Below are 57,671 nucleotides of genomic sequence, written 5' to 3' on the forward strand. Positions count from 1 at the left end.
CACATGGCTGCCGGAAAGGTGTTCCACACCGCCGCGTATTGTTTGCCCCATAGCCCGGTCCAGGTCATGCCGCTCAATAGCATGAACAGCAGTAAAAACGCACCCCAGAAACCGGTCACCGCGTGCAGATCACGCCACAGCACGCGACCCTTGGCGGTCAGGCGTGGCCAGAACACGCCGGCGGCCGAGCGGCCTCGGGGCCACCATAGATAAAGGCCGGAGACCACCAGCACAATCCCCCAGCCAGCCGCCAGCTCGACAAGCCGGTCACCCAGCGTACCGATCATCAGCTCGCCATGCAGTGCGCGGGCAATCGCCTGCAGGTTCTTTTTGGCGTCCTGAGTGCCAAGAATCTCGCCGCGATAGGGGTCAATGAAGACATTCACCTCCCGGCCCTGTTCGCTGATCACAAACTGCGCACTGCCCTCGGCGCTTAACGGCGGGAAATACTTGCCAATGGCTGCCTGTGGGTAAGCACTCTTTACCCGCTGTTGCAGCTCGTCGGCAGTGAGGCGGTGCTCGGCCGGTGCCACGCTGAGCAGGTCGTGGTACATCAGGTTGTCCAGTTGCGGCTTGAACAGGTAAATGATGCCGGTCAGCGATAACAGGATCATGAACGGCGCGACGAACAGCCCTGCGTAGAAATGCCATCGCCAGGCAAGGTTGTAAAAAGAGACATCAGGTTTGGACACGTTAAACGCTCCCCAATAGGGATAACACAGCACGAATGGCGCGCAGCCTTGAGCTGCGCGCCGTCGTGGAATCTTTTTTTCGAGTTATGCCGTGGTGAGCGCTGGCGGTGCCCGGCTTCGGGCATTGGGGAATATAGCCTTGTGTGCATGCCCCGGCAGCGGCTGCGAGGCAAAGAAATCACCCGGCCTTGGCGGCGGGGCTGCGACCAGTTCCAGCACATGGGGCAGCGCCGGGCAACTGAACAGTAGTGTGCAATAGCCGCATTTTGCCCACAGCGCGTGATCGCTCATGCCCGCGTCGGCAGGCATGGCATGCTCGCCGCCGTGATGGGCGTGGCTGTCTGCCGACATATCCATACTGGCTGGCATGGACATCGACATGCCGGCGTGATGATCCATCGGCATCGACTGGGAAACCAGTGGACCGATAAAGATCATCAACATGGCGAACAGACTCAGCCATGCGCCCCGTTTGTTACGGGTGGCTGATCTGTCGCGAACGCGGCGCAATGTGCTCACTTTGTAAAACGACTCAGTGCTGGTGTTCCGGAGCCTGCTTTTGTACCACGACCTGCACCTCGACATCTCCCGCCTTTTCAAAGTGCAGGGTCATCGGGAAGCGCTGGCCTGTAACCAGCTTCGAACGGTCTTTGAGGTCCAGCAGCATCACGTGCCAGGCCATCGGCGCGAAACTCACCTTCGCACCGGCCGGGATGTCGACCGCCTGAACGTGCTGCATCTTCATCAGCCCGTCGGCGTGTATATGCTCATGCAACTGCGCTTGCCCGGCGATGGGGCTGTCGACGCTGATCAGACGATCTGCGCTGTCGCCCTTGTTCTCGACAGTGAAATACGCCGCGACCGTCGGTGCATTGGGCGGCAGCTCCATTGACCAGGGATGGCTAATCAGCAACGGCCCAGCCTTGTACTCATGGGCCTGGGCGAAGCAGGATGGCAGCAGTAATGCGGTCAGCAGGAGTGCGTTTTTGAGCATGCGGGGATTCTCCGGTGACGTTCAGGTATTTGAGGTGAGAGAGGCGGGCAAGCGTGCTATTTCGAGTTTTTTAGCGCGTACTTGCGTGTAGTTTGATCCCCATCGCCCTCACGACTTTCATGATGGTCGTGAACTCTGGATTACCGTTTGCACCCAGCGCTTTGTAGAGGCTCTCACGACCAAGACCTGTATCACGTGCGATTTGTGTCATTCCATAAGCCCTTGCTATGTCGTTCAGCGCGGCCCTTATGAGCAGCCCGTCTCCTGAATCCTCTTCAAGACACGCATCCAGATAATTGGCCATATCTTCAGGTGTCTTCAAATAGTCGACGGTATCGAACGGTGTCGTCTCGTTGTTCATGGTTACTCCCTCTCACAGAGCTCTCTCGCCAGCTGTCTGGCAAATTTTATGTCGCGCTTTTGAGACGATTTGTCACCAGCGATCAAGAGCAGGTAAACCACACCCGTGCGTCGGGCAAAATACACCCGATAACCTGGTCCATGGTGTATTCGTAGCTCTCTGACGCCTTGACCTAAAGCATCGCAGTCCCCGAAGTTACCGAGCTCTGCTGCTCTTATTCGAGCCAGAATTCGAGCTCTGCCAATGGAGTCCTTCAACGACCTTAACCACTCCGCAAAAGCGGGTGTCTGTTCAAAGCGATTCATATTTTCGAGTATCCCTTGGGATACACCTCGATAAGTTACCAGCTGTTGGTCGCGCAGGCTAGTTATCAAGTTTGTCCTAAACAAGAGACTCTGGGATGTTCGGAATTTTCCCTCAGAAAATGAAGAAAGGCCCTCTAAGGAACCAGATTTCAGGCATTGTCAATCTGATCGTCAACAAGCCCCAACGCCTCAAGCACCTCATCCACGCTCCACAAAATCCGATCCACCTCAGGCAACTCCGGGCGTTTCAGGATCAGGACGGGCAGGCCGCGCTCGCGGGCGACTTCAAGCTTGGGTTCGGTGGAGTTGCTGCCGCTGTTTTTGCTGATCAGCACATCAATATCGCGTTGTTCAAACAGCTGACGTTCGTTTTCCAGTGCAAACGGGCCGCGCGCGCCGATCACTTCGCAGTGGTCATTGCCGGGGTAGCTGTCCAATGCCCGAAGCGTCCAGAATTGATGCTCCGGAATCTCGTGCAGATGCTGCAAAGGCTCGCGCCCTAGCGTGAACAGTGGCCGCTTGAAGGGCGCCAGTGCCGTGACCAGTTCTGACCAGTCGGCCACTTCACGCCAGTCATCACCCGCACCAGCCTGCCAGGCAGTGCGGCGCAAGGCCCAGCAGGGAATTCCAGTCAGCCGGGCCGCACATGCAGCGTTGCGGCTGATTTGCGCAGCATACGGATGGGTTGCGTCCAGCAGCAAATCGACGCCCTGGTCACGAATGTATTGCGCCATGCCCTCTGCGCCGCCATAGCCGCCAACTTTCAACTGACAGGCCAGATCTGCCGGCACTCGACCCACACCTGCCAGGCTATAGATATGCTCAGGCCCGAGCCTGCGTGCAATCGCCAGCGCTTCGGTAATGCCGCCCAACAGCAGAATTCGTTTCATGTGTGTTCCTTCGATAACGCAACGCCCGCCTGACCGACGATACCGCCCTGGCGGTCGATGGCGAACACTTCGACCTGAACCTGTGCAGGCACCACGCTACGGGCAAAAGCCAGCGCATGACGACACACCTCATCACCCAGCGGCACGCCCGCCGTTGCGCACATCGCAAGCGCCTGCTGGCTGGTATTGGCATCGCGAATACGTTGTTGCAGGTCTGCGTCCGCGCCGACATCCGCCGCCCACAGCGCCAGTTGCAGCAGGTCGATGCTCGAATGGCGGCTGTGCAGATCCATGTGGCCTGCTGCCAGTTTGCTGATCTTGCCGAAGCCACCGCACAGGCTCAACTTATCCACAGGCACCTTGCGCAGGTGCTTGAGCACTGCACCGACGAAATCGCCCATTTCGATCAGGGCGATATCCGGGATGTTGTACACGCGGCGCATGGTGTCTTCGCTGGCGTTGCCGGTGCAGGCGGCAATATGCCGATAGCCGTTGGTGGTGGCGACGTCGATGCCCTGATGGATCGACGCGATGTAAGCCGCGCAGGAGAAGGGCCGGACAATCCCACTGGTGCCGAGAATCGACAGCCCGCCGAGAATACCGAGGCGCGGATTCATGGTTTTGAGCGCCAGCGCTTCGCCGCCCTCGACGCCAATCGTAACCTCGAAACCACCGCTGTAGCCGAGTTCTTCCGCCAGCTGCAGCAAGTGTTCGGTCATCATGCGTCGAGGCACCGGGTTGATGGCGGGCTCGCCCACCGCCAACACCAGGCCGGGGCGGGTCACGCTGCCTACACCTGCGCCTGCCACGAAGCGCACGCCGGGTGCCATTTCCAGCCTGACGCGCGCAAACACCAGCGCGCCGTGAGTAACGTCGGGATCGTCCCCGGCATCCTTGAGCGTTCCGGCTTCGGCGACGTTATCCACAAGGCGGCAGAACTCCAGGCGCATCTGCACCTGTTTACCCTTGGGCAACACAATTTCCACCGCATCGCTGATTTGCCCGCTGAGCAACAGCCGCGCCGCCGCGAGGCTGGTTGCGGTGGCGCAGCTGCCAGTGGTCAGGCCACTGCGTAGCGGAGCAGGCTGTTCGGCGGTTTCTTCGCGCATCAGGGTTTGACTACATCCAGCAGAGTGATCGGCAAGGCCTGACGCCATGTATCGAACTCGCCAAGAGGCTGAGCATGGGCGACGTGAATACGCGTCAGTTCGCCGCCATGCCGATCGCGCCAGGCCATGAGTGCAGCCTCGCTTTGCAGGGTTACTGCATTGGCGACCAGCCGCCCGCCGGAGCGCAACTGCTCCCAGCAGGTTTCCAGCACGCCGATACGGGTCACGCCACCGCCGATGAAAATCGCATCCGGACGCTCCAGACCGCTCAGCGCCTGTGGCGCGCTGCCACGGACCAATTGCAGGCCCGGCACGCCCAACGCATCGCGATTGAATTCGATCAGTTGCTGACGGCCTTCGTCCGCTTCTATGGCCATCGCCCGGCAGGTTGGGTGCGCGCGCATCCATTCGATGCCGATGGAACCGCAGCCCGCGCCGACGTCCCAAAGCAGTTCACCCGGCACCGGAGCAAGGCGGGCAAGGGTGATGGCCCGCACGTCGCGTTTGGTCAACTGGCCGTCATGCTCGAAAGCGCTGTCTGGCAAACCGGCCACTGTACTCAGGCGAATGGCGCTGGCGTCGGCGCGACAATCGACGGCAACCAGGTTCAGTGCAGCGATCTCGGGATTGCCCCATTCACTGGCCAGCCCCTCGACGCGCCGTTCTGCTTCACCTCCCAGGTGCTCCAGGACCGTCATGCGGCTAGGGCCAAAGCCTCGTTCGCGCAGCAAACCGGCAATCACTGCGGGGCTGCTGCCATCATTGCTCAGCACCAGCAGACGTACGCCATGATGGAAATGAGCGTTCAATGCGGTTACCGGACGCGCAACCACTGACAAGGTAACGACTTCCTGCAACGGCCAGCCCAGACGAGCGGCGGCCAGAGAGTAAGAAGAAGGGGCGGGCAGAATACGCATTTCGTCGATGGCGACTACGCGTGCCAGGCTGGCGCCGACGCCGAACAGCATCGGATCGCCACTGGCCAGTACGCAAATTTCGGCACCGCGCTGTTCCAGCACCGGGTTCAGCGAAAATGGACTCGGCCATGCACGCCGCTCGGCGCGAATGCACGGCGGCAGCAATGCCAGCTGGCGCGGACCGCCGAACACCTGATCAGCGTGCAGCAGAGCGTGCCGGGCGTTCTTGCCCAGGCCCTTGTAACCGTCTTCTCCGATTCCCACGACTGTCAGCCACGGCGACATGTACCTACCTCAATCCGAACTTCCGACAGAGCGCCTTTTCATGCCTGCGGACAAAGCAGGCATAATACCGCGCCCGACGGGGTACAAGTGCTCTAATCCACGTCCAGTTCATACCGGGTGATCCATTGAACGAGCCGCAGTCCGCTCGCACATCCTCTGCAACGCTACGCCCCTCGGCCTGTCCGGGGTTGCTGCGTATCGTCTCGGCACTGGACGGCGGGATCTGCCGGATCAAGCTGGCGGGCGGGGTCATCAGCAGTGTGCAGGCAATGGCGGTTGCAGAGGCTGCGCAGACTTATGCACAGGGCGTTATCGAAGCCACCAACCGCGCCAACCTGCAAATTCGCGGCATCGGCGCTGATCACGATGGGTTGATCAAGGCGTTGATGGCGGCAGGACTCGGCCCGGCCAACCCTGCCAGTGACGATGTGCGCAACCTGATGCTCAGCCCGACCGCGGGGCTGGATTCGCGCATGCTGTTCGATGCCCGACCGTTGGCGGCGCAGGTTCTCGATGCGCTGGAAAATCATCCGCGCTTCCGTGAACTGTCACCCAAATTTGCGTTGTCGCTGGATGCTGGTGAAGCGCTGGTGATGCTCGAACACGCGCATGATGTGTGGCTGTCGGCGCTGAACCTCGACGGCGAAGTGCTGCTGGCGTTCGGGCTGGCCGGTTGCCCGGCCAATGATCGACCGTTGGCCGCTGTGCCGCTGGCGGCTGGAGAAACGCTGGTTGTCGGGTTGCTGGAATTGTTCCTCGATCTGGCCCGCCCGGAGCATACCCGGATGCGGCATCTGCTGGCCGAGGTGTCGACCGACGATGTGTTGCGCGAGCTTTCTACCCGGCTGGACTGCGCGTTGCGGGTGGATCAAGCCGTCACCGGCTGGCAGCGCCCGGCCATTCAGGGCAATCGGCATATCGGTATTTATCCACAGGCCGAGCCTGCGCGGGTTGCGGTGGGGGCGGTGGTTCCGCTGGGGCGTCTTGATGCCGCCACGCTCGCCATCGTCGCGCAACTGGCAGAAGAGCAGGGCGACGGCACTTTGCGCCTGACGCCCTGGCAGAGCCTGCTGTTGCCCAATGTGCCGGTCGAGCGCGCTGCAACAGTGATGACGGCGTTGCAGGCCGCGGGTCTGATCTGTTCGGCCGAACAGCCACTGGCGCAAATGGTGGCGTGTACCGGTTCTGCCGGCTGTGCAAAAGGGCTGGCCGATACCAAGGCTGATGCGCTGCAACTGGCTACCGGCCTGGTTGCCAGTCAGGCCGTTCATTTAAGCGGTTGCACGCGTTCCTGCGCTGCTGCTCACGTAGCGCCGGTAACCTTGCTGGCCGTTTCGCCCGGCCGTTACGACCTTTATTTTCGCGACGCAGCGCATGCCGGTTTCGGTGTGCTGCGCGCGCGTGACCTTACTATTGAAGCAGTCGGTGCGCAGTTGAACGCCGACTCACGGAGCAACATTGCATGATTGATTACATCCGCGATGGTCAGGAGATATATCGCAACTCCTTCTCGATCATTCGCGCCGAAGCGCGCCTGGACACGATCCCCGAAGACCTGGAAAAACTCGCCGTGCGCGTGATCCACGCCTGCGGGATGGTCGAAGTCATCGAAGACCTGCGCTTCTCGCCGGGTGCCGGTACAGCCGGGCGCAATGCCCTGGCCGCCGGTGCACCGATTCTCTGCGACGCACGCATGGTCTCAGAAGGCATCACCCGTACCCGGCTGCCCGCCAACAACCAGATCATCTGCACATTGCACGATGAAGGCGTGCGGGAAATGGCGCTCGAACTGGGCAATACGCGCTCTGCTGTGGCGCTGGAGCTGTGGCGTCCGTACCTGGAAGGCAGCGTAGTGGTCATCGGCAATGCGCCGACTGCGCTGTTCTATCTGCTCGAAATGCTCGATGCAGGCGCGCCGAAACCAGCGCTGATTCTCGGCTTTCCGGTTGGCTTTGTCGGCGCTGCCGAGTCCAAGGCCATGCTTGCCGCAGACAGCCGTGGCGTGCCATTTGTGATCATGCAGGGTCGTCGTGGCGGCAGCGCCATGGCCGTGGCCGCTGTCAATGCACTGGCCACGGAGATCGAATGATGCAGGCACGCGGTCGATTGATTGGCCTGGGCGTCGGCCCCGGCGACCCGGAGCTGATTACCGTCAAGGCGCTGCGCCTGCTGCGGGAGTCGCCTGTGGTGGCGTACTTCGTGGCCAAGGGTAAAAAGGGCAACGCATTCGGCATTATCGAAGCGCACTTGCAGGACGTTCAAACGTTGATGCCACTGGTCTATCCGGTCACCACCGAGGCCTTGCCAGCGCCGCTGTCCTACGAAAAAGTCATCAGCGACTTCTACGACGAGTCCAGCCTGCACATTGCGGCGCATCTGGATGCCGGGCGTGACGTAGCGGTGATCTGCGAAGGCGACCCGTTCTTCTACGGTTCCTACATGTACCTGCACGACCGCCTGGCCGAGCGCTACGAGGCGCAAGTGATTCCGGGTGTGTGTTCGATGCTTGGTGGTGCTTCTGTACTGGGCGCGCCGCTGGTGTATCGCAACCAGAGCCTGTCGGTGCTGTCCGGCGTGCTGTCCCACGAGGACCTGAAACGCAAGCTGGCTGATGCCGACGCCGCGGTGATCATGAAACTGGGTCGCAACTTTCACAAGGTTCGTGAAGTGCTGACCGAGCTGGGCATGGCCGGGCGTGCGCTGTATGTCGAGCGCGCGACCATGAGCAACCAGAAAATAGTACCGCTGGATCAGGTAGACCCGATGTCTTCGCCGTATTTTTCGCTGATTATCGTTCCGGGTGACAGGTGGCAAGGCTGATGACTCTCAACATTCCAGCCATCGTTATTCTCGGCAATGGCAGCCTGGCTACTGCGCGGCGCATTCAGCAGCTGTTTCCCGATGCGCAGATTCATGGCCTGGCCGAGCGTGTGCAGAACGCTGACATTACCTACAGCGAATTCGGTAGCACGCTGCGTCAGTTGTATCAGCAGAACACCCCTATTATCGCCCTGTGTGCCGCTGGCATAGTGATTCGCACCCTGGCCCCGCTGCTATTGGAGAAGGGCGTCGAGCCGCCGGTACTCGCCGTAGCTGAGGACGGTAGTGCAGTGGTGCCACTGCTTGGTGGCCTGGGCGGGGTCAATGTCATGGCGCGCAGCATTGCCAACGGGCTTGGCGTTGCACCGGCAATCACCACCAGCGGCGAATTGCGCTTCGGCACCTGCCTGCTCAACCCGCCCAGCGGCTATGCACTGGGCGACCTGGAGCTGGGCAAGCGTTTTGTTTCCGACTTGCTCTCCGGCGAGCCGGTGCGCATTGAAGGCGAGGCACCCTGGCTGGAGCAAGCACAACTGCCCGAAGATCCGCAGGCTGAGCTGACGATTCATGTCGGCTGCGCCCTACGTGAGCCCGCTCCCCATGAATTACTGATCTACCCGCGCAGTGTACTGGTCGCCGTCAGCGAAATAACCGCTGAACTGGCTATGCGGGTCCGCTCGGCGTTGCACGACGCAAGCATTGCCGAGCAATCGCTGGCTTGTCTGCTGACCAGCGAAGAGCAGATGGCCAACGCGCAGTTGCATCAGGCAGCCAGCGAGCTGGGCGTCCCGGTGCGCTTCGACAAGGCTGGGGCGGCCAGCGAAATGGCCTCCCGCTGCGTGCCGCAACGGTTGCCGCCACTCAGCGTCGACGACATGGCGATTGCCGTCGCGACTCAACCGCTGGATGTGCAGAACATCGGCCGTGGGCGTGGCCGGCTTGCAGTCATCGGCCTGGGCCCCGGCGCAGCGGACCTTATGGTGCCTGCGGTCAAGGCTGAACTGGCACGCGCCAATGATGTGCTGGGTTACGAAACCTACGTGCGCATGGCCGGGCCGTTTCGTGCCGATCAGGTGCTGCATTGCACCGACAATCGCGAAGAAATGCTGCGTGCCCGGCATGCCTTCGAACTGGCCGCGCAAGGTCGTTCGGTGGTTGTGGTGTCGTCCGGTGATCCGGGCGTGTTCGCCATGGCCTCGGCAGTGCTTGAAGCGCTGCACGAGTCCGGCAACCCGCACTGGCACTCTGTCGAGCTGGAGATTCTCCCGGGTGTCTCGGCTTCTCTGGCAACCGCCGCTCAGGCTGGTGCGCCGTTGGGGCATGATTTCTGTGTGTTGTCGCTGTCCGATAACCTCAAGCCTTGGGAGATCATCGAAAAGCGTCTGGACCTTGCCTGTCAGGCAGACCTTGCGCTGGCCTTCTACAACCCGATTTCCCGTTCACGACCCTGGCAACTGGGGCGTGCGCTGGAGATAGTTCGCCAGCACCGCACTCCTGAAACGCCCATCACGCTTGGGCGCGACATCGGTCGTCCTGGCCAGACACTGCGCGTCATTACGCTGGGTGAACTGACGCCGGAGCAGGTGGACATGCGAACCATGGTGCTGATCGGCTCTTCCCTGACCTGCACCTTTCCTCGCAACGAAGGCGGCAATTGGGTCTATACGCCGCGCTGGTATGGCGCGAAACCTACAGCCTGAGCCCATAGGCTTGTCGTACCTGTATCGAATTTACTGTGGGAAAGTGCTGAAACCTCTGCGTATCAACAGGCATTCAGGCCGAGTTTTCGGCCTGGCTGCTTGCGCGAACGGGTGTTCTTCAAGCTGCCAGGCTTGTGGCTTTTTTCTCTGTCCTGCCACGGATTGTTCTTTCGCCCGCTGTTTACCGGGGGCTTAGCGCAGCTTGAGTTTTGCGCGGGCCATAAAGTGTTGCCGCGGCAGTTCGAAAAGCCATCAATAGACCGCTCGAAAGTTTCGGAAAAACAGCCTGATTTATTTGATTAGTCTCGTATCTGTCCACAAGGACTCATGAATTAAAGGACTAAATGAAATGAAACAGGACAATACGATGAGCATGACCGACAACCTTGATTACATTGCCGCTTGTGAGCTGGCTCAATGCCCTGCTTCGTCCATCGCCCACGCAGCAGCCATAAAGCCTGAATTGCTTCTGGCCAGTGACGAGACTGACTTTGACCCAGGCGATGAACCTGCCAAGGGGGCCGTGGTTGCAAGCAGTCTGGTGGCATTTGCCGAGGGCGTTTCGCTGCAGAGCAAGCAAGACGTCATGGACTCCTTTCTGTTTGCCACCCTTGTGGCCAACAAGGCGTTCAGCCCTGAAACCCAGGGTGATCAGTGGTACGACAAATTCAACGAAGTACTCTCGAAGGTTGGCTGGCTTTCCACCCATTGGAACTATGCCCGCTATCGTGCTACCCAGCAGCGTTTCACCATGGACGAAGTCGGCCTTGAGATCCTTGGCTCGGCTGTTGCGGCTGCCGCTTTGCCTGGGCCTGCATCGCTGCTGATGCTCAAGGTCGCTGCGGATGCCATCGCTGCGCTGAAAGCCAAAAAAGAGCCTCTTCGCCTGTTTGAAAGCCAGGCAAAAACCCACCGCGGCGGCAGTTTTCGCATTGCCTCGTGCATCGAGTCCGATGACAAGACCGTGACTCTGTCCATGGGCGCGGTCAGTTTCCAGACCGACAGTAACGTCACCAATGTCTTGTTCTGGGAGTGGCAGGACACAAACGTTGAAACCTGGAAAGGCGAGGACAATCTGGTGCTCAACACGAGCCTGTATTCGCGCCATCGCGACCTGGTCCAGCAAAAGCTGAGCGACAACGCCAAAAGCGCGATCGAAGAGTTTGAAATCTGATCGGGTTATTTGCGGAGGCAGGGGTTGCCTCCGCTTTCGGGATAAAAAGGAATTTCTCCCATGAAGCAGGAATTGGATGCCGCAGTCGTCAATGCCGGCTGTTTGCTGTTTTTCCCCACCTCGCAGCAGGTCGCTCCGAAAAACGATGTGCTGGACTCGATGCTGTACGTGCAGTTGGCCGCATCGAAGCAGCACCCCAGGTTTGCCGAGTTCGAAAAATGGAATGAAACCCGCCTTGCTGCGGCTCTGCGTTTCGGCTGGGTACTGAATGCCAGCGAACATGTCAGCGAGCCTTTGCCGGTAGATGCTGTCCGGACCGTATGGAGTTGCCTCGAGCGTGCCCTTGCACCGTCAGTGGCAGCGCAGACCCTGCGGGGCGCAGAAACATTGATGCGTAAAGTGTGCAAGCAATCGGCTAGTAACACGGTGCTTCAGTTGCTGCGTAGCCAGACGGTACAGAGCGGTTTGAATCATGCGGGAAAATTGCAGGTCAGCGTGGTCCTGCAACTGGGGTTCTTCGACGATCAGCACAACCTGACGCTGGCGCAGCTGCAGTTCGCCACACGTCAGCCGTTGCCATCCGGTTTTCTTTTCGAAGTACTTGAACCGCAAAGTGTCTACGGCAACATCGCTGTGACCGTTTATAAAATGCAATTGATTGAACAGGTCTATTCGCAGTTTCGCGATGACATCGATACGGCGCTGTCGAGCAGGCGTCCCGGTATGATCATGTCGCTTGGGGCAACGCCTTATGTCTGATCTGGATGAGACTCTGCTGGCAGGGGCCAATCTCCTGTCGTTCGCCCGTAATGTAGAGCCCGGTTTGCGTCAGGACGTACAGGACTGTCTGCATCATGCGCAACTTGTTGCGGATGACCAGCATTCCCCGCGCATGGCCTGGCGTTCATGGCTGGACGCTTACCAGCAAGCCATTCTTGCAACGGGTGGACGGCGCAGCGCGGTGATTAACGACGTGCGCTTGAGAATTCACAGTTTCAGGGACATTGGCAAATTGCAGCTTCCAATGGTCAATAACTCCGTCGAGCTTCGCCGGCTCTATCGCAGCTCACTCGACAGGCTGCTGAGCAGTGATCATGCGAAGACATTTTTCAGCAGCTGGTTTACGTTTGGACGTTCTGAAAGCTTTCAACTCATGCCTTGTGCAATGCACAGCGAAGACGAGGTGATGATCCTGTTGTGCAGCCTGCAGATGACCACCGTTGCGTCGAGGCCAGCGCTTTATTTCTGGCAGATTCTTGGCGGAGAAATGCAAGTACATGCTGTTGGTACTGCGTTTCGGTTCAGTCGCAAGAGCTTCGAACCTTTTCGCCAGACTGTTCAGGACATGCTGGCTGATCTTGCTGCCGCTGAAATCATCAATTTATAACGACGGTCAAGTGCCCATGGAAGGGAGTTACTCAAATGAAAGCAGGCAAAGGCAATGCGGCGTACCTGGGCGATATCCCCAGTATGGTGACGTTTCTTCCGGGGCTTACAAGTGAGGAGCGCACGGACATTCAGGATGTACTTCTGGATGCGCAGTTGTTCGCAGGTAAGCAGTTTGATTTCAAGACGCAGTGGAGCAGCTGGATGCATTACTACCGCAGCCGGCTCAAGACCCGTGGCATACAGCAAAAAGGCGTGGTTCTGGGCGACTCGCTGATCGTAAGCAATGTCGATGATTTGTTACAGGCGACCTTCAAGGTCAGCAGTCCAGCGGACCGCAAGCGCCTTGGCGGCATGGTGCAGCGCGCTGTCGCAGCATTGGGAGTGAATCAGGCGGCAGAGTCTTACTTTAAAAACGGCTTTGAACAAGGCCGTCTGGGCAGCTTCCAGGTAGTGCCCTGCGAGAAGTATGAACCTGATCGGGTACTTCTGTTGCTGTGCAGTCTGCATCTGAGCGTGGACGAGCACGCGGCGGGTAGCCGACGGCTGCTGTTTCACTTCAAGGGCGGCAGTTACATCTTTGACCGCAAGATTTACGCCGCATATCGTAATGGTGTAACGCGGTATCTGGACGGCAGGGCGCAAGGGCTGGTGCGGGCTGCACGTATCTGAGTTGTATCAGGGCAGCAGATAGCCCCTTATACCGGTAAAGATGATTTGTGCCGCCAACGCACAGACGAACAACCCCATCAGGCGGCTGACAATCTGCAAACCCTGATCGCCCAGGATACGTTCGATGCGGTTGGAGAGGTAAAGCACCACGCCAACCGTGAGGCTGGCCAGTGCAATACTCAGGATGGCAGTGAGTTTGTCATCCCAATGAGGCTGACTGACGCCCATGACCAGTAGCGCGCCGATGGTGCCGGGGCCGACGGTAAGGGGAATGGTAAGAGGAACAATGGTCACATCCTGCTGGATATTGTCGGTCTGGACTGCCGATTTGCCTTGGGCCATGCCCAGTGCGGATATGAACAGCACGCTGCCAGCCCCAATCCTGAATGCATCGACCGTGATTCCGAATACATCGAAAATCACTCTACCGAACAGATACAGCAAGACGCTGGAAACCAGTGTCGCCAGCGCTACCTTCCAGGCCAGACGCCGCTGCTCCTTGCGCGAGTGACCGCGGGTCAGGCTGATGAAGCAGGAAAGGACGAAAAACGGGCTGTAAAGCACCAGCATTTTCAGGTAGACGCTGAACAACACGTGAAGCATGGCTTCGACTCACAGCAGCAGGTGGATGGCAGTGCCAGTCTATCAGGCCACTGTGTGCCTTTCCCGTTGCTGTCAGTTTTGTCGATACTGCTCGCTGTCCGAAGACAGTCCGCGAGCCTTGTCGCGGTGCGCTACCCAGTGTTCGACCAGTTCGCGCAGTTGCGAAAGCTCGATAGGCTTGGCCATGTGGCCGTCCATACCTGCTTGGCGCGCACGGTCCTTGTGCTCGGTGAGAATATGCGCGGTCAGTGCAACGACCGGTGTGCGCACCCGCTGATTGCCGACCTCCCAGGCACGCAGTTGCTCGGTGGCCGAGAAACCGTCGAGTATCGGCATTTCACAGTCCATCAGTACCAGATCGTAACGCTGTGCCTTCATGGCACGCAGCGCTTCTTCGCCGTTGCTCGCCGTATCGGGATTCAGGTTGAGCTTGCCGAGCATGCCACGGATCACTTTGGTCGAAATGCTGTTGTCTTCGGCTACCAGGATCCGGAAGTCGCCCGGTACGCTGACCGGCGTATTGATGACCGGGCCGGGTTTTTGTGCGGCAACGCCCTTGTTCAACTGGGTCAGTTCATCTGCCAGCGTCGTCTTGAGCGTATAGCCCGCCACCGGTTTGGCCAGAATGCGCTTGATACCGGAGTTACGAGCGATGATCTTGCTTGGGGCATTGCTGATGCCGGTCAGCATGATCAACAGAATGTCGTGATTCAGACTTGGGTCTTCCTTGATCTTGGCGGCCAGTTGCATGCCGGTCATGCCGGGCATGTTCTGGTCGAGCAGGACCACATCGAAATAGTCGCGCAGATGCGCCTTGGTCCGCAGCAATGCCAGTGCCTCCTTGCCGGACGCCACTGCGCTGACATTCAGGCCCCAGGCGCTGCATTGCTGGACCAGCACCTTGCGGCAGGTATCGTTGTCGTCAACCACCAGCACTCTGGCATCTTTGAGCGGGCTGTCCAGATCGATGGTCGGCTGCTCCAGCAGCTTTGCGTCCAGCGGCAGGTTCAGCCATAACGTGTTGCCCTGGGCACCGCTGTTCTGAATACCGAATTCGCCGTCCATCAGGATGATCAACTGGCGGGCGATGACCAGCCCCAGATGACCACCGAGCCTGCTGCTGGCCAGGAAATTTCGGCTGTGCAGTTCGGCGTGCAGCAACTCTTCACGTTCTTCGTCGGAAAGCGATTCACCGCTGTCCTGCACTGAAATACGCAAACGCGTCTTTCCGTTTTTCGAAGACTCAAGGGCAACTGCCAGAAGAATTTCACCTTCGTCGGTCTTCTTCAGGGCGTTTTCCAGAAGGCTCAACAGCGTCTGGCGCAGGCGAGTGGGGTCGCCATTGATAACGCGTGGCACCTGGGGCTGGATCTGGCTGATCAGCTCGACCTGCTGCTGCTCGGCCTTGGCGCGGAAGATGTTCAGGCAGTCCTCGACCAGCGCGCCGATGTCGAACTGCACATCGTCCAGTTCTATCTGCCCTGACTCGAGCTTGGTGATGTCCAGAATCTCGTTGATCAGCGTCAGCAGTTCGTTGCCGGCACTGTGAATGGTCTGCACATAGTCGCGCTGCTTGACTGACAGCGGCGTACCGAGCAGCAGTTCGGTCATGCCCAGCACGCCATTCATGGGGGTGCGAATCTCGTGACTGATCTTGGCCAGAAATTCGGCTTTGGCGTTGATTTCGGCAGTACTGGCAGCCTGATCGCGGCTGAGGCTGAAACGGTCTTCGGTGATGCTGCGATGGCGTTCGCTAAGAGCCAGGCTCATCGACAGACCGCTGATGCAGAACACGCTTAGCAGCGCGAGTATCAGCCACTGTGGCGGCACCAGACTCAGCCACAGCAGGCCCGGCAGAACCACCATGTAACCAATATTGAAGATGATCATCCCGAGGACAAACAGGCGCGCCGAACGATAGCCCTTCTGCCAGTGCCACATCGACACCGCCAGAATGCTCAACGTCGTCAACGAGACCAGGCCGAAGGTCAGAATGTTGATCGGCAGTCTGTCGTCCAGCATTACCAACACAGTGCCGATGCCCATGAGCACGGCGTTGCCCAGCAACAGACGATCCAGCTTGCGGGCGTTGCGATGGACGAAGAAGCAATAGGTGTAGATCAGGCCTGCAACGGCCGCCAGCAATAGCGCAATGTGTGCGCTGGGGGTCTGTGCGATATTCCACGGATCAATCGGGCGGAGCAGGTTAAGCAGCAACAGGGCACTGAGCCCGAGCAGTGCTTCGCAGGCGGCGAGCCATAGATTGCTACGCGACCGTGTATGCCCGTAGCGCGTCAGGTTCTGCACGATGAGCATCGACAGCGCACCGAAAAGCAGCCCGAACAGGAAGGGTTCAGTCTCGTCGGCGGCGCTTTTGACGGCCGGTTCCAGGGTAATGCTGGGGCGCATTTTCTGGGTGGAGACCAGCTTCAGATAGATATCCAGCGTGTTTGAACTCTGCGGGATCGGCAGCAGAAAATCGTTCGAGGGCAGACGCTGATCTTCCTTGGGCACCTCGTTGCCGGTGCGCAGGTGATCAATCTGTTGATCGCCGTCCATGACATACATGTCCGCGCTGGCGAGGTCCGGAGCGAAGATGCGCAGAAGCTGCTCGTGCTGGGTAGGCAGCAGGCGGTAGTGCAGCCATACCGCACTGTCACGTTCCGCTGCAGTGACTCGTTCCAGCTCGATAGGACTGAATTGATTCTGGTAGCGCGCCGAACGAATTTCATCCAGCGTCAGGTGGGCCTTTTCGTCGAGCAGCGTCGACCAACCTGCGCCATGCTCGGCCTGTGCCGAAAGCATGAACAGCAGGGTCAGCAGTCCAGCGATTGAGGCTATGGCAATCCTGAGCCAGCGCACAATGAAATCCCTTCGTGAGTGAATGCCGGGTAAAACCGCGAATGCCGGGTCAAATCGGCCTGCCTCTGATTGAAGAGACAGGCCTGATTGATTATTCCAGCTCTTCGCCACGCTCACGGGCAATGGCACGGTAGCCAATGTCCTTGCGATAGAAACATCCTTGCCAATCAACCTTGGCAGCCAACGCATAGGCATTTTGCTGCGCATTGCCAACACTGTCACCCAGTGCTGTAGCACACAGTACACGACCGCCGCCGGTCACGACACGATCATCCTGCAAGGCAGTGCCCGCGTGGAATATCTTGCCTTCCAGCTGTGCAGCAGCGTCCAGACCTTCGATGACTGCGCCTTTGGCGTAGTCGCCAGGGTAGCCACCGGCGGCCAGGACGATTCCCAGGCTTGGACGGGGGTCCCACTGTGCTTCGATCTTGTCCAGTGCCTGCGCCAGCGCAGCTTCAACCAGCAGTACCAGACTCGATTGCAGGCGCAGCATGACCGGCTGGGTTTCCGGGTCGCCGAAGCGGCAATTGAATTCGATGACTTTCGGGTTGCCAGCTTTATCGATCATCAGACCAGCATAGAGGAATCCGGTGTAAACATTGCCTTCATCAGCCATGCCCCTGACGGTCGGCCAGATAACCAGATCCATGACGCGTTGATGAACTTCGGCGGTGACCACCGGCGCAGGGGAGTAGGCCCCCATGCCACCGGTGTTCGGGCCGGTGTCGCCGTCGCCGACGCGCTTGTGATCCTGGCTGGTGGCCATGGGCAGCACATTCTTGCCGTCGACCATGACAATGAAGCTGGCTTCTTCGCCATCGAGAAACTCTTCGATAACGACGCGGGAACCGGCTTCGCCAAAGGCGTTGCCAGCGAGCATGTCACGCACGGCATCTTCGGCTTCTGCCAGGGTCATGGCGACGATCACGCCCTTGCCTGCTGCAAGACCGTCGGCCTTGATGACTATCGGAGCGCCTTTTTCACGCAGATAGGCCAGGGCAGGCTCGATCTCGGTGAAGTTCTGATAGTCGGCAGTAGGGATCTTGTGGCGCGCCAGGAAGTCCTTGGTAAATGCCTTGGAACCCTCAAGCTGCGCAGCGCCGGCGGTCGGACCGAAGCAGTCCAGACCACGGCTGCGGAACAGGTCGACAACGCCTGCAACCAGAGGCACTTCAGGACCGACGATGGTCAGTGAAACGTTCTTTTCAGCGAAATCCGCCAGTTGCTCCAGTGCCAGAACGTCGATAGCCACGTTCTCGCATTTGGCTTCGATGGCCGTGCCCGCGTTGCCGGGTGCGACGAACACCTTCTGCACACGTGGGTCCTGAGCGACTTTCCATGCCAGGGCGTGTTCACGACCGCCGCTGCCAATGATCAAAACATTCATTTCAAAAACCTCGATGACGCTGATTCTGGAGTACGCGGTGTGCCTGAGGCGACCCAACCGCCGTACGAGACCGCACTGGCGCAGCAGACGCCTGCGCCAGTGCGGCCGTTTTTCTGATTAGTGCCGGAAGTGACGCATGCCGGTGAAGACCATCGCGATGCCGGCTTCGTCTGCTGCTGCAATCACTTCGTTGTCACGCATCGAGCCGCCGGGCTGGATGACGGCAGTGATGCCGACCTTGGCCGCGTTGTCGATACCGTCACGGAACGGGAAGAACGCATCGGAGGCCATGACCGCGCCCTGTACCTGCAGCCCTGCATGCTCGGCCTTGATAGCGGCGATGCGTGCCGAGTTCACGCGGCTCATCTGGCCTGCGCCGACGCCGACGGTCTGGCGGTTGCGGGCGTAGACGATGGCGTTGGACTTGACGTACTTGGCGACTTTCCAGGCAAAGATCAGGTCGTGCATTTCGTGTTCGGTAGGGGCACGCTGGGTAACGACCTTGAGGTCTGCCTGAGTGATCATGCCGATATCGCGGCTCTGTACCAGCAAGCCGCCATTGACGCGTTTGTAGTCCCAGGCAGGCAGACGCTCGCTCCACTGGCCGCTGGTCAGCAGGCGCACATTGGCTTTGCTGGCCACGATGGCACGCGCTTCGGCGCTGACGCTTGGCGCGATGATCACTTCGACGAACTGGCGCTCGACGATGGCCTTGGCCGTTGCTGCGTCCAGCTCGCGGTTGAAGGCGATGATGCCGCCAAATGCCGACTCGGAGTCGGTGGCATAGGCCAGCTCGTACGCCTGACGAATGCCGCCTTCATCATCCGGGCAGACCGCGACACCGCATGGGTTGGCGTGCTTGACGATCACGCAGGCCGGTTTGACGAAGCTCTTGACGCATTCCAGCGCGGCGTCGGTATCGGCGACGTTGTTGAACGACAGTTCCTTGCCTTGCAGCTGGGTGGCGGTGGCAATGCCGACCTCGGCAGGTTTGGCTTCGACGTAGAACGCCGCACTCTGGTGCGGGTTCTCGCCGTAGCGCATTTCCTGAGCCTTGACGAACTGGGTGTTGAAGGTGCGCGGGAACTGACTGCGGCCTTCGGTGCTCAGGGTTTCGGCAGTCTGGTCGACGCCGCCCAGGTAGTTGGCGATCATGCCGTCGTAGGCGGCGGTGTGCTCGAACGCCTTGAGCATCAGGTCGAAGCGCTGTGCGTAGGTCAGGCCGCCAGCCTTGAGGCTTTCCAATACCTGGCCGTAGTCACTGGCGTTGACCACGATTGCGACATCTTTATGGTTCTTCGCAGCGGAGCGGACCATGGTCGGGCCGCCGATATCGATGTTTTCGATGGCGGTCGGCAGGTCGCAGCCCGGTTTGGAGACAGTGGCTTCAAACGGATACAGATTGACGGCAACCAGATCGATCGGCTTGATGCCGTGCTCGGTCATGATGGCGTCGTCGATGCCGCGACGACCCAGAATACCGCCGTGGATCATGGGGTGCAGAGTCTTGACCCGGCCATCCATCATTTCAGCGAAGCCGGTGTAGTCAGCCACTTCGACTGCCGCGACGCCGTTGTCCTTGAGCAGTTTGAACGTACCGCCAGTGGAAAGAATCTCGACGCCCAGCGCTTCAAGCTCGCGGGCAAACTCAAGGATTCCTGTCTTGTCGGATACGCTGATCAGGGCGCGACGGATAGGCAGGCGGGTAGTCTGGTCGGTCATCTCGATTTCCATCAAAAGCAAAAGAAGTCAGCAAAAAAAAGCGACCGCGGTGCAAGGTCGCCTTTTCTGTTTTGAATGCTTTAAAGCAGATCGTACTGTTTGAGTTTCTTGCGCAGCGTGCCGCGGTTCAGTCCCAGCAGCTCGGAAGCCTTCGTCTGGTTGCCCTTGACGTAGTTCATCACGCTTTCCAGAAGCGGAGCCTCGACTTCCGACAACACCAGGTTGTAGACGTCAGTGACGGATGCGCCTTCGAGGTGGGCGAAATAATTGTGCAGCGCCTTCTCGACACTTCCGCGCAGGGTCTGACCCTCTTCGCTCGGCGTGTTGAGGTGCTGTTTCAAATTGACGTTGTCGCTCACGGGTGTTGTTCCACTCACTAAAGTCTCGGTCATCATCGTCATGCGGCCACCTCTTTATCATTCTCGTTATCCGGGCCCTTGCAGCCTTGGCTGAAGAACTCCCGGACGTTGGCGCACTGTGCTTCCGTATCTTCCAAACGATTGAAGTGGGCGCGAAACTCTCTGGCGCCCGGCAGGGTTGCGAGATACCAACTGACGTGTTTGCGTGCAATACGCACGCCCATCACATCTCCATAGAAAACGTGGAGCGCTGCCAGATGCTCAAGCAGAATACGTTCCACTTCACTCGACTGCGGCGCCGGGAGTTTTTCTCCGGTACGCAGAAAGTGTTCTATCTCGCGGAAAATCCAGGGACGCCCCTGGGCGGCCCTGCCAATCAGTAACCCGTCTGCGCCGGTGGCCTGTAGCACGCGCCGGGCTTTTTCGGGTGAATCGATGTCGCCGTTGGCAAACACCGGTATCGACACTGCCTGTTTGATCATGGCAATGGTGTCGTACTCGGCTTCGCCGGTGTAAAGGTCGGCACGGGTTCGCCCGTGTACCGCCAGTGCCTGAATACCGGCCTGCTCGGCGATTTTCGCCACCGTCAGACCATTTCGGTTGTCGCGATCCCATCCGGTGCGGATCTTCAGCGTGACCGGCACATCGACAGCAGCCACGACGGCCTGCAGGATGTCGTTCACCAGTTGCTCGTCTTTCAACAGCGCCGAGCCTGCTGCCTTGTTACAGACCTTCTTGGCCGGGCAACCCATGTTGATGTCGATGATCTGGGCACCCAGTTCGACATTGGCACGTGCTGCGTCTGCCAGCATCTGCGGATCACCACCGGCGATCTGTACCGAGCGTGGCTCGGGATCACCTTCGTGGATCATGCGCAGACGCGATTTGCGGCTGTTCCACAGGCTCATGTCACTGGTGACCATCTCCGAAACCACCAGGCCCGCACCGAGTCGTCGGCACAGCTGACGGAAAGGCTGGTCGGTGACGCCCGCCATCGGGGCGAGGACCAAGCCGTTTTGCACTGTATATGGGCCGATGCGTACTGCCGACATAGCCTTACCTGTTGTGGAGGCCAAATCATCCGCAGGCCGTGTAAAAAACCGTTTCACCCGGTCTGCAACGGCCCGTCCCACCAGCCGCTTGCGCCACCGTCAGATCGAACCGAGAGTTTGAAAAAGGGTTGGCATGATACCCGCTCTCGATGACTGGATAAAGGCTGAATTGGATAAAATCTGAACAGCTCGTTGCGGCGCTTGCAGGGAACGATTACACGGCATTTAGCACTGTAAATTCTGCGATCATGCGGCGTTCCCTGGCATAACGAGCCTGTATTGGATCAAGTAAAGCCGACGTTATGGCAGTGGGCCTGTCATTCCGGCGAACGGAAGTTCAGGCTGTAATTCACGGCCTTGGCGCCTGGATCAAGGATATCCAGCGCGATATGGATCGGCGTTTGCGGTGGCATCTCTTCCTTGCCGGCCATTTCGCCGCTCAGGTATTCACCGGGCTTGAACCGACGACTGGCAATCAACTGACCGCCGGTATCGGAAAAACGCAGCTCCAGCAGCGGGAACGGCTGGGAAAACGAGGCACGGTTGTAGATGATCGCGTCCACCACCAGAGCCCCCTGAAACTCAGGATGGCTGCGTACCACCAGGTTGCTGCTCTTGAGCTGGGATATGTCCACCTTGGTCGGCACCTTGCAGCCAATTTGCGGGCAAACCTGCTGGAACCACGGGCGATACTGATCCTGGCGAGCCAGTTGATCGAAATGGTACCAGACGTATTGACCGGCCAGACCCGCCAGAGCCAGTACGATCAACAGGCCCCACGCAAGGCGTCGGCCCCAGCGCGGTTTGGGCGGCTGCCAGTCCAGTTGCAAAGGGTCGTCAGTCAGGTCAAGCAGTGCCTGCTCGCGCACTGCAGGTTCGTTACGGCTGCGTCTGCCACGGGGTTCAGGTTCTGGTTCGTCGTCGTCCTGATCTTCGTCGTCATCCACGGCTGACCAGCGTTGCACTTTCTCGGCAGGCAGGGCCTTGCGCGGTGTGGTAACAAGCACGACGGGTTCGTCATCGTCCAGGTGCTTGTCCAGTGACAGCGAGGGCTCGGTCCTTTTGTCGTCGGGCAACGGCTCCGGGTCTTCGGGCGAATCCGGGTCGGGGATGACCTCGGCGTGCAGCTCGGGCAGACGTTCGACATCGTCGTTGTGCAGCGTGCCGACCCAGGCAGCCTCGTCGGTCTGGCGGTTGTCACGCTTCGCGGTAAGGCTCTCATCGTCAGTGCCGTCATCGCTGGCCGGGCGGGCGAAGGTGTCGGGTCGTCGAGTCTCGCGCTGTTCGAGGCGAGCCAGTTCTTCGTCCAGGTTCAGATTGTCCAGATCCAGCTCGCTGACCTGCCAGGGGTCATCGTCTTCAAGTGCCTTTTCCGGTTCTGGCTTCAGCTCGGGTTCGGGCGTCGACGCAGGCTCTGGTTGGGGCGGGGCTATGACCACCGGTGCGGCGCTCAGGGCCTCCTTTTCGGAGTCGACTATGGCGCGCTGCTCCAGCAACTGCCGGGCTGCGTTGAAAACCTGCAGGCAGGCGCCACATCGCACCACGCCGCGGGCCACGCTCAGTTGAGCGTGGCTGACTCTGAAACTGGTCTGGCAGTGCGGGCACTGGGTGACAAAACTGTCGGTCATGCGGCTGTCCGGTTGAAGCGGCGGTTAACGGCGGCGTCCCGTGATGCGTACCCAGCCATCTCGGTTTGCGATCGGGTCCAGATCAAAGCTTTCAGCATAGGCCGCAGCGACTTCCTCACCCTGTTCGGCCAGGATGCCTGACAGGGCCAGGCGACCGCCGGTTCTGACCAGCGATGCCAGTTGCGGTGCCAGGGAAACCAGCGGGCCAGCCAGAATGTTGGCGACCAGCACATCGGCTTGCTGGTGCGGCAGGTCCTCGGGCAAGTACAGCGGGAAGCGCTCGGCAGCGATATTATTGCGTCCGGCATTGTCACGAGAGGCTTCCAGTGCCTGCACGTCGATGTCAGTACCCACGGCCTGTTCGGCACCCAGCAGCAGGGCGGCGATGGCCAGAATGCCCGAGCCGCAGCCGAAATCCAGCACGTTGCAGCCTTTGAGGTCCTGGCCGTCCAGCCATTCAAGGCACAGTGCGGTGGTCGGATGGGTGCCGGTGCCGAATGCCAGGCCAGGATCAAGCAGCAGGTTCACGGCATCCGGTTGCGGTGCAGCATGCCAGCTTGGCACGATCCACAGGCGCTTGCCGAAACACATTGGCTGGAAGTTATCCATCCAGCTGCGCTCCCAGTCCTGATCTTCGATGACTTCGGCGCTGTGCTCGGGCAGTTCTTCGCCGGTCAGCAGGCTCAGGTGTGCCAAGGCCATTTCGGCATTGGTGTCGGCTTCGAACAGCGCCAGCAAATGGGTGTGTGTCCATAGCGGCGTGGTGTTGAGTTCAGGCTCGAAAATCGGCTGGTCTTCGGCGTCCATGAATGTCACGGACACGGCGCCGACTTCAAGAAGGGCGTCTTCGTAGGTTTCGGCTTGTTCTGGGCTGATGGCGAGACGGACTTGCAGCCAAGGCATGGCGGATTACCTTCGATTCGGAAATTAAGTGCGGCTTGCACGGCCGGCGCGGCCGCAGGAAGCGGGCAAGTTTACTGCTATGCGCTGCAAACAACAAAGCCGCATCGCTGCGGCTTTGTCGTTCTGAAACACACTGGCTTATTGATTGGCCAGTTTGTGCTCCAGGTAGTGGATGTTGACTCCGCCTTCGCAGAAGCCTTCATCACGGGTCAGATCACGGTGCAGCGGGATATTGGTCTTGATCCCGTCGACCACGATTTCGTCCAGGGCATTGCGCATGCGTGCCATGGCTTCTTCGCGGGTCGCGCCCCAGGTGATCACTTTGCCGATCAGCGAGTCGTAGTTGGACGGAACCTTGTAGCCGCTGTACAGGTGCGAATCGACCCGCACACCGTTGCCGCCTGGTGCGTGGAAGTGCTTGACCAGACCTGGGCTTGGAACGAAGGTTTTCGGGTCTTCAGCGTTGATCCGGCATTCCAGCGCATGCCCTTTGATGACCACGTCATCCTGGGTGTACGACAGTTTGTTGCCGGCGGCGATGCTGAGCATCTCCTTGACGATGTCGATACCGGTGACCATTTCGGATACCGGGTGCTCCACCTGAACACGGGTGTTCATTTCGATGAAGTAGAAACGGCCGTTCTCGTACAGGAACTCGAAAGTACCCGCGCCGCGATAGCCGATATCGATACATGCCTTGACGCAGGCAGCCAGAACATCTGCACGTGCCTGTTCGTCGATGAACGGTGCCGGTGCTTCTTCCAGAACCTTCTGGTGACGGCGCTGCAGCGAGCAGTCGCGGTCGCCCAGATGAATCGCCTGGCCCTGACCGTCGGAAATAACCTGGACTTCCACGTGACGCGGGTTGGTCAGGTATTTTTCCAGGTAGACCATCGGGTTGCTGAACCAGGCCGCAGCTTCTGCGCGGGTCTGGGAGGCAGCTTCGATCAGGTCTTCTTCGCGATGAACCACACGCATGCCGCGACCACCACCGCCACCGGCGGCCTTGATGATCACCGGGTAACCCACTTCACGACCGATGCGCAGAGCGGTTGATTCGTCTTCCGGCAGCGGGCCGTCGGAACCCGGAACGGTTGGCACGTTGGCCAGCTTCATGGCGTCCTTGGCAGAAACCTTGTCGCCCATCAGGCGGATGGTGTCTGCTTTCGGGCCGATGAAGGCAAAGCCCGATTTTTCGACCTGTTCGGCGAAATCGGCGTTTTCAGCGAGGAAGCCGTAGCCAGGGTGGATCGCCGTGGCGCCGGTCACTTCGGCAGCCGAGATGATCGCCGGAATGTTCAGGTAGGACAGATTGGCTGGTGCCGGACCAATGCAGACGGTTTCGTCTGCCAGGCCCAGGTGCATCAACTCGCGATCTGCCGTGGAGTGTACAGCGACGGTCTTGATGCCCAGTTCTTTACAGGCACGCAAGATGCGCAAGGCAATTTCGCCGCGGTTGGCGATTAGAACTTTTTCCAACATCGCAGGCTCTCCCCGGGTCAAACGATTGTGAACAGCGGCTGGTCAAACTCAACCGGCTGACCGTTTTCTACCAGGATGGATTCGATCACGCCGCTGGCTTCTGCCTGGATGTGGTTCATCATTTTCATCGCTTCAACGATGCAGATGGTGTCGCCTTTCTTGACGGTCTGACCCACTTCGACGAATGCAGGCGAAGTAGGTGCCGGGGTGCGGTAGAACGTACCGACCATTGGCGACTTGACCACAAAGCCGTTCAGTTTCGGAGCCGATGGTGCTTCTGCTGCGGCCGGAGCGGCTGCTGGAGCCGGTGCGGCGACAGGCGCAGCAACCGGGGCTGGCGCGTAGTAAGGCTGCGCTGGAGTCTTGCTGTGACGGCTGATCCGTACGGACTCTTCGCCTTCACGAATTTCCAGCTCGTCGATACCGGACTCTTCCAGCAATTCGATCAGCTTCTTGACTTTGCGAATATCCATTAATCAACTCCCAAGGTTCTGTAAGGGCAATTTGTCGGCCGTTTCAAGCGATGTGGTCAGCTTCAGGCTGGACTCGTCATGGCTTGGCACTGGCGGCCAGTTGTTCCAGGGCGGCTTCCAGGGCCAGGCGGTATCCGCTGGCTCCCAGGCCGCAGATCACTCCTACAGCGACATCTGAAAAGTAGGAGTGATGGCGGAAAGGTTCGCGTTTGTGCACGTTTGATAAATGCACTTCGATGAATGGGATGCTCACTCCCATCAGCGCGTCACGTATTGCAACGCTTGTGTGCGTAAAAGCGGCCGGATTGATCAAAATAAAGTCCACACCCTCACCGCGGGCGGCGTGAATACGGTCGATCAGTTCATACTCGGCATTGCTTTGCAGGTACATCAGATGGTGACCGGCATCGCGCGCGCGTTGCTCCAGGTCCTGATTGATCTGGGGCAGGGTAATGGTGCCGTAGACCCCGGGTTCCCGAGTGCCCAGCAGGTTCAGGTTGGGCCCGTGAAGGACCAGGATAGTCGCCATTGCGTGTTCCTTTTATTGTCTGCGAGCGGTTTACGCCCGGCGACTATGCCGGAAGGGCAATGGACTGTCCAGTTAACAACAGTAGCCAGCACGATGAGCGATATTCGCGCAAAGTTTGTGACTCACCGTTTAGTTTTGGTCATTTGCCCTATTCAAGCGTTCAATCAGGCCCGTGGCGTCGATTTCGCCGACGACTCGCACATTTTGCAGCTCTTCGCCGTTTTTTGCGAAAAACAGCAGCGCGGGAGGACCGAATAGCTTGTAGCGGTCGAGCAGGGCACGTTGCTCTGCGTTGCTGTCGGTCATGTCGAAGCGAACCAGACTGTAACCCGATAACCCGGCAACGACTCCGGGATCGGGGAGAACTTCGTGCTCGATGACCTTGCAACTGATGCACCAGTCAGCGTACCAGTCGAGCAACAGCGGTTTGCCTGCGTTTTGCGCTTCCTGCATCACGCGGTCCAGTTCGGCTGAGGTGGTGATGGTTTGCCACTGGTTCGAGCTTGATGTGACTGTTGGGTTGTTTGCCGTGGCGTATTCGCGGCCCAGCGGACGCAGCGGGTCGGTTTGTCCGGACAGCGCGCCATACCAGCTGGCCAGCGCATAAACCAACAGCGCCAGACCGAGCAGTTGAGCGAGCTTTTGCCGAGTGGTCTTTTCAGTGAACTCCAGTGCGCCGAGAAACAGCGCAACACCCGCAGACAGCAGGCCGACCAGCAACAAGGTGACCTGGCCCGGCAAAACGCGGCTCAGCAAACCGATGGCCAGCGCCAGCAGCAGTACACCGATTGCATTTTTCACCGTGACCAGCCAAGGCCCGCTTTTCGGCAGCCATGCAGCACCACCGGTGGCTATCAACAGCAATGGCGCGCCCATGCCCAGGCCCAGCGCAAACAGTTTCAACCCGCCACCAACAGCGTCGCCGCTGGCGCTGATATACAGCAACGCACCGGCCAGAGGGGCGGAAACACAGGGGGAGACCAGCAGGCTGGAAACCACGCCCAGCACTGCTGCGCCCCAGAGTGATCCGCCTTCAGTCTTGCCGGCGATACGGTCCAGACGAGAACTGATCGACTGCGGCAGACGCAGCTCGAAAGCGCCAAACATGGCGATGGCAAAGATCACGAAAAACGCCGAAAACGGCACCAGCACCCAGGCCGATTGCAGGCGTGCCTGCAGATTCAGACTCGCGCCAAACATACCCATCAGCGCGCCAAGCAAGGCAAAACAGGCCGCCATCGGCAGTACGTAAGCCAGTGACAGGCTAAGGCCGCGCAGGCCGCCAACCTTGCCGCGTAGCACCACGCCGGACAGAATCGGCAGCATGGGCAGTACACAGGGGGTGAAGGTCAGGCCTACGCCTGCGAGGAAAAACAGCGCCAGTTCTTTCCAGCTCCAGGCGGCTGCGGTGGCTGCTGTAGTGGCGGATGCCGAGGCGGCCGGGCTGGCGGCCACATCGCCAATGTTCAAACGCTCGGTTTCAGGCGGATAGCACAGGCCCTTGTCGGCGCAGCCCTGATAGGTGACAGCGAGCGTGAAGGGGCGTTGTTCACCGGGTTTGCGTGGCAGGTCGATGTCGAGAATGCCGTGATAGACCTCGACATCGCCAAAGTATTCGTCGTGTTTCTGTTCGCCCTTGGGCAGTTGCGCTTCGCCCAGGCCGATATCAGCAGGCTCGGTGCGAAACTGGAAACGATGGCGATACAGATAATAGCCATCGGTGGCGACCAGCCTCAGCTTGATCGATTCTGGTGTGGTTTCGATCAGGCTCAGCTGAAAAGCCTGACGCACTGGCAGGAAATCCTTGCTGTTATCCAGCGAGCCGCCGCCCAGGGTTGACGACGGGCGGCTGTCCAGCAGACCGGCACCGGAGGCGGGCAGGGCCAGGATCAATAACATCAGGCATAACAAACGGCGCATGGCAGTCTCGAATCTCGAAAGTCCGCGCATGATAGCGGAGTGTTTCGCGGCCTGCTGCCAGGAGGTTTGTAAGGTGCGGTGTCATTCAGGTAACAGAACCACCCCGCGAGGCTACTTGCTACCCGCTGAAAACTTGCCGCCAGCCTCCTGTTCGTAGTACTCGGGGATTTTGTACTTATAGGTTTCCAGCCAGCGTTGCAGGCTCAGGTCACGCTCGGCGGCGGTATTGATTTGTGGCGTCGGCGATGCAGCCTTGCCGCTGGCTTGCAGTTGCAGCCAGGTTTCAGTCTGTTTCTGCGCGTAAGGTGATTGCTCGTCGCTCGCAGCCCAGGCGCTGCTGACGATAAACAGTGTGAAAATGCTGCCGACGAGTGCGCCTTTCATGGTTGTGCTCCTGTTGTACTGGCGGACGCGAGAGGTGTGGCGCGGGTTTTTCCGATTTTTTCGGCTCGCGACTGGGCCTCGGTGATCTGCTCGGGCGTCAGTCCGGCTCGAGAGGCCAGTTCGGCGGCTTGCGTCCATTTGTTCTGGTAGATCAGCAAGGTGGCCAGATTGATTGCCGCCAGCGGATCGGACTGTTTGAGCTCCATGGCGGTGAGGAACTGGAAGCGCGCCTGTTCCAGTTTCAACTGATTGAGATAGACAACGCCCAGGTCGTTGCGGATTTTTTCGTCAGTCGGTTGCAGTTTGCTGGCCATGAGCAGATGTTGCTGAGCCAGCGCATTGTCGCCACGCGCCGCAGCCAGTTGTCCCAGCCCATGCTCACCCTCGGCTGCCCGACAGGTGCCCAGCAGGCTGCGATACAGCGGCTCGGCTTCGTTGCTGCCCAACAGCCGTAATACCCGTGCCTTGCGCAGGCGAACCTCGCCCAGGCTGTCCGGCAGGCTTTCCAGATTGGCGAGGCTGGCATGCAAGCGTCCCTCATCTGCCATGGTCTGAGCCAGATTCAGGGAGAACTCCTGATCCGATGTCAGTTTGGGGCATTGGCCGGACTGAGCCGTGGCTTGTGTCCAGAGCGCGCTGCCATCACTGGTACATCCGTTCAGCAACAGCAGCCCGAGTAGTGCGATCACTGGTTTCATTGCAATGCGTCCTTTCGTGCACGGGTAACACTGGATTCAACTGCCCAGTGCGCGACTTATGGCGATAAATCCAGGGCCCGCCAACACGATCAGCAGGGCTGGAAACAGAAACACCATCATGACCACCGACATCTTTGCCGACAGTTTGGAAATATATTCCTGCAGGCGGGTCAGGCGTCGGTCGTCAATCAGTTGCTTGAGCGTGAGCAGAGACTTCAATGCGCCGCCGCCCTGATGAATCAACTGATTGAGGATCACACATGTGTCACTCAATTCGTCGACGGCCAGCAAGGCCGCGGTTTTTCGCAGTTCTTCGCCCAGTTCCAGGCCGGAGTCGACTCGCACCAGCACCACACGAATTTCCTCGGAGAGCACCGGCAGCAAGTCTTTACCTTCAAGACTCAGCACGCGTAGCGCCTGCTCGACGGCCATGCCGGACTCGAACAGGATGCGCAGCAACGGGATAAACGTAGAAATTTCCACCACCACCTGTTTCTGGCGGCGCTGAGCGACGGCCGCGAGAATTCGTTTGGGCAGCAGATAGCCGATTCCCAAGGCAAATACCGGCGCTATGAGCGGCTGCTCGACGCCTTTGAAAAGCAGCAGTTGGGCCAAAATGACCACGACCATCAGGCCGACCGGAACGCCGACCTGGCATGCGGCAAACAATGAGCGTTTGCTGGCGCGCCGCCAGCCGATTCGATTGAGCAACATCTGGGTTTCCGAGTCCAGGCTGATGCTGCGCTGGCCAATGCGGGTATCGCCGAGCAACCGCAACAGGCTGCCGATGCGGCTTTCGCGAATCACCTGGCCCCTCAATCGTCTTGCCACCAAGCGTTCGTTACGGCGTTGCCGAGCCATGCCGGACAGCAGCAGAAATGCGGCAGCGGCGAGCATCACGGCAGCGAGTAACAATTCCATCTCAAATGCTCCTCAACATGCGCCACAGCACCACACACCCTGTTGCCTGCAGAACGAAGGCCATGCTCAACATGATCTTCCCGCTGTCATCGTTCCACATATGCAACAGATAGCTGGGGTTCACAGTCAGAAAGTAGCCGGCCATGCCGACCGGCAGCAGCGCCAGCACTAGCGCTGTCATGCGGGTTTCTCCAGTCATTGCGCGCAATTGGCGACCGGCCTGTTCCCGGTCACGAATCAGCTTGATCAGGTTTTCCATCAGCTCGCTGGCATTGCCGCCATATCGATGATTGACCCGCAAGCCAAGGGCAAACAGATGAAACTCGTCGCGTTCATACAGCTCGGCGAAATCCCTCGCGGCATCCGGCAGGCTGACGCCCAGTTGCACGTTCCGCTCGATACGGCTCATGCCGTCCTTGAGTGGCTGATCCGTTGCTTCGATGCCGTGCAGCACCGCGTCGGCGAGGGTTCTGCCTGATTTGAGGCTGCGTACGGTATGGTCGAGCAGTTGCGGCAATTGCTGGATCATGCGGCGCACACGCACCTCATAGCGCCACGACACAAACAGGCGCAGGGTCAGCGGCACCGCCAGCAGCGCGCTGACCGCGCCGATGCCGCCGCCCAGTCCGTAGCCGATCAGAATCAACAAGGCATAGAGCGACAAAGCCAAGCCCATGCGCTCGGTCGGTCGACCCAACCCTGCACGCAAAAAGGCCCGATCCAGGTAGGTCCATCCAGCCTTTTCAACCACAGGCTGAACCTGTCCGGCGGTCAGACGCTGCCTGACCCGTTCGCTGGCGCCCTGATTGAGCGCGAGGTAGAACATGCGAATGGACGCAGTCAGCAGCAGCAAGGAGATCAGGCCGAGTACCAGTGATGCATTCATTGCGCCGCCTCCCTGAGCACGTCAGTAGCCTGGCCGCAGCTTATCGCCTGCGGCGTGTGCAGCTTCGCGCATGAAGCCGACCCCGGTGCGGCGATCAAGGCGGAACAATGTATTGGTGACATAGATGTCATCGCGTATGCCGACTACCTCCACCACTTCGCTGACACAGCGTCGGCCATCAGGCAGGCGCGCCAGCTGGATAATCACATCCAGCGCCGCGCAGACCATCTGGCGCAGGGTTTTTTCCGGTATCAGTCGCCCGGTCAGGCCAACCAGCGTTTCCAGGCGCAGCAGAGCATCCTGAGCATTGTTGGCGTGAACCGTACTCATGGAACCGTCGTGGCCGGTGTTCATCGCCGTCAATACATCGAGCACTTCGACACCACGGATCTCGCCGAGGATGATGCGGTCCGGGCGCATCCGCAGCGAGTTGCGAATCAGGTCGCTGGCGCGCACCTCGCCATGCCCCTCGGCATTGGGCGGGCGGGTTTCCAGACGCACCACGTGCGGGTGGCTGAGCTGAAGCTCGGCAACGTCCTCGATAGTGACCAGGCGCTGGTTGCTGTCGATCAACTGGCTCAGAACGTTGAGCATGGTGGTCTTGCCTGTGCCGGTACCGCCGCTGACGAGGATGTTGCAGCGCTTGCCGACCGCTTCCTGAAAAAACTCGAAAATGGATTGATCAATGGTTTGCATGGCCACCAGATCTGCGCTCTTGAGCATGTCCTTGCGAAATTTCCGGATCGACAGGCAAGGGCCGTCCAGCGCAATCGGCGGGATGATGGCATTGACCCGGCTGCCGTCGGGCAGGCGCGCATCGACCATGGGCGAAGATTCATCCAGGCGCCGCCCGAGTGGCGCGAGGATGCGCTGCATCACGCGCTCGACGTGGTGTGAGTCGATAAAGCGCAGATCGGTGTGGTGCAGCACACCATCGCGTTCGACAAACACCTTGCCCGGCCCGTTGACCAGAATTTCCGTGACCGACGTGTCGCGCAGCAACACTTCAAGCGGGCCGAAACCGGTCAGCTCATCGACCAGCTCTTCGGCCAGTCGCTCCATTTCGTAGCGCGAAATAGCCAGCCGCAATCGCGCGACGTATTCGGCCACCTTGTCGATGACAAATTGCGCCAGCGCCGGTCGTGAGCCTTCGAGCAGGTTTTTGCCGCTTTCTTCGATGCCATCGATGATGTAACGGTGCAGCACCAGTTTCAGGCCTTGGCCGTCATCTGCCTGCCCGCTGCCACGCGACGAGATGCCAAACAGTTTTTCCGCCATTACCTGTTCCCCCACAGTCGAGCGAGCCAGCCCTGATCGGGTTTATCGTGAGCCTCGGCATTGCGTGCCAGATGCTCGCCAAGCCGACGCAGCCCGGAACACAACGCGTCGCGTGAGGCCAGCTCGAACAGCGTCACTCCCTGGTTTTTGGCGTTGAGGCGCAGCTCTGGTGCCAGCGGCAATACGGCCTGCACCGGCAGGCCGAAGGTCTTGGCCACGGTTTCCGAATTGGGTGCGACCGAGCGCTGATAGCGATCAATCAGCAGGCTGGCGTGTTGCATTCTCATGCCTTTCTCACGCCAGTTATTAAGCACCGTCAGGTTACGTCGACAGCCCAGTACGCTCTGGTCGGCGTACCACAGCAACTGATCGCAATGGCTGACCAGCGAGCGCAGTGCCTCGCTGTCCGGCTGGCCCACGAGGTTCACGACCACATGTTGAAAATGCTGGCGCAGGGCGCTGAGCAGCATATAAAGCTCCGCTGCGCTGGACTGCTCCAGATGATCGTCGGCTTCGCTGTACGCCAGAATGCGCAGACCACTTTCACTGGTGGTGAACGCACTGTCGATCAGCGTTGCATCGAGCCTGCGCAAGTGGCGCAGGGCATCGCCAAAGCTGAATGTGGATTCAAGGCCGAGCATCAGCAGGCTGTCGCCGCGCGGCAGGCCGAGGTCCAGCAGCAGCGTGCGTTGCCCGGTCTTGTGCACCACCATCGCCAGGTGCGTCGCGATCAAGGCTCCGTCGTCATCGCCTTGCGCGCCATACAGCACTGACAGGCCGCTCATGTTCGGGTTGGGCGTCACGGCAGGCAAGCGCTTGCTCAAACGTCTGACCAGGCCGGCGACCTCGCTCGAACGAGAGCCGTAAGCGACGAAATCCCGCGCCCCGGCACGCATCGCGTTGAGCACCAGCTGGTTATCCATACCGTCGCCAAGCGCGACGATGGCCAGCATCGGCTTGGCCTCCAGCGCACTCTCGATCAGGGCGCTCTGGGTCATCAGATGCTCACGGTCCAGCCCGACGAACACCACGCTGGCAAAGGTCACGTCCACCAGAGCGAGCAGATCGTCGAGGCTGCCGGTGCCTGCGCTGACCACCTGGCCCAGTGAGCCAAGGGCACTCTGCAGCCATTCCAGATCAGTATTGTTTCGAGTGATTGCCAGGAAGGTCTGGCTCAGGCTCTGGCTCATTTGGATAACCCGTCGCGGCGGTCGAAGTCGCCGTTTTCCAGAAAATACAGGCGCGGAAAGCTTGGGTCGTAGGTGCGCAGCCCCTCACCCGGCAGCGAGGGCAATTGCGCGTTGGCAGCCAGCGGTTGAACCAGGTGCGGGGTGACGATCATCAGCAGTTCGCGTTCATCGCGCTGGATTTGCGAGTTGCGGAAAAACGCGCCGAGAATGGGGATGTCACCCAGACCGGGAAATTTGCCTACCGAGCCGACGTTGCTGGAGCTGATCAGCCCACTGACCACAAAGCTTTCTCCGTCGGCAAGCGCGATACTGGTGTCGGTACGCCGGATGTTGAGCGCTGGCACGTTTGTGCCAGCGATGGTGATACCAGCAGAGAAATCCAGTTCGCTGACTTCCGGGGCAACTTTTAGCAGGATTCGGTCACGACCCACTACTGTCGGCGTCAGGGTCAGGCGTACGCCAAACTCCTTGTACTCGATGGAAATACCATTGCTCTCGCCATTGGGCACAGGCACCGGGAACTCGCCACCGGCCAGAAAGCTTGCACTTTGCCCATTGAGCGCAACAAGGCTGGGTCGTGCCAGGGTGTAGGCGTAGCCGCTGTTTTCCATGGCATTGAGCATGCCCAGCACCTTGCTGCTGCCACCTCCCCAGACAATATTGAAATTGCTGTTGTTCAGCGGAATGCTCGGCCTTGTGCCACTCACCGTACCGGGGGTGACGTTGACGCCGGGAACCGTGCCAGGCGCGCCGAACAGAAAGTTGTTCGAGCCCTTGCCGAATATCGAGGTACTGGCCTCCTTGAGTTTGGTGCGGCTGACTTCGATAAAGCGGATGTCGGTCTGCACCTGGCTGGGTAACTCGGAATCAGCAGATGGCGCAGGGACGGTCTCTACCATCGACGCCGTGGCCCGACCGCGCACGAACACCATGCTCTGGCGCGGAGCGGTGGCGCAGGCGGTCCAGACCATCAGGCTGGTGGTGCCCTGCGCAACGCCGGTCAACAGAAAGCCATCGGTGCCGTTGACATGCACATCGGCGATTTTCGGGTCGCCCACGGCAATGCGGGTGATGGCCACAGGTGAGCGCACTTCCTGCTGAATGCCTTGATCGATTTCCACCGCCGCTGGCATTGCAGCAAGTCCTGCACAACTGCCGGAAGCGGCCCAGGCTGATTGTGCAGACAGCGCCGCCAAGGCTAACGCCAGCAGCCGGGGTTTTATTACTGGCACGGAACAACAGCTCATCAAATGCAATCCTTGCTCAATCAGGGAGTTTGTTGCGTGATCTGGTTACCGCGTATGACCTCGACTGCGCGAGGCGTGCGAGTGGCTGCGCCCTGTGTCGGCGAGTTGGCCGGGCCCAGGCTCAATTGTCTGAAGCTGACCAGTTGGCGGTTGGCAGAGTCCAGTCGTTCGGCGGCATCACGGCTACCGGCTTCGCTCGCCCAGTAATTCTGAAGGTTGCCCTCGTCGGTGCTGCGCACGGCCAGACGCAGGACACCGGTTTGCGACGCCAGCATCAGCCGTGCCAGCAAGGCTTCCGGTACCGCGACGGTGACGGTTCGCGCGTTGATCCGCAGCTGTTCCTGTTTAAGGCGTTCGTCAGCGTTGATGTCCTGCACCGGCTTGCCGTTGCGATCCGGGCCGAGCAGCCCGCCAACCCCGAGAACTCGCAGGGCGGGTACGACCACCTGGCTGGAGCGATTCAGGTTGCTGGTGTCCTCGGGCAGGTAAAGCAGCACATCCACATAGTCGCCTGGGCTGAGCTGCCCGGATGCGCCAATCACCTCGTCAACCTGCAACGCCAGCGCTCGTTCATGAGGGCGAATCATCCGCGCCAGTGTGCCGCCTGCTTCAAAACTGTTCTCGCTAAGCCAGGTTCCGGCCGTCAGTGTTCGCCAAGTGCTGCGGCCCACCAGTTTGTCGATGTGCTCGAAACTTCCAGGCGGAGCGACCTTGAGGCGCTCTACGGTCAGGTCTTCAGCCGTGATGGGGGTATAGGCCGGTACGTCCCGGGCCAAAACCACGACGTTGTGGCGCAGCGCATCCTCGACGGGCGGAGTCGGGGGCGTTTGAGTCGATATTTCGGTGGCGACAGGCACCGTGGGCTGAGTGACAACTGCAGGTGCCTCGGCCGGTTTGCTGACGGCGATTCCCAGATAACCGGCAATCAACGCCCCCAGCAAAAACAGGACAGCAAGCACCATGGTAATGCGACTGCTCATGGCAACGTTCCCTTTGTCATTGCAGGACAACTTCAAACCGGTGCGACAACTTCGCAATGTGGCGCGGCGGACGACGTTCCCGTCCGTTATGTGACGTTAGCTCAAGACACTCAGAATGCCATTGTGCTTTGGTATAAAAATGCTGTTGCGTGAACAACATAGCGTTTGACCACGCCAGACGCAGGGGATGGCCAGTCTTATAACTTTCCGGTTAATGCTTTATTGAGATTGTGGGTTTACGTATTGGAGACAATGCTGTGCAGGCAGACGGTTTCGCATGTGATACGCATGTTCGCGCCTAGAAGGCACAAGGAGAAATGAGATGTCCCTTACACGGCTATACGTAGGTACCTATATCCGGGTTAAATCCTTTATCAAAGACCGTGAAGCTGCTTCGGGTATAGAGTACGCCTTGATCGCAGCGATGGTTGCAGTGGCTATCGTCGCTTTTGTTCCCACGATAAGCGGCAGGATCACTGCAATGTTTACAACTATTCAGAATGCGTTGTGAGTTGAGCACAGATGGAGATATGTCAGTAGATAGCCTTTTTCAACAGGAGTAATCTGGATATCCTGATCGCATTTATTCACGTTTAAAGGTGTCAAAATGGCTGTCCATCCTACCCGCCAACAGCTGCTGTTGGTTGATGACGAAGAGGACGCGAACGAGGAGCTTGCAGAACTGCTCGAAGGCGAGGGGTTCTGCTGTTTCACGGCGTCGTCCGTGAAAATGGCCCTGCACCAGCTGACAGCCCATCCGGATATCGCGCTGGTGATTACCGATCTGCGGATGCCGGAGGAAAGCGGTATCCAGCTGATCCGCCACCTGCGCGAGCACACGTCGCGTCAGCACCTGCCTGTCATCGTGACCTCTGGGCACGCCGACATGGACGACGTCAGCGACCTGTTGCGCCTGCATGTGCTGGACCTGTTCCGCAAACCCATCTACCACGTTCGTCTGCTGGAAACGCTCAACAACCTGTTCCCCGAGCCGAAAATCTTTCAGGTTCAGTGACCACAGCGTTTTCGTAACCTTCACTCCACCACGCTGAATTCAACCCTCGCGGTCTGGCCGCTTTCGTCCAGTACGCTTAATTGATAACGGCCCGGCTTGCTCAGGGTCGGGGTGAAGTCTTGCCGGATGTTGGTGTCCGCCAGTGGCGCGCCGTCAATGAACCACCAGCGATGTCCGCTGCCGCCCAGGGCCGAGAGTCTGAGGCGCAGCGCCTGACGGCTGCTCGCTGGCAGGCGCAGGTTATCGCCTTCGCGCACGCCGACGATGCTAAGCGGCGGTGCCAGGTTGAGGTTCTGTGGCGGGCAGTCAGGGTCGGCGGGTGGCAGGCGGGCTTCGCGTCGTTCAGCCCTGGGCAGCCAGGGTTCCAGAGGGGCAGGCCAAAGCGCGATGTCCTGCGCTTGAGCGTCCGGGCAACCGGCCGCCACGCGTAACCCCTTGGCGTTGATCCAGACACGTTCCTGCAAGCCCAGGCCGAGCGGCTGATCGGCCGCCTGCAAGGTTGGCGGCGTGGTGCCGTCCAGTGTCCAGGCGAAACGCTGGCGACGGCAGTTCGGGTCGCTTTTGCTCATCGGTTGACCCAGCGGCCAGCAGATCGCTGCCACGCCGACATTCAGCGGCACCGGTTGCACCGGCGCAGCGATCCCGCGCTGGCTGTCGCGATTGACCAGCACATCATGAACCTGAAGCATCAGTGGCGCTGCCGACGCCAGCCCGAACTGCCCCGGCACCGGTGTGCCGTCCGGGCGACCGATCCATACACCGACCAGAAAACGCGGCCCCACACCAATCGCCCAGGCATCGCGGAAGCCATAGCTGGTGCCGGTCTTCCAGGCCAGTTGCGGGCGCTGTACCAGCTCGGCGCGCGGGTCTATGTCCGGACGCGACTGGCCGCTGAGGATGCGCCGGATGATCCATGCGGCCCCTGGCGACATCATCCGCCGTTCGCGCAATCGGTCCTGCGGTTGCAATCGAACATCGGCGCTTCGCCCGCCACGAGCGAAGGCGCTGTATCCCGTCACCAAATCCTCCAGCCGACTGCCCGCACCTCCCAGAATCAGCGCCAGATTCGGCTCGGCCAGCGGCGGCAGGGTCAGCGGTACGCCGCCATTGCGCAGTTCGGCGGCGAAGCGCTTCGGTCCATAGACCTCCAGTAACTGTACGGCAGGCAGGTTGAGCGACATCGACAGCGCCGAACTGGCCGCGACCGGCCCGCCGAAGCCGGTCGAAAAGTTGCCCGGCCGGTAGTCGCCATAGCGACGCGGGACGTCCTGCATCAGTGATTCGGAGTGGATCAGCCCGGCATCCATTGCCATGCCGTACAGGAATGGCTTGAGGGTGGAGCCGGGCGAACGCAGCGCCGTCACCATGTCCACATGCCCGAAGCGTTTGGCGTCGTTGATGTCCACTGAACCCACATAAGCGCGCACGGCCATGTTTTCTGCCTCGACTACCAGAATCGCTGCCGAGGTCCGTTCCGGAAGGCGCGCGCGCCAGCCCATCAGCAGGTCTTCCATGCGCCGTTGCAGTGAGGCATCCAGCGTGGTGCGGATCAGCGGCGGACTATTGGGGCGATTAAGGCGTCTGGCCAGCAGCGGCGCAAGGCTCGGTTCCTGTCGCGGTGCCAGCCATAACGGCTCTTCCAGAGCCTCGTCCACGCTCGCTTGCGGCCACACCTGAAACTCGGCGAGACGCCTCAGGACCTTGTCGCGGGCAGCTTGCGCCCGTTGTGGATGACGGTCCGGCCGCAGCCGACTGGGTGCCTGTGGCAGCACCGCGAGCAATGCAGCCTCTGCGCGAGTCAGATTGTGTGGGGATTTGCCCAGATACGCCCAACTGGCGGCCGCCACCCCTTGCAACGTGCCGCCAAATGGCGCGCGATTGAGGTACAGGCTGAGGATTTCATCCTTGGACAGGTGCCACTCAAGCTGCAAGGTGCGCCACAACTGGCGAAACTTGCCGGATAAGGTTCGCGAGTGCGGGTCGAGTAGCCGTGCCACCTGCATTGACAGCGTACTGCCACCGGATACCACGCGCGCGCCACTGAGGTTTTGCCAGGTGGCGCGCACCAGCGCCAGCGGGTTTACGCCAGGATGGCTGTAGAACCAGCGGTCTTCGTAGGTCAGCAGTGCTTCAAGGTAATAAGGCGAAACCTGCTCGTTGCTGACCGGATAGCGCCACACGCCATTGGCATCGGCAAAGCGCCACAGCGGTGTGCCGTCCTCGGCCAGCACGACGCGGGCCAGATCGTCTTTGGGCAGTGGCAACGGCCACAGGCGATCCGCCAGCCAAAGCAGGGCGATCAGCAGCATGATCGCGCCTGCCAGCCACTTGAGTTTTTGCCGCAGACGCAGAAGAAATTCAGGTTTCAACGCAAAGAGCCTTTATGATCCACGGAACCTGACACGCCTTGCGACGGCCAAAGCGGACAGATCATTTTCTTCACGACCCCAATCAGGACGTACATATGCAGGTAGAAGGCTTTTTTGAATGGCTCGGGCAGGCCATCGGCGCGGTGATTCGCTTCTTCGTCGACGGTCTGGCGTGGTTGTTCAACGGGTTTACCCATGCTGGAGGAAATTTTGTCGATGGCCTGTCCCGCACGCTGGGCATGGACACTTCACTGATCAGCATCGTCGCACTGATCATCGGCCTGATGCTGCTTTACTCGGCTGTCCGGGCATTCATGCGCGCCTCGATCATCCTCGGGATCATCTGGCTGGCGCTGGGCCTGTGGTTGCTGAGCTGGATCATTCATTGATGCGCTAACTCCGCCCCCACGCTGTAAGCGCGTGCCTTTGTGGGAGCGAACGTGTTCGCGAAGGCTTTATTCCTGACGATACATCTTCAGCGAATGTACCGGCCCTTTCGCGAACAATGCGGATCGCCGCCCCGGTCGCTCCCACAGGTACGCATTCCAACCAACCAACCAACCAATCAGTCAGCGATCATTTGCCCTTTACCACCATCTGCGCGGGTGCATCGCCCAGCGCCTGCCAGTTCGGGCGGTACATCGATTCGACCTGCGGCGGCGGCACGCGGTACGTACCCGGCGTGACTGCGCGGGCCAGGTAGAGCAGGTGCACGGTGCTGCTGCCGTCGATATCCAGCGCCGCCACGTAACGATCACCGCGGTATTCCTGATGCTTGATCCCGGCGTTTTCCATCGATTCGCGGATCGTCTTCACTTCTTCACTGGCGTCTTCCAGGCTTGCCGAGCTTTGCGCCAGGTTCTGGTTTTCCAGTTCCAGGCCCGCAGGCAGCAGGTCCACCACCAACGCATCCGGTACGCGCTGTTTGGCACCAATCTCCAGATGCACCAGCACCAGTTGCCCGGTTTTCAAGGCGCCGACGTTCAGTGGCGCGCCGCTCAGGCTCAGGTATTCGCGACGAATACTCAGATTTTCGCCACCGGCCGCAGGCGCCTGGGTTGGATAACCGGAGACGGTCAGTTGCTGATAGAGCGGCTCGCTGCCTTGATTGTGTACTGAAAGCGGCGAAGCCAGCAGTGCACCGTCCAGCTTGAGGCCCGGCTGTTTGTTGCTCAGCTCGCGGGTTTGAGTGCCGCTGGCGAGGCTGGCGGTCCAGTCCTTCTCCGCCTTACCCAGCAGGTTACGACCGGCAAGGAACAGCGAGTTGCTTTCCTGAGTGGACAGGTAGCGATTGGCGGCCACTTCATCGGCCAAGGCAAACAGGCGCTCGTCACGCCTTTCCTTGGCGAGATCATTTTCTTCCAGCAAGGCCAGAATCAGCGCCTGATCACGCAGCGAGCTGCCGTAGTCGGCCAGCCATTCATTTTTGCGGCTGACTGCCAGGCCGGCGCTCAGGGCCAGATCGGCACGCGGTTTGTCGCCCATCTTCTCCAGCGCAACCGCCAGTTGCACCAGCGGCAGCCCGGAGCGGGCGTCACTGCGTCGGTCGAACAGGCTGCGCAAGGCCGCTAGCGGAGCCTGTTGGCTGCGTGACAGCACCAGCCCCGCATAGGCTTGCACGGCGAAGCGCGTATGTTCGGCGTTCTGGCTGTAATTGACCTGAATCTGGCCGGCATCCTGCAGATAACGCAACAGGCGTTCACTGGCTTTCTTCAGCGCATCCGGCGGCACGGCAAAGCCCTGATCGCGGGCGCGCAGCAGGAAGTCGGTGACATAGGCGGTCAGCCAGTATTCCTCGTCGCTGTCCGAGCCCCAAAGGCCAAAGCTGCCGTTGTAACGTTGCATGCCCAGCAGGCGCTCGATGCCGATCTCGACCTTGCGCTTGCGTTCGGCATCCGGTTCGCCGCTCAGGCCCAGACGCTTGAGGGTCGCCGCGTCGGCATACAGCGATGGATACAGGCCGCTGGCGGTCTGCTCCAGACAACCGTAAGGGTAGGCCTTCAATGCCCGAATCTGTTCACCGATGTTCAGCGGCGGACGGCTCGACAGCGACAGCATGGCTTCGCGACCGGCAGGCTCGAAGGCTTCAAGTGCACCGTCCGGCAGGCTCCAGCTTTGCTCGTTGAGAGTGGCGCGATAATGCCTGAGCATCGCCGGGTAGGCAGGGCGCACACCGATGCTCCACTCGCGAGTGAAGGCGGGCAGGGTTTCACCGGGCAGGTCCAGACCTTCGATCAGCACTTTGATTTTGCCCTGACCCAGTCCACCCTGCGCCAGTACCGGCACTTTAAGGGTGACGCGCTGCCCCTCTTTGAGTTGCAAGGGTTTGCTCTGATCGCCGCCAGGAATGCTCAACTGGCCTTCAGCGCTGATCTTCACGTCCAGCTTCTGTGCTTTGCCCGACAGGTTGGAGACGTCCAGCGCGACGCTGGTCTGGTCGCCACCTGCAAGGAAGCGCGGCGTCGACAGCTCGGCGATGATCGGCGCAGCCACCACGGTTTTCGCCTCGGCCATGCCGTAGCGGTCGTCGGTCCAGGCCTGAGCCATGACCCGCAGTTCGCCGTTGAAGTCTGGAATGTCGACACTCGCTTCGCCTTCACCCGCGTCGTTCAGGGTAACCGGCGCGCTTTGCAGTGCCACGATGGTCACGCTGGTGTCCGGACGCTTACCGCCTTTGGCCAGCGCATCACCACCGAACGCCATGCTGGCCAGACGGCCCTGACCGGCTTCGATCAACTGGCCGTAGATGTCCAGTTGGTCCGCGCCATACTGCTTGCGGCCAAACAGGCTGGCAAACGGGTCGGGCGTGGCGTAGCGGGTGATGTTGAGAATGCCGACGTCCACTGCCGACACCAGCACTTGCACCTGCCTTGGCACGCTGCCATCGGCATTTTTGGCGACAATCTTGAGTTTAAGCGGCTGTTTGGGGCGCATTTTCTCCGGTGCGGTGACCGTCAGCGCCAGTTTGCGTTGCGCACGATCCAGCGGCAGGTGCAGCACTCCCACTGCGCGTTTCGGTGTGACGTTGGCCTTGCGCTCGCCGGGGCGTATGACCAGAGCGGTGACGTACAGATCGTGGCGCGCCCATTTTTTGTCCAGAGGGATTTCATACGATTTGCCCTCGGCCGGCACGTCGATTTCCTTCCACCACAATGGGCCTTCGCTGGACTCGACCAGCAGATAGCCCTTGCCCGCAGCGGGTGGCGTGACGGTCACAGTGGCGGTGTCGCCGTCGTTGTAGGCCGGTTTGTCCAGCGCCAGCTTGACCTGATCCGGCCTGACCGCGCCGCCATCGGTGTTGTCCTGCCAGCGATAGCCCGCCCAGAAGCGCAGGCTGCTGACCATACCGGTGGACGGGTCTTCCACTTCGACACGGTAAGGGCCCCACTCGACCGGGAAGCTGATTTTGGCTGTCGAGTCCTTGGTGATGTTGAGGGTTTCCTCGTTCAGGTTGAGGAATTTCTCGTTGAAGTGGTAGCTCCAGCCATCGTTGGCCGAATAATTCCAGTAGTAGTCGCGGCGCTCACGAATCAACCTGACTTTTACATTATCAGCGGCCAGTTTGTTGCCAGCGGCATCGGCCATCACGATTTCAAATTCGGCCGGGCCGTCGCCGTTGGTCTGCGCTTCGCCCTTGCCGGCTTCGTCGTCGTAGTCATCGCTGCCTGTACTGCTGCCGAACAACGCACGCACGCCGGGCAAGTGCTCGGCAGGCCAGATCGGCTGCACCAGACGACGGGTGATCGGACGCCCGCCGGACTCTTGCAGGCTGGCTTGCAGAATCAGTTGCAGTGGCGATTTGGCTTGCGCCCATTCGCTCTGCACGGCAAGCGTCGAGTGGCCTTCGGCGTCGAGCGTAACGGGCTCCAGCTCCAGGTCGTGCTTGAGGTCTTCTTCGGTGATCGAACCGAACTGATAGCCCGGCAGTTTCGGCACGGCTTCGCGCAGCGGACGCACGTAGACCTGACCGGTCAGGGTATTGCCCGAGGCGGGCGCGCCGTACAGGTAGCGGCCAGTGATATCGAACTCGGGGTTGTCAGCAGGCGCAACCGGTGTGTCGCTGCCCTTGAGTTCCAGAGCCAGGCGCTCGGGCAGGAAGTCTTCAACCTTGAATTCATAAAGCTGCGGTTTGCTGTCGCCCAGGTCGAACACCAGTTGCCAGCGACCGGTGGGCGCTTCGTCGGCGAGTTGCAATTGATACTGGTAGAACCCGCTGCTGTCGGCTTCCCAGACGAATTTGCGGCTGACCTGATCATCGGGGCGGCGCACTTCGACGGTGATGGGTTGTGGCTTGACGTGCTTGCCGTCGCTGTCACGCAGCAGGCCGTTGAGCAGCACGGTTTCACCGGGGCGATACAGGTCACGCGGGCCGAAAATGAAGAATTGCAGCGGATGAGCCTGCGGGCCGGAGATGTCGAACTCGGCCAGGTCCAGCGCCGAGCTGTTCAGGCGCAGCATGCTGGTCTGTTCGTCCTTGTGCGCCAGCACCACTGCGGCCTTGGCTGGCAGCGGCAGTTGAGTGTGGCCGTCGCTGTCGGTCTTGCCCTGGGCGACAACCTTGCCGCTGTCGTCGTACACGTCGATGCTAACATCGCTCAGCGCCTTGCCGCCCTCGAGCGCCTGAGTGAAGACGTCCAGACGGTTGCTGTAACGGTGTACCGACAGGCCGATATCACTGAGGGTGAACAGGGTGGCCGGCTGCGAGTAGCTGTAGGTCCCCGAAGCGCGCATGACCGCCAGATAAACACCCGGCTGTTGCAGGGGTTTGATACCGGCAATCGGCAGCAGCAGGGTCTCACGGGTATTGCGCGCAGGCTTGAGGTCGAAACGGCCGCTGTAGACCAGTTCGGCCATGGGCAGCAGTTCTTCGGAGCTGTAGCTGGACAGGCTCGACGCGCCGTCCCACTGGGCGAGGAAGTTGGGCATCGAGTCGGGTTTGACGCGGAAGAATTCGACATCCACCTTGTCGACGTTCAGGGCGATGACCGGCAGGCCCTCGGCCAGACGCGTCGGCAACAGGCTGCCACGGCTGGCGAAGCCGACGGTGGCTTGCAGGTCACGGGTTTCCAGACGGCTGATGTATTCGGCTGCGAGTGTGGCCTTGTTGACGGCCTGCAGGCCGGCATCGACGGTCAGCACCAGCTTGCGCTGCGGCTCCAGGTGGCGCAGGCGCAGTTCCATGAGGTTGTCCGACAGCTCCCAGGCACCGTCGACCTTGCCGTTCTTGCTGTCCACCAGATGAAGTTTTTCGCCGAACTTCTGTTCCGGATCGAGCGGCACGGAAAAGCTCACCGACAAGGCGCTTGCACCGTCGATCTGGATTTCCGACACGTCGATGACGGTCAGTTCGCGTCCTGCGTAGCGCTTGCTCAGCGCGGCGAGGTCGACTGCGGGTTTGGGCTTTGTATCGGTAACCGCTGCCTGAGTCGTGGGTGCCGCGGCTGGCACAGGCTTATCCTGAGAGGAGGAATCACAGGCGCTCAGCAACGCAAGCGCGCAAGCCAGAAACAATCCTTTGTTGAACATGGTGGCACTCATCGGCAACGGTAGAGAGGGTGCGACTATATAACAGTCGTGATGACAAGTATTACTGTCAGATTGAACAGGTAGCTCCTCGCATTCATCGCACGCCAGCGCAGGACACAGAGCGCGGCGATCGTTCCTAACGCTCACCAGCGTGGGAATGCCTTGAGTGACGCTCCGCGTCACAACTGTTCGCTGCGCTGCACATTCATGACCTGGCCACCATCATCTGCACAGCAAAGCCTCGGCGCTCTGGCTACAATGCTCGCCTTGCCGGGAGTTCTCATGTCCACGTTGCTCAACGATTGGCGTCATCGCTCAACCCATCGTCGTGTCTGGGCGCTGGCTGCGCCGATGATTCTGTCGAATATTTCCGTTCCGCTGGTAGCGCTCGTCGACAGCGCAGTGATCGGTCATCTGCCGCACGCGCATCAGTTGGGTTCCGTCGCGGTCGGGTCGACGCTTTACACCTTCCTTGCCTGGGCCATGGGTTTTCTACGCATGGGCACCACTGGTTTTGCCGCGCAGGCGGCAGGGCGCAATGACAGTGCTGCGATGCGCCGGATCTTGTTACAGGGTCTGTTGCTGGCCGTCGGGCTGGCGTTGTTGCTGGGTGTGATCGCCTTGCCGTTCAGCCATCTGGCGCTGGCGATGATGCAGCCGTCTGCCGATCTGCAGCAAATGACCCTGGATTTCTTTCACACCCGGCTGTTCGGCCTGCCTGCGGCGCTGGCCAGTTATGCGCTGGTCGGCTGGTTTCTCGGCGCGCAAAACGCCAGAGCGCCACTGGCCATTCTGCTCATCACCAATCTGGTCAATATCGCGCTCAACCTATGGTTTGTCATCGGCCTGGACTGGGGAGTGGTCGGTTCGGCGCGTGCCTCGGTGCTGGCAGAGTGGACCGGCGTAGTGCTCGGTCTGCTGCTGGCCCGCAAGACCTTGCGCGCCTGGCCGGGGCAGATCGTCTGGTCAGCCCTGAGGCTATGGAGCAACTGGAGACCCTTGCTGGCGGTGAATCGAGACATCTTTCTGCGCACACTGGCGCTGCAATCGGTGATGTTCCTGATCACTGTGCAAGGCGCTCGTCTGGGTGACGCAACGGTTGCCGCCAACGCATTGCTGCTCAACGGCCTGCTGTTGACTGCCCATGCACTGGACGGGCTGGCGCATGCAGTCGAGGCGCTGTGCGGCCATGCCATTGGTGCGCGTGACCGGGATACGCTGCGGCGCTCGCTGGTGGTCGCCGGAGGCTGGTCACTGATTGCCAGCGTGGCATTTGCGCTGTTGTTTCTGGTGGGCGGGCATGGCTTCGTCAGCATGCAGACCGATATTCCCGAGGTTCGCGCAACGGCCATGACCTATCTGCCATATCTGGCGCTGATGCCACTGCTGGCCGTCTGGAGTTACCTGCTGGACGGGCTGTTCATCGGTGCCACCCGTGCGCGTGAAATGCGCAACGCGATGCTGTTCAGCGCAGCAGGCATCGCGCCGCTGGCTTATCTGGCTTCCAGCCACGGCAATCACGCGCTATGGCTGACGTTTCTGGCCTTTACCCTGCTGCGCGGCCTGAGCCTTGGTGCCATTGCCTGGCGATTGACGCGCAGGGACGGCTGGTTCGTTCACTGACTCTTCAAGGCCGCACGGTTCTTTTCCGCGAGCCTTTGCGGGGTGTGATTGACGAACATGTCGACCTCGTCGACCACCGGTGCCAGGCCGCTTAACAGCTTGGCAAATGCGCCGACCAGCGTGCCGTGGTTGGTGCGCGAGAAATACAGATCGCGTACTGGCACACCCGCCTCGCGCAAAGCACGCGCCAGGCCACCGGTGTTGCGTTTGGGGTTGACCAGCGAGTCCGTATTCGAGGCCATCAGCAACGCAGGGGGCGCACTGGAACTGACGTGGTTGATGGGTTGCGAGTCAGGCGGTGAGTTGGGGAAAAAGAACACCGGTTTCACATCGGCCTCCTCGATAGGCAGAAAGTCGTACGGCCCGGCCAGCCCGATCCAGCCGCTGAGAATGGACGGCGACAAGCCTTCACGGGCCAGCCAGCGCGGATCGAGCGCCAGCATTGCAGCGTTATAGGCACCTGCGCTGTGGCCCATCACGTACAAGCGGTCAGGATCGCCACCGTAGGTTTTTGCATGTTTGTGCGCCCAGGCCAGCGCTTTGGCCGAATCTTCCAGAAAGCTTGGGTAGCGCACTTGCGGATAGAGCCTGTAGTCGGCAATCACGACGACCATGCCACGCGCAGCCAATGCCTCGCCGACGAAGGCGTAATTGGCTTTCGAACCGGTGTTCCAGCTGCCACCATAGAAAAACACCACGACTGGCGCGTTGGCCGGTTTAGCCTGCGGGGTGTAAACGTCCAGCGTGTTCCGTGGATCCTGCCCGTAGGCCAGCCCGTAGACATGATCGACAGGGCCGGTCGGATTCAACGTGTTGAGCAGCTTCAAGGGCGAGCAACCGGACAATGCTGCCAGTACGGCACCCGTCATCAGTGTCAGGAAAATCACTCGCATCATAAGGGAAGTGCTCTGGCAGATGAGTCGGATATGCCTCAGACCGTCGCGCTTCGCCCAAGTGCCGCATAGCGGGTGCTATTTCATTCAATAGCGTCCGGATCACCCGAAGAACGGCCATTCGCCTTGCTGGCAAAACCGATGCGCGGGCTGCTCAATGTCAGGCCATCATCGTCGATCTGCACCGTGCTGGACCCGGCATCCAGTGTGACTTTGCTGCCTTCGCCAAGGTATAGGCGGACCCCGTCTGCGAGTTGCAGCAGTCGGTCAGGCCCGATGAACATTTGCCGGTCTAGGTGCATTTGAACGTTATCGACAGGCGCGGGATCATTCTCGCGGCGCGCTTCCTGTGACGGCAGACAGCCGATGATCAGTGGTGGGTGTGTGTCATCCACAGAAAAGCTCACCGCCACTGACATGCCGACGCGACATTCGATATCCAGCCCCGGCGCCAGATGCAGCCAGCAGCCACTGCCGGTATCATTCGGGAGCTGCCACTCCCATTCCAGCCGGACGCGTACCCGGCCTGACGCATCAAGCCGTGCCGGTTCGCCGCTGATGCCGATGATCCAGCCTCGCTGAAGATGCGCAATGGGCGCGCGCGGTGCCGGGGCAGGCGTTCTGAAGCCGACTTCCCATGGTATGGCCTTGAACTGGTTCGAGTAGCGTTCCGATGCCCCGCGGTCATTGCCATCAACGATGCCAAAGCGATGCCGGACTTCGGTGATCAGCCACATGTGGTTCCAGTTCTTCTCGGGATGGTCGGCCAGCGGCAGCAGTTCTGCGCAAGTCACGAACGGCAAGGTACTCTCGCCGGACGCGTGCTGGGCTGCGCGGCTGCCGGGCAGATCCGTTGCATGCTCGGTGACGGCAAACCGGGTCACCCCGGACTGCTGCGCGAATTGACGCCAGCGTGCGACAGGGCTGCGCGCAAATCCGTGCAGGTTGGCACCGAATACTAATTCGTGGCGATGCCGTGAATGGACAAAGTGGTAGTGAATGCCTTCTTCTGCGCACAGGCGCTGGACCAGTTGCAGGTCGGATTCCTGATACTGCACGCAACAGTCGCGTTCGCGGCACTCGGTCGGCAGGTCAAAACGGAAACAGTTCTTCAGGCCATGTTCTTCGAGCACCTGGGTGATGATCCGGGTGGCGGTCATGTGCTGAAAGATGCGCGACTGGTGGCGTAACCCGAGACAGGCCAGTCGAGGCCCCATTATCAGCGTGTAACACGCCGGGCCGGGTTGGTAATGCTTGCGTGTCGCGCCTTGAATCTGACCGTGAAAGTTCTTCCGGCTTCCGAAGCTCAGCGAGGCAGGTTTGTACATCAGGCCGGTCAGGTCCAGATCCAGGCCGTCACCAAGAATGTCCAGTTCAAATGTAAAAGGCTGGCTGATCGCCTCGCTTGCGCTGAACGATATGACAGTGAAGCAGCGCTGCAGGCGGGCAATTTCCAGACGAAAGAGCGGCGCGCTGGTGGGGTCGGGCATGATGGAGTGCTTCTCTACCGGGAATGCGACCGCGAATTCTGGCGCAGAAAACGGGCAGGGTAGAGGGCTGCAGGTAGAACAGGACGTTGCCTACAAGGAATGTTGGTAGCGGCTTACGATGTGCGCATGACCGTCGCGCCAACGCGTAGCATTGGCACCACAGTCACAGTAGATGGAGCCCGATTGCAGGCCCCATCGCAAATCCTCAAATCAGGACGACAGGTACGAAGAACGTGTCAGCCCCAGGCGCAGGGCGTCGAGGAAGTAGGTACGCTCGCGCGGAGTAATCTTGGCGCTGGCGACCTTGTCCCGGTAATGGGTCATCAGTTCTTCCGGCGACAAGTGCACGTAGCGCAGCATGTCTTCGATGGTGTCGTGGGTTTCGATGCCTGCGTGGTAAACACTGCCGTCCGGGTTCTGGTAGATGTTCACCGAGTCGGTATCACCGAACAGGTTGTGCATGTCCCCCAGAATTTCCTGGTAGGCGCCTACCAGGAAGATCCCCAGCAGATAGTCTTCGCCTTCGTTCAATGAGTGCACCGGCATGCTGGTCTCGATGCTCTGCTCATCGACGTACTGCTTGATTTTGCCGTCGGAATCGCAGGTCAGGTCCTGAAGCACGGCGCGGCGCACCGGCTCTTCGTCCAGACGGTGCAAGGGCAGAATCGGCAGCACCTGGCCGATGGCCCAGGTATCGGGCAGGCTCTGGAACACCGAGAAGTTGCAGATGTACTTGTCGGCCAGCTTGTCGTTGAGTTCGTCGAGTACCTGACGGTGTGAGCGTTGACGTGCCTTCAGCGAGTTGTACAGGCGGCGGCAGACGGCGAAGTAGCATTGCTCGCCCAGTGCCTTTTCCGACAGGCTGATCTTGCCATCGGCATACTGGGCTGCGATGTCGCTCATGTAGTGCGTGGCGCGCCAGTAGGTTTCGGTGACCATCTCGATGTCGGTCGGACCCAGCAGGTCCACCAGCCATTGCACGGTTTCCGGCAGGCTGGCCTTGTCGGCGATTTCCGGGACTTCGTCGTTGTGTTTTTCGACGTCGGTCACCTGAACCACCAGCATGGCGTGGTGGGCGGTCAGCGAGCGGCCGCTTTCCGAGAAAATATGCGGATGCGGCAGGCTCTGCGCATCGCAGAATTCCTTGAGCATGCCGACCACCACACCTGCGTAGTCGTCCATGTCGTAGTTGATCGAACTGGCGTTGCGCGAGTGTGTGCCATCGTAGTCAACGCCCAGACCGCCGCCGACATCGATGTAATCCACCGGCAGGCCGAGTTTGCGCAGTTCGCCGTAATAGCGGATAGCCTCTTTGAAGCCGTGCTGGTAATCAGCCAGGTTGGCGATCTGCGAGCCCATGTGGAAGTGCAGCAGGCGGATGCCCTGATCGAGCCCGGCCTTGCGGAAGCGCTCGACCACCGACAGCAATTGTGCGGCCGACAGACCGAACTTGGATTTCTCGCCGCCGGTGTCTGCCCATTTGCTCGACGCCAGGGAGGACAGACGCACGCGCAGGCCCACCTGAGGGGCGACCTTCAGCTCGGCGGCTTCTTCGATGACCAGCTCGACTTCGGATTCTTTCTCGATGACGATGAACACGTTGTGGCCCAGCTTCTGGCCCATCAGCGCCAGACGGATGAACTCACGGTCCTTGTAACCGTTGCAGACGATGGTGCCGCCTTTGGGCGCCAATGCCAGCACGGCCATCAGCTCCGGTTTGGAACCCGCTTCCAGGCCGATAGAGACGTTCTGCGTGGCGATGATGTTTTCCACCACCGCTTCCTGCTGGTTGACCTTGATCGGGTACAGCGCGGTGTATTGGCTCTGGTATTCCAGGCGCGCAATGTTGCTGTCGAATGCACCGGTCAGTTGACGCACACGGTCTTGCAGAATGTCGGGGAAGCGCACCAGCAAGGGCAGCGACAGGCCGCTCTTGCGCAGGTTGTCGACCTGTTCGTAAAGGTCGATGGGCGAGCTGTCCGGCCCATTGGGACGGACTTCAACGCGACCTGCTTCGTTGATTGCAAAATAACCCGCGCCCCAATGGCGAATACCATAAACGCTGCGGCTGTCCGCAACTGTCCATTGGCTGCCATCGTCTTTGCGTGTGCGTCGTACGGACATCGAAGTCCCCTATAAAGAAGTCGTTGCGCCAGCCAATAGCCAGCTGGGCGCAGTGTAATGAGTTGAAATGACGATTTGATTCGCTGCCCGCTACGCGGGTTCAGCCGCCGGACTTTTTAGCCTTGAAGCCTTTTTTGATCAGCTCTGCCAATAGCAGTTCGACGTGATCGCCCTGAATCTCGATCACGCCGTCCTTGAGCGATCCGCCAGTGCCGCAGCGCTGTTTGAGGGCCTTGGCGAGGTCTTTGAGCGGCTCTTCGGCCAGCGGGACACCACTGATGGTGGTGACGGTCTTGCCGCCACGGCCTTTGCTTTCCCGGCGCACGCGGGCAATACCGTCACCTTCGGGGATGGCGGTCTGTTTGCAGGTGCAGTCGGCAACGGGCTGACGACAATCCGGGCAGTGACGCCCTGCGTCGGTTGAAAACACCAGGCCACCGAGGGCGGCGAGAGAAGCGGCTTTTTTAGCCACGCAAAAATCCTCTTGTTGAGGACTGAAGATGGGTCGGGCTCACACGAACCATCGACCGCGAAGCCCCACTCTGGCAGGGGCAGCGCTACTGAAACGGCAGGGCCGGTCCAGTTTGAAAAGGTCGCGCAGTGTAACGGCAAACAGACCGGTTGCTAAGGGGCTGGATACGCCAATTTCTGAACACTGGCTTACTGAGCATTCTCTATCTGCTGCAGGTAACGTTTCAGCGCCGCGAGCGAGTCCGGGCAGTAAGGGATTTTTTCAGCCTGATGCAGAACGTCGGCGATGGGCATGAAGCGCGCTTCCAGCACTTCTTCGGGCTGCAATCTCAAGGGCCCGTCCCACACGGCTGAAAACACGGCGCACCAGAGCCGGTTGCCCGGCTGATCGAAGAAAAACCGTTCGTGGGCCTGCAACGGTACGCCATTGACGCCCAGCTCTTCTTCCAGCTCCCGGGCAGCGGACTCGTCATAGCTTTCATCCGCCTGCACCATTCCGCCTGCGGCGACATCCCAATAACCGGGATAAATCGCTTTGCTCAGTGTGCGCCGATGAACGCAAAGCTCGCCGGCACTGTTGAACAGCAGGATATAAGTGCCGCGCCCGATCAGTCCGCGCTCGCGCAAATCGGCGCGGACCCGCGAGCCGAGCAGTCGGTCCTGCTCGTCGACCCAGGCGATCTGCTCGGCATCCGAGGCGGCACGGTGCGCGGCCTCGTTGGCAGGAATAGACATCAGCCTTGATTCAGCAACTGGCGCAGGTCGATGACCGCGGCGTTGGCACGCGAGATGTAGTTGGCCATGACCAGCGAGTGGTTGGCGAAAACACCGAACGGGCTGCCATTCAGGATCATCGGGCTCCACAGCGGTTCCTGGGACGCTTCCAGCTCACGAATGATCTGACGCACGCTGACGGTCGCATTCTTCTTGGCCAGTACATCGGCGAAGTCGACCTCGATGGCGCGCAGCAGATGCGACAGAGCCCAGGCCTGACCGCGCGCTTCATAGAACACGTTGTCCACTTCCAGCCACGGGGTCTCGACGATTTCCTCGTCTACCTGCGGTACTTCGCCAGGCTTGACCGAAACAGCGGCCTCGGTTTTCAGCGTGCTGTTGAGTTTGACCCGACCGACACTGGCCGAAAGGCGTTGCGACAGCGAGCCCAGGCGGGTGCCGACATCACCCAGCCAGTTGTTCAGGTTGTCGGCGCGGGCATAGAACAGCGCGCCTTTCTGGTTCGGGTCGGACAAACGTGCCTGGTAGCGACTCAGAGAGTTGATACCTTCGGCGTATTGCGACTCGCTGGAAGGCAGGATCCAGCTGCGATTGTTGAAGTTGAACAGCGGCTCGGCGCGAGCCAGATCGCCATCTTCGGCAGATTGAGACTGGGAACGGGCAAAGTCTTTGCGCAGCGCACGACTCAAGTCACGCACCTGCACCAGTACGCCGTATTCCCAGCTTGGAATGTTGTCCAGCCACAAGCCCGGTGGCATGCGGTCGTTGGACAGATATCCTCCGCGCTTGTTGAGCAGGGTGCCAGCCACGGTCTTGAGCGTTTCAACCGTCGTGTAGCCGATAACCATTGGCTTGCCTTCGCGCTCGGCGGCGGCTTGAGCGTTCTGTTGTACCGGGAACAGTGCAGGCTCTTTGCTCCAGTACCAGCCGACTACCAGTGCAACCAGCAGGTAAATCAAGATCAAGGCGCCCAGAGCGCGGCTATAGAACAGGTTACCCAGGTAACCGCGGCGTTTGACCGATGAAGTATCAGCGGTGCGCTCACCCGCGCTGCCTGCGCGGTTCTTCCAATCCAGCATGGTAGGGTCCTTTCGATCTTGAGTTGAATGCTTCACGTGGGGTTCGACCGCAACCTTACCCTAAGGTGCGATCGGGGCAGCTGCAAGCTTCGAGCTTCAAGCCAGAAGCGAATTGCTTTCAACTTCCAGGTTGCAACTCAAGGCCTATAGCCAGGCTCTATCAGTCGATTGATTTTGAGTAATGGCTAAGCGCCATCAAAATGTTGTCAAATAAGTGACTTACGGCACTGTTCTGCTGTATAGGAGGTGCTAGCATAGCGCCATCAGCTGTATTGCTCAGTAAAACCACAGTAGCCTCAATATGACCGAGCCAGAAGACCCTAGCCGAGATCGCCTGAAGCATCACTTTGCCCAAAGGGTTATCCACCAGGCACGCCAGATTCTGGAGACGTGGCAACGTCTGCAGAAGGCCGAGTGGTCGGCTGGCGACATGGCTGAGCTTAAGGAATCGACGTTACGCTTACTGCGCTTTGCCGAGCGCTTCGAGCAGGTTGAACACATTTCGCTGGCGCATGACATCAGCCAGGCACTCGATGCTGTCGAAGCCAATCGCGGTCGCCTCAACAGCAGCGTCATCACCGACCTCAATCGTCTGATGCAACGTCTTTCCCGCACCGGGCTGCGGCATGGCGACCAGCTTGAGCAAACGTCGCTGCCTCCATTGCGCAAGCCGGTCTATGTGGTGCTTCAGGACCATGAGCGGGCCGAGCGTCTGGCCAAGCAACTGGAGTTTTTCGGTTTGGCCGCCCTGTCGCTGCACAGTGTTGCCGAGTTTCAGCGCGCAATGGCGCAGCGGCACCCGGCGGCGATTGTCATGGATGTGGATTTCAGCGGGCCTGGTCAGGGTCTGAAGCTGGCTTCTCAGGCTCAGGAAGGCCTGGAGCAGAAGCTTCCGCTGTTGTTTTTCAGCATTAACGAAACCGATACGCCCACCCGCCTGGCAGCGGTGCGAGCCGGTGGCGAGGAGTTTTTGACCGGCGCGCTGGAAGCGTCGAGTCTGCTGGAAAAAATCGAAGTCCTGACCTGCGTTGCTCAATACGAGCCCTATAAGGTGCTGATCATCGACGATTCCCGCGCTCAGGCAATGCACACCGAACGCATTCTGAATGCAGCGGGAATTGTTACGCGGGTTCTGCTCGACCCGATTCAGGCAATGTCCGAATTGGCGGAGTTCCAGCCGGATCTGATCATTCTCGATATGTACATGCCCGGTTGCACCGGCACTGAGCTGGCCAAGGTCATTCGCCATAACGACCGCTACGTCAGCGTGCCGATCATTTACCTGTCGGCCGAAGATGATCAGGACAAGCAGCTTGACGCCATGAGCGAGGGCGGCGATGACTTCCTCACCAAGCCGATCAAGCCACGTCATCTGATCACCACGGTTCGCAACCGCGCCGCCAGGGCCCGCAGCCTCAAGTCGCGCATGGTTCGTGACAGCTTGACCGGGCTCTACAACCACACGCACATTCTGCAACTGCTGGAAGATTGCAGCTTTCGCTCACGACGCGAGGGCAAGCCGCTGTGCTTTGCCATGCTCGATATCGACCACTTCAAGAAGGTCAACGACAGCCACGGTCACCCGATGGGAGACCGCGTCATCAAGAGCCTGGCGCTGTTTCTCAAGCAGCGCCTGCGCAAAACCGACTTCATCGGTCGTTACGGTGGTGAGGAATTTGCCATCGTCATGCCGGACACCGACATTCAAAGTGCCCATAAAGTGCTTGATGAGATTCGCCATCGCTTTGCGGAGATCCATTATCCCGCGCAGCCGACTGACCTGTTCTGCACTTTCAGCGCCGGAGTGGTTTCTCTGGGGGCGAATGACGACAGCCTGAGCCTTGCGTCACAGGCGGATACGGCGTTGTACTGCGCCAAGCACGCGGGCCGCAATCAGGTGCATTCGGCCCTCGTGGATGTGCCTTATCACGTCGTGTTGACGGAAATCGAGGCCTGATTCCGTTTTTAGCCCTGGCTTTCGATCAGCTTTTGCCGCTCTGCCGATTGGCCGGGTGAAAATGCCAAGGCCAGTTGGGTGCGGTTATGCATGTGGGTCAAGCGCAGCACTTGGGAAACGTAGAGCTTGACGGTGTTTTCGGTAATGCCCAGTTCGCAGGCAATCTGATAATTGGTCAGCCCCTTGCTGACCAGCCGCGCCACATCAAGCTGGCGGGGTGACAATTTGGCCAGCGCCACGGGCATCTGCGCATCACTTTCGGGGCTGGTTTTGCGCTCCGACTGCGCCCTGTTCTGAACGTTATCCAGATTCTGATAGAGGTCGTCTATGGAGGCGGCCAGAAACTGAAGCTTCTCGTTGAGCAGGCCCAATTGTTGACGATTTTTCTGCCGTTCGTTCAGCGCTTCCACCTGCAACTGGACGCCCTCAAGCAACTCTTCAAGGTTCACCGGCTTCTGGTAGTAATCGGCAATGCCGGCTCGCAGGGCCTTGATGACATCCTTTTTCTCGGCTTGTCCGGTCAGCATGATGGCCTCGAACAAATGCGTCTTGCCGCCAGCCATCTTCATCGCCTCGACCATCTCGATCCCGTTCATGCCTGGCATTTCCAGGTCGCACACTACGATGCCAATAGCGCTGTCGCTGCTGAAATGCTCGATGGCCTCAAGGCTTGAATGGCAGCGCACGCACTCATAGCCGCTGCTCTCCAGAAACTCACAGAGTTCTTCAACGATAAGAGGCTGGTCATCGACCACCAGAACTTTCGTGACCGGGTAGTTATCCACATGCAACTCCATGCTGTAAGGCCGGCAGACCGGAACCTTTATCCATTCAGCAAACATGATTAAGCGTTGTATGAACCGTCTCGGGTATTCCGATGACAGTACGCCACAGCGATGTATTAACCGTAGTCGTACTTTCTGACTATGTACATAGCATTAAACTTCCAATTGGCCGAGAGTCGACTAATGGAGCAACGCGACTGTCAGCAGCGAGCCAGCCAACAAAAAAGGTGAAAAGGGATATTTATCTGACGCATCAGCGAACATATAGGCGTAACGCCGCGCAACCTGTTGGTTTATATGACGCTGTACTTTCCTGGCAAGCAACGCCCAGATCAGCACGGCGACGCCTGCGCCGATAAACGTGCACAGCAAATAGGCGCTGTTGGAGGCGAGCGCGAGTGCGGTCATCAGCTTGACGTCTCCGGCGCCCAGCTTGCCGAGCGCATAACCAGGCAACGTCAGGCCCAGTGCCAGCGCCAGTGTCTGCGCGGCTTCCAGCGGTGCGGCGCCCAGCCAGGTTGTTCCTGTGCCTGCCAGCCAGGCAGCGGCCAGTGCTGCTGCGCCCAGTGTCAGGCTGTTTGAAATTTGCTTGCGTCGCGCGTCCTGTTCGGCGCAAATTGCAAACCAGACAAGCAGAAGAAATAGTTTTATCAAGCAAAAAACATCCTGTTTTCCGGAAAGAATCTATGCTCTGTTGAAGCAGTAAATGTCAGGGTAGACGTTGATATGAAAACCGTTCTGCAGCATGCCTTGCCCGATCGGCAACAGGGTGCCGCCGCTATTGAGTTCGCTGCGGTGTTCGTTGTTTTCTTTGCTGTGTTCTATGGCATGGTGAGTTATAGCCTGCCGTTGCTCATGATGCAGTCTTTCAATGCGGCGGCGAGTGAAGCCGTGCGCCGAAGTGTTGCCCTTAGCCCGACAGTAACTGGCTATAACACCCTGTTGGTCAGCCAGGCACAGAGTGTCGTCATGAATCAGCTGTCATGGATGCCACCTGCGCTGGGTTTCAACGCCAGTTATACCAACGTGACCTACACCGCCGGTGTTCTGACGGTGACCATCCAGTACCCCAAGACCCGATTGACCCAGGTACTCCCGTTATTGACGCTCCCTGGCATCGGCGAGGTTCCGCGCTTGCCGACCAACCTTACTGCACAAGCGAGTCTGCAACTTGCCCCTTGAAAAAAATCGTCTGAGTCGTTGGCTGGGCCGTGGTGAAGCGCCGCCGGTATCCCAGGCTGTGCCCGTGTCAAGCGAGCCGGGCCCGGTCGGGGTCGACCTTTATGTGCTGCTCGATGACGAAGGGCGGATACAGAGCATCAGCCCGCAGTTGCTTGCGCGGTTGGGTATTGCTGCTCCGCTGGCGGCTGCGCAGCGGTTGATGAACCTGTTGCTGCCCAATAGCGCGCTGGTCATTGAAGGCGTGCCGCATGACTGGCTGGGGCACATGCTGGACCTGGACTTCAAGAGTGCCGATGCGCACACCTTGCACGCTCGTGGCTGGGTGCAGGCGCATGGCAAGGGCTGGCTGTTGCAACTGCTGGATATCAGCGACTTGATGGAAGAGGCCAGTGCCGCCCGCAGCCGCCAGCAATGCCTGCGCTTCGCCGGGCAGATGGCTGAGCGTGTGCGCGTGTGCAACGTGGACCGGCTGACTGCCGTGGTGACCGAGCAGCTCGAGGAACTGGCGCAGCTATGGCGCGTTCCCTGTCTGGCGCTGGTATTGCCGGAAGTCAGCGGCACTGGCTGGCGTGTCTACTGTCAGTACAGTGCCCACACCGCGCCGGAGTTATGG

The 57,671-nt window shown here is 59.8% G+C and carries 53 protein-coding genes (2 of these 53 cut by a window edge); 15 read left to right on the forward strand and 38 right to left on the reverse strand.

What is annotated here, in order from left to right; genetic code table 11:
• The 8 genes from AO068_RS13970 to AO068_RS14005 form a co-directional block, all read right to left on the reverse strand.
• Positions 1-692, reverse strand: the 5' portion of a protein-coding gene (locus AO068_RS13970; RefSeq protein WP_058408655.1) for a PepSY-associated TM helix domain-containing protein. The gene continues 682 nt to the left of window position 1, outside the view; the window shows 692 of its 1,374 coding nt (coding positions 1-692); its start codon is at positions 690-692; its stop codon lies off the left edge, out of view.
• Between the two features lie 84 nt (positions 693-776).
• Positions 777-1,211, reverse strand: coding sequence for a DUF2946 domain-containing protein (locus AO068_RS13975; protein ID WP_016982355.1), 435 nt, complete (start codon positions 1,209-1,211; stop codon positions 777-779).
• A gap of 13 nt (positions 1,212-1,224) precedes the next feature.
• Positions 1,225-1,686, reverse strand: a complete 462-nt coding sequence (locus tag AO068_RS13980; protein WP_058408656.1) for a copper chaperone PCu(A)C — start codon at positions 1,684-1,686, stop codon at positions 1,225-1,227.
• Between the two features lie 70 nt (positions 1,687-1,756).
• Positions 1,757-2,047, reverse strand: a complete 291-nt coding sequence (locus AO068_RS13985) for an addiction module antidote protein (RefSeq protein ID WP_054076832.1) — start codon at positions 2,045-2,047, stop codon at positions 1,757-1,759.
• A 2-nt stretch (positions 2,048-2,049) separates the two neighbouring features.
• Complete coding sequence (locus AO068_RS13990) at positions 2,050-2,352, reverse strand: type II toxin-antitoxin system RelE/ParE family toxin (protein ID WP_005746690.1); 303 nt, start codon at positions 2,350-2,352, stop codon at positions 2,050-2,052.
• Positions 2,353-2,501: 149 nt separating this feature from the next.
• Complete coding sequence (locus tag AO068_RS13995; protein WP_058402639.1) at positions 2,502-3,242, reverse strand: cobalt-precorrin-6A reductase; 741 nt, start codon at positions 3,240-3,242, stop codon at positions 2,502-2,504.
• Positions 3,239-4,351, reverse strand: a complete 1,113-nt coding sequence (locus tag AO068_RS14000) for a cobalt-precorrin-5B (C(1))-methyltransferase (protein WP_058408657.1) — start codon at positions 4,349-4,351, stop codon at positions 3,239-3,241. The genes AO068_RS13995 and AO068_RS14000 overlap by 4 nt, the downstream gene beginning before the upstream one ends.
• The gene (locus AO068_RS14005; RefSeq protein WP_058408658.1) at positions 4,351-5,553 is read right to left on the reverse strand and encodes a bifunctional cobalt-precorrin-7 (C(5))-methyltransferase/cobalt-precorrin-6B (C(15))-methyltransferase; all 1,203 of its coding nucleotides are present in this window, start codon (positions 5,551-5,553) and stop codon (positions 4,351-4,353) included. The genes AO068_RS14000 and AO068_RS14005 overlap by 1 nt, the downstream gene beginning before the upstream one ends.
• Before the next feature lie 125 nt (positions 5,554-5,678).
• On the opposite strand from AO068_RS14005, the gene cobG reads away from it, so the two are divergent.
• The 8 genes from cobG (at position 5,679) to AO068_RS14045 (ending at position 13,305) form a co-directional block, all read left to right on the forward strand.
• Positions 5,679-7,019 (forward strand): precorrin-3B synthase, encoded by a 1,341-nt coding sequence (gene cobG, locus AO068_RS14010; RefSeq protein ID WP_080394963.1) that lies wholly within the window; start codon positions 5,679-5,681, stop codon positions 7,017-7,019.
• Positions 7,016-7,642 (forward strand): precorrin-8X methylmutase, encoded by a 627-nt coding sequence (locus tag AO068_RS14015; protein WP_058408660.1) that lies wholly within the window; start codon positions 7,016-7,018, stop codon positions 7,640-7,642. The genes cobG and AO068_RS14015 overlap by 4 nt, the downstream gene beginning before the upstream one ends.
• Entirely contained in the window at positions 7,639-8,373 is a 735-nt protein-coding gene (locus AO068_RS14020) for a precorrin-2 C(20)-methyltransferase (protein ID WP_371875197.1), read from the forward strand. Before AO068_RS14015 ends, AO068_RS14020 begins: the two co-directional genes overlap by 4 nt.
• Complete coding sequence (gene cobJ / locus AO068_RS14025; RefSeq protein WP_058408661.1) at positions 8,373-10,073, forward strand: precorrin-3B C(17)-methyltransferase; 1,701 nt, start codon at positions 8,373-8,375, stop codon at positions 10,071-10,073. Before AO068_RS14020 ends, cobJ begins: the two co-directional genes overlap by 1 nt.
• A gap of 349 nt (positions 10,074-10,422) precedes the next feature.
• The gene (locus AO068_RS14030; RefSeq protein ID WP_058408662.1) at positions 10,423-11,247 is read left to right on the forward strand and encodes a hypothetical protein; all 825 of its coding nucleotides are present in this window, start codon (positions 10,423-10,425) and stop codon (positions 11,245-11,247) included.
• Between the two features lie 60 nt (positions 11,248-11,307).
• On the forward strand, positions 11,308-12,006 hold the full coding sequence (locus AO068_RS14035; protein ID WP_058408663.1) for a hypothetical protein: 699 nt from the start codon (positions 11,308-11,310) through the stop codon (positions 12,004-12,006).
• The gene (locus AO068_RS14040; RefSeq protein WP_058408664.1) at positions 11,999-12,634 is read left to right on the forward strand and encodes a hypothetical protein; all 636 of its coding nucleotides are present in this window, start codon (positions 11,999-12,001) and stop codon (positions 12,632-12,634) included. The genes AO068_RS14035 and AO068_RS14040 overlap by 8 nt, the downstream gene beginning before the upstream one ends.
• Positions 12,635-12,669: 35 nt before the next feature.
• Positions 12,670-13,305, forward strand: a complete 636-nt coding sequence (locus AO068_RS14045) for a hypothetical protein (RefSeq protein ID WP_058408665.1) — start codon at positions 12,670-12,672, stop codon at positions 13,303-13,305.
• 6 nt (positions 13,306-13,311) lie between these two features.
• Here AO068_RS14045 and AO068_RS14050 read toward each other — a convergent pair whose 3' ends face one another.
• The 20 genes from AO068_RS14050 to cpaB form a co-directional block, all read right to left on the reverse strand.
• A complete protein-coding gene (locus AO068_RS14050; RefSeq protein ID WP_003313945.1) occupies positions 13,312-13,908 on the reverse strand; it encodes a MarC family protein in 597 nt (198 codons plus the stop codon).
• A 72-nt stretch (positions 13,909-13,980) separates the two neighbouring features.
• On the reverse strand, positions 13,981-16,770 hold the full coding sequence (gene retS, locus AO068_RS14055; protein ID WP_058408666.1) for a hybrid sensor histidine kinase/response regulator RetS: 2,790 nt from the start codon (positions 16,768-16,770) through the stop codon (positions 13,981-13,983).
• Positions 16,771-16,861: 91 nt separating this feature from the next.
• A complete protein-coding gene (purD, locus tag AO068_RS14060) occupies positions 16,862-18,157 on the reverse strand; it encodes a phosphoribosylamine--glycine ligase (protein WP_058402629.1) in 1,296 nt (431 codons plus the stop codon).
• A gap of 117 nt (positions 18,158-18,274) precedes the next feature.
• Positions 18,275-19,879 (reverse strand): bifunctional phosphoribosylaminoimidazolecarboxamide formyltransferase/IMP cyclohydrolase, encoded by a 1,605-nt coding sequence (gene purH / locus AO068_RS14065; RefSeq protein WP_005732154.1) that lies wholly within the window; start codon positions 19,877-19,879, stop codon positions 18,275-18,277.
• Positions 19,880-19,959: 80 nt separating this feature from the next.
• Positions 19,960-20,280, reverse strand: coding sequence for a DNA-binding transcriptional regulator Fis (gene fis / locus AO068_RS14070; protein ID WP_002555375.1), 321 nt, complete (start codon positions 20,278-20,280; stop codon positions 19,960-19,962).
• Complete coding sequence (gene dusB / locus AO068_RS14075) at positions 20,277-21,290, reverse strand: tRNA dihydrouridine synthase DusB (protein WP_004666305.1); 1,014 nt, start codon at positions 21,288-21,290, stop codon at positions 20,277-20,279. Before dusB ends, fis begins: the two co-directional genes overlap by 4 nt.
• Before the next feature lie 317 nt (positions 21,291-21,607).
• Positions 21,608-22,918 (reverse strand): DUF3426 domain-containing protein, encoded by a 1,311-nt coding sequence (locus AO068_RS14080; RefSeq protein ID WP_058408667.1) that lies wholly within the window; start codon positions 22,916-22,918, stop codon positions 21,608-21,610.
• 24 nt (positions 22,919-22,942) lie between these two features.
• Positions 22,943-23,821 carry a 50S ribosomal protein L11 methyltransferase gene (gene prmA, locus AO068_RS14085; protein ID WP_058402626.1) on the reverse strand — a complete coding sequence of 293 codons (879 nt, stop codon included), beginning with the start codon at positions 23,819-23,821 and terminating at the stop codon, positions 22,943-22,945.
• Between the two features lie 138 nt (positions 23,822-23,959).
• Positions 23,960-25,303, reverse strand: coding sequence for an acetyl-CoA carboxylase biotin carboxylase subunit (accC, locus tag AO068_RS14090; protein WP_058408668.1), 1,344 nt, complete (start codon positions 25,301-25,303; stop codon positions 23,960-23,962).
• 17 nt (positions 25,304-25,320) lie between these two features.
• On the reverse strand, positions 25,321-25,776 hold the full coding sequence (accB, locus tag AO068_RS14095) for an acetyl-CoA carboxylase biotin carboxyl carrier protein (protein WP_002555370.1): 456 nt from the start codon (positions 25,774-25,776) through the stop codon (positions 25,321-25,323).
• Positions 25,777-25,852: 76 nt separating this feature from the next.
• The gene (gene aroQ / locus AO068_RS14100; protein WP_002555369.1) at positions 25,853-26,305 is read right to left on the reverse strand and encodes a type II 3-dehydroquinate dehydratase; all 453 of its coding nucleotides are present in this window, start codon (positions 26,303-26,305) and stop codon (positions 25,853-25,855) included.
• Positions 26,306-26,434: 129 nt separating this feature from the next.
• Positions 26,435-28,225 (reverse strand): protein-disulfide reductase DsbD, encoded by a 1,791-nt coding sequence (locus AO068_RS14105; protein WP_058408669.1) that lies wholly within the window; start codon positions 28,223-28,225, stop codon positions 26,435-26,437.
• A gap of 111 nt (positions 28,226-28,336) precedes the next feature.
• Entirely contained in the window at positions 28,337-28,609 is a 273-nt protein-coding gene (locus AO068_RS14110) for a DUF3613 domain-containing protein (protein ID WP_005753139.1), read from the reverse strand.
• On the reverse strand, positions 28,606-29,307 hold the full coding sequence (locus AO068_RS14115) for a hypothetical protein (protein ID WP_057403566.1): 702 nt from the start codon (positions 29,305-29,307) through the stop codon (positions 28,606-28,608). The genes AO068_RS14110 and AO068_RS14115 overlap by 4 nt, the downstream gene beginning before the upstream one ends.
• A gap of 36 nt (positions 29,308-29,343) precedes the next feature.
• Positions 29,344-30,228 (reverse strand): type II secretion system F family protein, encoded by an 885-nt coding sequence (locus AO068_RS14120; protein WP_058408670.1) that lies wholly within the window; start codon positions 30,226-30,228, stop codon positions 29,344-29,346.
• A gap of 1 nt (position 30,229) precedes the next feature.
• A complete protein-coding gene (locus tag AO068_RS14125) occupies positions 30,230-31,114 on the reverse strand; it encodes a type II secretion system F family protein (protein ID WP_002555364.1) in 885 nt (294 codons plus the stop codon).
• Positions 31,115-31,135: 21 nt separating this feature from the next.
• The gene (locus tag AO068_RS14130; protein ID WP_005746717.1) at positions 31,136-32,392 is read right to left on the reverse strand and encodes a CpaF family protein; all 1,257 of its coding nucleotides are present in this window, start codon (positions 32,390-32,392) and stop codon (positions 31,136-31,138) included.
• Positions 32,392-33,582 (reverse strand): AAA family ATPase, encoded by a 1,191-nt coding sequence (locus AO068_RS14135; RefSeq protein WP_002555362.1) that lies wholly within the window; start codon positions 33,580-33,582, stop codon positions 32,392-32,394. The genes AO068_RS14130 and AO068_RS14135 overlap by 1 nt, the downstream gene beginning before the upstream one ends.
• Positions 33,579-34,829 carry a type II and III secretion system protein family protein gene (locus AO068_RS14140; RefSeq protein WP_058408671.1) on the reverse strand — a complete coding sequence of 417 codons (1,251 nt, stop codon included), beginning with the start codon at positions 34,827-34,829 and terminating at the stop codon, positions 33,579-33,581. The genes AO068_RS14135 and AO068_RS14140 overlap by 4 nt, the downstream gene beginning before the upstream one ends.
• A 20-nt stretch (positions 34,830-34,849) precedes the next feature.
• Positions 34,850-35,809, reverse strand: a complete 960-nt coding sequence (gene cpaB, locus AO068_RS14145; protein WP_058408672.1) for a Flp pilus assembly protein CpaB — start codon at positions 35,807-35,809, stop codon at positions 34,850-34,852.
• 322 nt (positions 35,810-36,131) lie between these two features.
• Here cpaB and AO068_RS14150 point away from each other — a divergent pair, with 322 nt between their 5' ends.
• A complete protein-coding gene (locus AO068_RS14150; RefSeq protein WP_002555359.1) occupies positions 36,132-36,320 on the forward strand; it encodes a Flp family type IVb pilin in 189 nt (62 codons plus the stop codon).
• A gap of 96 nt (positions 36,321-36,416) precedes the next feature.
• A complete protein-coding gene (locus tag AO068_RS14155; RefSeq protein ID WP_002555358.1) occupies positions 36,417-36,824 on the forward strand; it encodes a response regulator in 408 nt (135 codons plus the stop codon).
• A gap of 20 nt (positions 36,825-36,844) precedes the next feature.
• Here the strand turns inward: AO068_RS14155 and pbpC are convergent, their stop codons facing one another.
• Positions 36,845-39,193: a peptidoglycan glycosyltransferase PbpC gene (gene pbpC, locus AO068_RS14160; protein ID WP_058408673.1), complete on the reverse strand. Its 2,349-nt coding sequence runs from the start codon at positions 39,191-39,193 to the stop codon at positions 36,845-36,847.
• Positions 39,194-39,288: 95 nt separating this feature from the next.
• Between pbpC and AO068_RS14165 the strand changes: the two genes are divergently transcribed.
• Positions 39,289-39,582 carry a hypothetical protein gene (locus tag AO068_RS14165; protein WP_002555356.1) on the forward strand — a complete coding sequence of 98 codons (294 nt, stop codon included), beginning with the start codon at positions 39,289-39,291 and terminating at the stop codon, positions 39,580-39,582.
• A 187-nt stretch (positions 39,583-39,769) separates the two neighbouring features.
• Here the strand turns inward: AO068_RS14165 and AO068_RS14170 are convergent, their stop codons facing one another.
• Positions 39,770-44,719, reverse strand: coding sequence for an alpha-2-macroglobulin (locus AO068_RS14170; protein ID WP_058408674.1), 4,950 nt, complete (start codon positions 44,717-44,719; stop codon positions 39,770-39,772).
• A gap of 282 nt (positions 44,720-45,001) precedes the next feature.
• Between AO068_RS14170 and AO068_RS14175 the strand changes: the two genes are divergently transcribed.
• Complete coding sequence (locus AO068_RS14175) at positions 45,002-46,342, forward strand: MATE family efflux transporter (protein WP_058408675.1); 1,341 nt, start codon at positions 45,002-45,004, stop codon at positions 46,340-46,342.
• On the opposite strand, the gene AO068_RS14180 is transcribed toward AO068_RS14175, so the two are convergent.
• The 6 genes from AO068_RS14180 to AO068_RS14205 form a co-directional block, all read right to left on the reverse strand.
• Positions 46,336-47,238, reverse strand: a complete 903-nt coding sequence (locus AO068_RS14180) for an alpha/beta hydrolase (protein WP_058408676.1) — start codon at positions 47,236-47,238, stop codon at positions 46,336-46,338. The genes AO068_RS14175 and AO068_RS14180 overlap by 7 nt on opposite strands.
• Before the next feature lie 80 nt (positions 47,239-47,318).
• On the reverse strand, positions 47,319-48,725 hold the full coding sequence (locus AO068_RS14185) for a type VI secretion system Vgr family protein (RefSeq protein WP_058408677.1): 1,407 nt from the start codon (positions 48,723-48,725) through the stop codon (positions 47,319-47,321).
• 210 nt (positions 48,726-48,935) lie between these two features.
• A complete protein-coding gene (gene speA / locus AO068_RS14190; RefSeq protein ID WP_058402612.1) occupies positions 48,936-50,849 on the reverse strand; it encodes an arginine decarboxylase in 1,914 nt (637 codons plus the stop codon).
• Positions 50,850-50,949: 100 nt separating this feature from the next.
• A complete protein-coding gene (locus tag AO068_RS14195; RefSeq protein WP_004655683.1) occupies positions 50,950-51,321 on the reverse strand; it encodes a translation initiation factor Sui1 in 372 nt (123 codons plus the stop codon).
• A gap of 188 nt (positions 51,322-51,509) precedes the next feature.
• Positions 51,510-52,055: an NUDIX hydrolase gene (locus AO068_RS14200; RefSeq protein WP_058408678.1), complete on the reverse strand. Its 546-nt coding sequence runs from the start codon at positions 52,053-52,055 to the stop codon at positions 51,510-51,512.
• Complete coding sequence (locus AO068_RS14205; protein ID WP_002555348.1) at positions 52,055-53,134, reverse strand: DUF2333 family protein; 1,080 nt, start codon at positions 53,132-53,134, stop codon at positions 52,055-52,057. The genes AO068_RS14200 and AO068_RS14205 overlap by 1 nt, the downstream gene beginning before the upstream one ends.
• A 301-nt stretch (positions 53,135-53,435) precedes the next feature.
• On the opposite strand from AO068_RS14205, the gene AO068_RS14210 reads away from it, so the two are divergent.
• On the forward strand, positions 53,436-55,091 hold the full coding sequence (locus AO068_RS14210) for a response regulator (protein WP_058402609.1): 1,656 nt from the start codon (positions 53,436-53,438) through the stop codon (positions 55,089-55,091).
• An 8-nt stretch (positions 55,092-55,099) separates the two neighbouring features.
• On the opposite strand, the gene AO068_RS14215 is transcribed toward AO068_RS14210, so the two are convergent.
• Together AO068_RS14215 and AO068_RS14220 are read right to left on the reverse strand one after the other, a co-directional pair.
• Entirely contained in the window at positions 55,100-55,888 is a 789-nt protein-coding gene (locus AO068_RS14215; RefSeq protein WP_058408679.1) for a response regulator transcription factor, read from the reverse strand.
• Positions 55,889-56,056: 168 nt separating this feature from the next.
• Positions 56,057-56,527, reverse strand: coding sequence for an A24 family peptidase (locus tag AO068_RS14220; RefSeq protein ID WP_058402698.1), 471 nt, complete (start codon positions 56,525-56,527; stop codon positions 56,057-56,059).
• Positions 56,528-56,602: 75 nt separating this feature from the next.
• Between AO068_RS14220 and AO068_RS14225 the strand changes: the two genes are divergently transcribed.
• Together AO068_RS14225 and AO068_RS14230 are read left to right on the forward strand one after the other, a co-directional pair.
• On the forward strand, positions 56,603-57,058 hold the full coding sequence (locus tag AO068_RS14225; protein WP_058408680.1) for a TadE/TadG family type IV pilus assembly protein: 456 nt from the start codon (positions 56,603-56,605) through the stop codon (positions 57,056-57,058).
• Positions 57,048-57,671: the 5' portion of a PAS domain-containing sensor histidine kinase gene (locus AO068_RS14230; RefSeq protein ID WP_058408681.1), read on the forward strand. Its footprint extends 2,145 nt past the window's final position; the window shows 624 of its 2,769 coding nt (coding positions 1-624); the start codon lies at positions 57,048-57,050; its stop codon lies off the right edge, out of view. The genes AO068_RS14225 and AO068_RS14230 overlap by 11 nt, the downstream gene beginning before the upstream one ends.

The sequence above is a fragment of the Pseudomonas sp. ICMP 3272 genome (genome assembly GCF_001466905.1).
In the GTDB taxonomy this organism is placed as follows: domain Bacteria; phylum Pseudomonadota; class Gammaproteobacteria; order Pseudomonadales; family Pseudomonadaceae; genus Aquipseudomonas; species Aquipseudomonas amygdali.

Bases quoted from the DNA above. Each gene is read 5' to 3' on its own strand.
- AO068_RS13980 (WP_058408656.1), bottom strand. From the start codon at position 1,686: ATGCTCAAAAACGCACTCCTGCTGACCGCATTACTGCTGCCATCCTGC.
- AO068_RS13985 (WP_054076832.1), bottom strand. From the start codon at position 2,047: ATGAACAACGAGACGACACCGTTCGATACCGTCGACTATTTGAAGACA.
- AO068_RS13990 (WP_005746690.1), bottom strand. From the start codon at position 2,352: ATGAATCGCTTTGAACAGACACCCGCTTTTGCGGAGTGGTTAAGGTCG.
- AO068_RS13995 (WP_058402639.1), bottom strand. From the start codon at position 3,242: ATGAAACGAATTCTGCTGTTGGGCGGCATTACCGAAGCGCTGGCGATT.
- AO068_RS14000 (WP_058408657.1), bottom strand. From the start codon at position 4,351: ATGCGCGAAGAAACCGCCGAACAGCCTGCTCCGCTACGCAGTGGCCTG.
- AO068_RS14005 (WP_058408658.1), bottom strand. From the start codon at position 5,553: ATGTCGCCGTGGCTGACAGTCGTGGGAATCGGAGAAGACGGTTACAAG.
- AO068_RS14015 (WP_058408660.1), top strand. From the start codon at position 7,016: ATGATTGATTACATCCGCGATGGTCAGGAGATATATCGCAACTCCTTC.
- AO068_RS14020 (WP_371875197.1), top strand. From the start codon at position 7,639: ATGATGCAGGCACGCGGTCGATTGATTGGCCTGGGCGTCGGCCCCGGC.
- cobJ (WP_058408661.1), top strand. From the start codon at position 8,373: ATGACTCTCAACATTCCAGCCATCGTTATTCTCGGCAATGGCAGCCTG.
- AO068_RS14030 (WP_058408662.1), top strand. From the start codon at position 10,423: ATGAAACAGGACAATACGATGAGCATGACCGACAACCTTGATTACATT.
- AO068_RS14035 (WP_058408663.1), top strand. From the start codon at position 11,308: ATGAAGCAGGAATTGGATGCCGCAGTCGTCAATGCCGGCTGTTTGCTG.
- AO068_RS14040 (WP_058408664.1), top strand. From the start codon at position 11,999: ATGTCTGATCTGGATGAGACTCTGCTGGCAGGGGCCAATCTCCTGTCG.
- AO068_RS14045 (WP_058408665.1), top strand. From the start codon at position 12,670: ATGAAAGCAGGCAAAGGCAATGCGGCGTACCTGGGCGATATCCCCAGT.
- AO068_RS14050 (WP_003313945.1), bottom strand. From the start codon at position 13,908: ATGCTTCACGTGTTGTTCAGCGTCTACCTGAAAATGCTGGTGCTTTAC.
- purD (WP_058402629.1), bottom strand. From the start codon at position 18,157: ATGAATGTTTTGATCATTGGCAGCGGCGGTCGTGAACACGCCCTGGCA.
- purH (WP_005732154.1), bottom strand. From the start codon at position 19,879: ATGACCGACCAGACTACCCGCCTGCCTATCCGTCGCGCCCTGATCAGC.
- fis (WP_002555375.1), bottom strand. From the start codon at position 20,280: ATGACGATGATGACCGAGACTTTAGTGAGTGGAACAACACCCGTGAGC.
- dusB (WP_004666305.1), bottom strand. From the start codon at position 21,290: ATGTCGGCAGTACGCATCGGCCCATATACAGTGCAAAACGGCTTGGTC.
- AO068_RS14080 (WP_058408667.1), bottom strand. From the start codon at position 22,918: ATGACCGACAGTTTTGTCACCCAGTGCCCGCACTGCCAGACCAGTTTC.
- prmA (WP_058402626.1), bottom strand. From the start codon at position 23,821: ATGCCTTGGCTGCAAGTCCGTCTCGCCATCAGCCCAGAACAAGCCGAA.
- accC (WP_058408668.1), bottom strand. From the start codon at position 25,303: ATGTTGGAAAAAGTTCTAATCGCCAACCGCGGCGAAATTGCCTTGCGC.
- accB (WP_002555370.1), bottom strand. From the start codon at position 25,776: ATGGATATTCGCAAAGTCAAGAAGCTGATCGAATTGCTGGAAGAGTCC.
- aroQ (WP_002555369.1), bottom strand. From the start codon at position 26,305: ATGGCGACTATCCTGGTCCTTCACGGGCCCAACCTGAACCTGCTGGGC.
- AO068_RS14105 (WP_058408669.1), bottom strand. From the start codon at position 28,225: ATGCGCCGTTTGTTATGCCTGATGTTATTGATCCTGGCCCTGCCCGCC.
- AO068_RS14110 (WP_005753139.1), bottom strand. From the start codon at position 28,609: ATGAAAGGCGCACTCGTCGGCAGCATTTTCACACTGTTTATCGTCAGC.
- AO068_RS14115 (WP_057403566.1), bottom strand. From the start codon at position 29,307: ATGAAACCAGTGATCGCACTACTCGGGCTGCTGTTGCTGAACGGATGT.
- AO068_RS14120 (WP_058408670.1), bottom strand. From the start codon at position 30,228: ATGGAATTGTTACTCGCTGCCGTGATGCTCGCCGCTGCCGCATTTCTG.
- AO068_RS14125 (WP_002555364.1), bottom strand. From the start codon at position 31,114: ATGAATGCATCACTGGTACTCGGCCTGATCTCCTTGCTGCTGCTGACT.
- AO068_RS14130 (WP_005746717.1), bottom strand. From the start codon at position 32,392: ATGGCGGAAAAACTGTTTGGCATCTCGTCGCGTGGCAGCGGGCAGGCA.
- AO068_RS14135 (WP_002555362.1), bottom strand. From the start codon at position 33,582: ATGAGCCAGAGCCTGAGCCAGACCTTCCTGGCAATCACTCGAAACAAT.
- AO068_RS14140 (WP_058408671.1), bottom strand. From the start codon at position 34,829: ATGAGCTGTTGTTCCGTGCCAGTAATAAAACCCCGGCTGCTGGCGTTA.
- cpaB (WP_058408672.1), bottom strand. From the start codon at position 35,809: ATGAGCAGTCGCATTACCATGGTGCTTGCTGTCCTGTTTTTGCTGGGG.
- AO068_RS14150 (WP_002555359.1), top strand. From the start codon at position 36,132: ATGTCCCTTACACGGCTATACGTAGGTACCTATATCCGGGTTAAATCC.
- AO068_RS14155 (WP_002555358.1), top strand. From the start codon at position 36,417: ATGGCTGTCCATCCTACCCGCCAACAGCTGCTGTTGGTTGATGACGAA.
- AO068_RS14165 (WP_002555356.1), top strand. From the start codon at position 39,289: ATGCAGGTAGAAGGCTTTTTTGAATGGCTCGGGCAGGCCATCGGCGCG.
- AO068_RS14170 (WP_058408674.1), bottom strand. From the start codon at position 44,719: ATGTTCAACAAAGGATTGTTTCTGGCTTGCGCGCTTGCGTTGCTGAGC.
- AO068_RS14175 (WP_058408675.1), top strand. From the start codon at position 45,002: ATGTCCACGTTGCTCAACGATTGGCGTCATCGCTCAACCCATCGTCGT.
- AO068_RS14180 (WP_058408676.1), bottom strand. From the start codon at position 47,238: ATGATGCGAGTGATTTTCCTGACACTGATGACGGGTGCCGTACTGGCA.
- AO068_RS14185 (WP_058408677.1), bottom strand. From the start codon at position 48,725: ATGCCCGACCCCACCAGCGCGCCGCTCTTTCGTCTGGAAATTGCCCGC.
- speA (WP_058402612.1), bottom strand. From the start codon at position 50,849: ATGTCCGTACGACGCACACGCAAAGACGATGGCAGCCAATGGACAGTT.
- AO068_RS14200 (WP_058408678.1), bottom strand. From the start codon at position 52,055: ATGTCTATTCCTGCCAACGAGGCCGCGCACCGTGCCGCCTCGGATGCC.
- AO068_RS14205 (WP_002555348.1), bottom strand. From the start codon at position 53,134: ATGCTGGATTGGAAGAACCGCGCAGGCAGCGCGGGTGAGCGCACCGCT.
- AO068_RS14210 (WP_058402609.1), top strand. From the start codon at position 53,436: ATGACCGAGCCAGAAGACCCTAGCCGAGATCGCCTGAAGCATCACTTT.
- AO068_RS14215 (WP_058408679.1), bottom strand. From the start codon at position 55,888: ATGGAGTTGCATGTGGATAACTACCCGGTCACGAAAGTTCTGGTGGTC.
- AO068_RS14225 (WP_058408680.1), top strand. From the start codon at position 56,603: ATGAAAACCGTTCTGCAGCATGCCTTGCCCGATCGGCAACAGGGTGCC.